Annotated in this window: 51 protein-coding genes and 2 pseudogenes (2 of these 53 only partly in view); 33 read left to right on the top strand and 20 right to left on the bottom strand. The window is 71.9% G+C overall.

The window, feature by feature from the left end; genetic code table 11:
* The 3 genes and pseudogenes from ACZ3ZD_RS25060 to ACZ3ZD_RS25050 all read left to right on the top strand — a co-directional run.
* Nucleotides 1-66: pseudogene (locus tag ACZ3ZD_RS25060) on the top strand (AraC family transcriptional regulator) (its annotated part extends 786 nt beyond the left edge of the window); the annotation flags it as partial.
* Between the two features lie 29 nt (nt 67-95).
* The gene (locus ACZ3ZD_RS25055) at nt 96-851 is read left to right on the top strand and encodes an AzlC family ABC transporter permease (RefSeq protein WP_467401347.1); all 756 of its coding nucleotides are present in this window, start codon (nt 96-98) and stop codon (nt 849-851) included.
* Nucleotides 848-1,156 (top strand): AzlD domain-containing protein, encoded by a 309-nt coding sequence (locus ACZ3ZD_RS25050; protein ID WP_467401345.1) that lies wholly within the window; start codon nt 848-850, stop codon nt 1,154-1,156. Before ACZ3ZD_RS25055 ends, ACZ3ZD_RS25050 begins: the two co-directional genes overlap by 4 nt.
* 39 nt (nt 1,157-1,195) lie before the next feature.
* Here ACZ3ZD_RS25050 and ACZ3ZD_RS25045 read toward each other — a convergent pair whose 3' ends face one another.
* On the bottom strand, nt 1,196-2,140 hold the full coding sequence (locus ACZ3ZD_RS25045) for a hypothetical protein (protein ID WP_467401342.1): 945 nt from the start codon (nt 2,138-2,140) through the stop codon (nt 1,196-1,198).
* An 80-nt stretch (nt 2,141-2,220) separates the two neighbouring features.
* On the opposite strand from ACZ3ZD_RS25045, the gene ACZ3ZD_RS25040 reads away from it, so the two are divergent.
* The 5 genes from ACZ3ZD_RS25040 to ACZ3ZD_RS25020 all read left to right on the top strand — a co-directional run bounded on the left by ACZ3ZD_RS25040 (nt 2,221) and on the right by ACZ3ZD_RS25020 (nt 8,805).
* Nucleotides 2,221-2,415: a DUF3046 domain-containing protein gene (locus tag ACZ3ZD_RS25040; RefSeq protein WP_467401340.1), complete on the top strand. Its 195-nt coding sequence runs from the start codon at nt 2,221-2,223 to the stop codon at nt 2,413-2,415.
* A 249-nt stretch (nt 2,416-2,664) separates the two neighbouring features.
* Nucleotides 2,665-3,804, top strand: coding sequence for an AI-2E family transporter (locus tag ACZ3ZD_RS25035; protein ID WP_467401398.1), 1,140 nt, complete (start codon nt 2,665-2,667; stop codon nt 3,802-3,804).
* A 229-nt stretch (nt 3,805-4,033) separates the two neighbouring features.
* Nucleotides 4,034-5,161: a recombinase RecA gene (recA, locus tag ACZ3ZD_RS25030; RefSeq protein WP_467401338.1), complete on the top strand. Its 1,128-nt coding sequence runs from the start codon at nt 4,034-4,036 to the stop codon at nt 5,159-5,161.
* 2 nt (nt 5,162-5,163) lie between these two features.
* Nucleotides 5,164-6,057 (top strand): recombination regulator RecX, encoded by an 894-nt coding sequence (gene recX, locus ACZ3ZD_RS25025; protein WP_467401335.1) that lies wholly within the window; start codon nt 5,164-5,166, stop codon nt 6,055-6,057.
* Nucleotides 6,058-6,276: 219 nt separating this feature from the next.
* Entirely contained in the window at nt 6,277-8,805 is a 2,529-nt protein-coding gene (locus ACZ3ZD_RS25020) for an ABC transporter permease (RefSeq protein ID WP_467401333.1), read from the top strand.
* 88 nt (nt 8,806-8,893) lie between these two features.
* Here the strand turns inward: ACZ3ZD_RS25020 and ACZ3ZD_RS25015 are convergent, their stop codons facing one another.
* From ACZ3ZD_RS25015 to ACZ3ZD_RS24980, 8 genes are all read right to left on the bottom strand, one after another.
* Nucleotides 8,894-9,337: a rhodanese-like domain-containing protein gene (locus ACZ3ZD_RS25015; protein WP_467401395.1), complete on the bottom strand. Its 444-nt coding sequence runs from the start codon at nt 9,335-9,337 to the stop codon at nt 8,894-8,896.
* 23 nt (nt 9,338-9,360) lie between these two features.
* The gene (locus ACZ3ZD_RS25010) at nt 9,361-9,912 is read right to left on the bottom strand and encodes a cupin domain-containing protein (RefSeq protein ID WP_467401330.1); all 552 of its coding nucleotides are present in this window, start codon (nt 9,910-9,912) and stop codon (nt 9,361-9,363) included.
* A gap of 64 nt (nt 9,913-9,976) precedes the next feature.
* Complete coding sequence (locus tag ACZ3ZD_RS25005; protein ID WP_467401328.1) at nt 9,977-10,354, bottom strand: putative leader peptide; 378 nt, start codon at nt 10,352-10,354, stop codon at nt 9,977-9,979.
* A 26-nt stretch (nt 10,355-10,380) separates the two neighbouring features.
* A complete protein-coding gene (locus ACZ3ZD_RS25000) occupies nt 10,381-12,051 on the bottom strand; it encodes an FAD-dependent monooxygenase (protein ID WP_467401325.1) in 1,671 nt (556 codons plus the stop codon).
* A 177-nt stretch (nt 12,052-12,228) separates the two neighbouring features.
* Entirely contained in the window at nt 12,229-13,119 is an 891-nt protein-coding gene (locus ACZ3ZD_RS24995) for an amino acid ABC transporter permease (protein WP_467401323.1), read from the bottom strand.
* Nucleotides 13,116-13,781 carry an amino acid ABC transporter permease gene (locus ACZ3ZD_RS24990; protein ID WP_467401320.1) on the bottom strand — a complete coding sequence of 222 codons (666 nt, stop codon included), beginning with the start codon at nt 13,779-13,781 and terminating at the stop codon, nt 13,116-13,118. The genes ACZ3ZD_RS24995 and ACZ3ZD_RS24990 overlap by 4 nt, the downstream gene beginning before the upstream one ends.
* A gap of 74 nt (nt 13,782-13,855) precedes the next feature.
* The gene (locus tag ACZ3ZD_RS24985; RefSeq protein WP_467401318.1) at nt 13,856-14,695 is read right to left on the bottom strand and encodes a glutamate ABC transporter substrate-binding protein; all 840 of its coding nucleotides are present in this window, start codon (nt 14,693-14,695) and stop codon (nt 13,856-13,858) included.
* Nucleotides 14,696-14,781: 86 nt separating this feature from the next.
* Nucleotides 14,782-15,558, bottom strand: coding sequence for an amino acid ABC transporter ATP-binding protein (locus ACZ3ZD_RS24980; RefSeq protein WP_467401315.1), 777 nt, complete (start codon nt 15,556-15,558; stop codon nt 14,782-14,784).
* Between the two features lie 295 nt (nt 15,559-15,853).
* Here ACZ3ZD_RS24980 and ACZ3ZD_RS24975 point away from each other — a divergent pair, with 295 nt between their 5' ends.
* Together ACZ3ZD_RS24975 and ACZ3ZD_RS24970 are read left to right on the top strand one after the other, a co-directional pair.
* A complete protein-coding gene (locus ACZ3ZD_RS24975) occupies nt 15,854-16,540 on the top strand; it encodes a response regulator transcription factor (RefSeq protein WP_467401314.1) in 687 nt (228 codons plus the stop codon).
* Between the two features lie 9 nt (nt 16,541-16,549).
* Nucleotides 16,550-17,989, top strand: coding sequence for a HAMP domain-containing sensor histidine kinase (locus ACZ3ZD_RS24970; RefSeq protein ID WP_467401312.1), 1,440 nt, complete (start codon nt 16,550-16,552; stop codon nt 17,987-17,989).
* 32 nt (nt 17,990-18,021) lie between these two features.
* Here ACZ3ZD_RS24970 and ACZ3ZD_RS24965 read toward each other — a convergent pair whose 3' ends face one another.
* Entirely contained in the window at nt 18,022-19,020 is a 999-nt protein-coding gene (locus tag ACZ3ZD_RS24965) for a TAXI family TRAP transporter solute-binding subunit (protein ID WP_467401311.1), read from the bottom strand.
* Nucleotides 19,021-19,163: 143 nt separating this feature from the next.
* On the opposite strand from ACZ3ZD_RS24965, the gene ACZ3ZD_RS24960 reads away from it, so the two are divergent.
* On the top strand, nt 19,164-19,571 hold the full coding sequence (locus ACZ3ZD_RS24960; RefSeq protein ID WP_467401309.1) for a pyrophosphohydrolase domain-containing protein: 408 nt from the start codon (nt 19,164-19,166) through the stop codon (nt 19,569-19,571).
* A 15-nt stretch (nt 19,572-19,586) separates the two neighbouring features.
* On the opposite strand, the gene ACZ3ZD_RS24955 is transcribed toward ACZ3ZD_RS24960, so the two are convergent.
* Nucleotides 19,587-19,778 (bottom strand): hypothetical protein, encoded by a 192-nt coding sequence (locus ACZ3ZD_RS24955; protein WP_467401308.1) that lies wholly within the window; start codon nt 19,776-19,778, stop codon nt 19,587-19,589.
* A 234-nt stretch (nt 19,779-20,012) separates the two neighbouring features.
* Here ACZ3ZD_RS24955 and ACZ3ZD_RS24950 point away from each other — a divergent pair, with 234 nt between their 5' ends.
* On the top strand, nt 20,013-20,570 hold the full coding sequence (locus tag ACZ3ZD_RS24950; protein WP_467401306.1) for a DUF1697 domain-containing protein: 558 nt from the start codon (nt 20,013-20,015) through the stop codon (nt 20,568-20,570).
* A 17-nt stretch (nt 20,571-20,587) separates the two neighbouring features.
* On the opposite strand, the gene ACZ3ZD_RS24945 is transcribed toward ACZ3ZD_RS24950, so the two are convergent.
* Nucleotides 20,588-21,853, bottom strand: a complete 1,266-nt coding sequence (locus ACZ3ZD_RS24945) for a cation:proton antiporter domain-containing protein (RefSeq protein ID WP_467401303.1) — start codon at nt 21,851-21,853, stop codon at nt 20,588-20,590.
* A 293-nt stretch (nt 21,854-22,146) separates the two neighbouring features.
* Between ACZ3ZD_RS24945 and ACZ3ZD_RS24940 the strand changes: the two genes are divergently transcribed.
* Entirely contained in the window at nt 22,147-22,983 is an 837-nt protein-coding gene (locus ACZ3ZD_RS24940) for an SDR family NAD(P)-dependent oxidoreductase (protein WP_467401299.1), read from the top strand.
* 7 nt (nt 22,984-22,990) lie between these two features.
* Here ACZ3ZD_RS24940 and ACZ3ZD_RS24935 read toward each other — a convergent pair whose 3' ends face one another.
* Nucleotides 22,991-24,148 (bottom strand): MAB_1171c family putative transporter, encoded by a 1,158-nt coding sequence (locus ACZ3ZD_RS24935; RefSeq protein ID WP_467401295.1) that lies wholly within the window; start codon nt 24,146-24,148, stop codon nt 22,991-22,993.
* The gene (locus ACZ3ZD_RS24930; protein WP_467401292.1) at nt 24,141-24,662 is read right to left on the bottom strand and encodes a regulator component; all 522 of its coding nucleotides are present in this window, start codon (nt 24,660-24,662) and stop codon (nt 24,141-24,143) included. Before ACZ3ZD_RS24930 ends, ACZ3ZD_RS24935 begins: the two co-directional genes overlap by 8 nt.
* 351 nt (nt 24,663-25,013) lie before the next feature.
* Here ACZ3ZD_RS24930 and miaB point away from each other — a divergent pair, with 351 nt between their 5' ends.
* Nucleotides 25,014-26,540, top strand: coding sequence for a tRNA (N6-isopentenyl adenosine(37)-C2)-methylthiotransferase MiaB (miaB, locus tag ACZ3ZD_RS24925; RefSeq protein ID WP_467401289.1), 1,527 nt, complete (start codon nt 25,014-25,016; stop codon nt 26,538-26,540).
* A 378-nt stretch (nt 26,541-26,918) separates the two neighbouring features.
* Nucleotides 26,919-27,632 (top strand): class III extradiol dioxygenase subunit B-like domain-containing protein, encoded by a 714-nt coding sequence (locus tag ACZ3ZD_RS24920; RefSeq protein ID WP_467401286.1) that lies wholly within the window; start codon nt 26,919-26,921, stop codon nt 27,630-27,632.
* 236 nt (nt 27,633-27,868) lie between these two features.
* Here the strand turns inward: ACZ3ZD_RS24920 and ACZ3ZD_RS24915 are convergent, their stop codons facing one another.
* Together ACZ3ZD_RS24915 and ACZ3ZD_RS24910 are read right to left on the bottom strand one after the other, a co-directional pair.
* Nucleotides 27,869-28,156 (bottom strand): antitoxin, encoded by a 288-nt coding sequence (locus ACZ3ZD_RS24915; RefSeq protein WP_467401284.1) that lies wholly within the window; start codon nt 28,154-28,156, stop codon nt 27,869-27,871.
* A 24-nt stretch (nt 28,157-28,180) separates the two neighbouring features.
* Complete coding sequence (locus ACZ3ZD_RS24910; protein ID WP_467401280.1) at nt 28,181-28,432, bottom strand: hypothetical protein; 252 nt, start codon at nt 28,430-28,432, stop codon at nt 28,181-28,183.
* A gap of 278 nt (nt 28,433-28,710) precedes the next feature.
* Between ACZ3ZD_RS24910 and miaA the strand changes: the two genes are divergently transcribed.
* From miaA to hflX, 6 genes are all read left to right on the top strand, one after another.
* Nucleotides 28,711-29,649, top strand: a complete 939-nt coding sequence (gene miaA, locus ACZ3ZD_RS24905) for a tRNA (adenosine(37)-N6)-dimethylallyltransferase MiaA (RefSeq protein ID WP_467401277.1) — start codon at nt 28,711-28,713, stop codon at nt 29,647-29,649.
* Nucleotides 29,650-29,975: 326 nt separating this feature from the next.
* Entirely contained in the window at nt 29,976-30,440 is a 465-nt protein-coding gene (locus ACZ3ZD_RS24900; protein ID WP_467401393.1) for a hypothetical protein, read from the top strand.
* Between the two features lie 133 nt (nt 30,441-30,573).
* On the top strand, nt 30,574-31,443 hold the full coding sequence (gene dapF, locus ACZ3ZD_RS24895; protein ID WP_467401274.1) for a diaminopimelate epimerase: 870 nt from the start codon (nt 30,574-30,576) through the stop codon (nt 31,441-31,443).
* Nucleotides 31,444-31,630: 187 nt separating this feature from the next.
* Complete coding sequence (locus ACZ3ZD_RS24890) at nt 31,631-33,889, top strand: RelA/SpoT family protein (protein ID WP_467401271.1); 2,259 nt, start codon at nt 31,631-31,633, stop codon at nt 33,887-33,889.
* 164 nt (nt 33,890-34,053) lie between these two features.
* On the top strand, nt 34,054-35,577 hold the full coding sequence (locus ACZ3ZD_RS24885) for a M1 family metallopeptidase (protein ID WP_467401269.1): 1,524 nt from the start codon (nt 34,054-34,056) through the stop codon (nt 35,575-35,577).
* A 176-nt stretch (nt 35,578-35,753) separates the two neighbouring features.
* Entirely contained in the window at nt 35,754-37,244 is a 1,491-nt protein-coding gene (gene hflX, locus ACZ3ZD_RS24880; RefSeq protein ID WP_467401265.1) for a GTPase HflX, read from the top strand.
* Nucleotides 37,245-37,356: 112 nt separating this feature from the next.
* On the opposite strand, the gene ACZ3ZD_RS24875 is transcribed toward hflX, so the two are convergent.
* Entirely contained in the window at nt 37,357-38,583 is a 1,227-nt protein-coding gene (locus ACZ3ZD_RS24875; RefSeq protein ID WP_467401263.1) for a trypsin-like serine peptidase, read from the bottom strand.
* Between the two features lie 378 nt (nt 38,584-38,961).
* Between ACZ3ZD_RS24875 and ACZ3ZD_RS24870 the strand changes: the two genes are divergently transcribed.
* The 4 genes from ACZ3ZD_RS24870 to ACZ3ZD_RS24855 all read left to right on the top strand — a co-directional run bounded on the left by ACZ3ZD_RS24870 (nt 38,962) and on the right by ACZ3ZD_RS24855 (nt 45,944).
* The gene (locus ACZ3ZD_RS24870; RefSeq protein ID WP_467401260.1) at nt 38,962-40,434 is read left to right on the top strand and encodes a diaminobutyrate--2-oxoglutarate transaminase family protein; all 1,473 of its coding nucleotides are present in this window, start codon (nt 38,962-38,964) and stop codon (nt 40,432-40,434) included.
* Between the two features lie 242 nt (nt 40,435-40,676).
* Nucleotides 40,677-42,710, top strand: a complete 2,034-nt coding sequence (locus ACZ3ZD_RS24865) for an IucA/IucC family protein (RefSeq protein WP_467401258.1) — start codon at nt 40,677-40,679, stop codon at nt 42,708-42,710.
* 108 nt (nt 42,711-42,818) lie between these two features.
* A complete protein-coding gene (locus ACZ3ZD_RS24860; protein ID WP_467401255.1) occupies nt 42,819-43,589 on the top strand; it encodes a GNAT family N-acetyltransferase in 771 nt (256 codons plus the stop codon).
* 363 nt (nt 43,590-43,952) lie between these two features.
* Nucleotides 43,953-45,944, top strand: coding sequence for an ATP-dependent DNA helicase (locus tag ACZ3ZD_RS24855; protein ID WP_467401251.1), 1,992 nt, complete (start codon nt 43,953-43,955; stop codon nt 45,942-45,944).
* 230 nt (nt 45,945-46,174) lie between these two features.
* Here the strand turns inward: ACZ3ZD_RS24855 and lexA are convergent, their stop codons facing one another.
* Complete coding sequence (gene lexA, locus ACZ3ZD_RS24850) at nt 46,175-46,954, bottom strand: transcriptional repressor LexA (RefSeq protein ID WP_030342891.1); 780 nt, start codon at nt 46,952-46,954, stop codon at nt 46,175-46,177.
* A 563-nt stretch (nt 46,955-47,517) separates the two neighbouring features.
* Here lexA and nrdR point away from each other — a divergent pair.
* Both nrdR and ACZ3ZD_RS24840 read left to right on the top strand, forming a co-directional pair.
* Nucleotides 47,518-48,063, top strand: coding sequence for a transcriptional regulator NrdR (nrdR, locus tag ACZ3ZD_RS24845; RefSeq protein WP_467401391.1), 546 nt, complete (start codon nt 47,518-47,520; stop codon nt 48,061-48,063).
* Between the two features lie 165 nt (nt 48,064-48,228).
* On the top strand, nt 48,229-51,123 hold the full coding sequence (locus ACZ3ZD_RS24840; protein WP_467401248.1) for a vitamin B12-dependent ribonucleotide reductase: 2,895 nt from the start codon (nt 48,229-48,231) through the stop codon (nt 51,121-51,123).
* A gap of 64 nt (nt 51,124-51,187) precedes the next feature.
* On the opposite strand, the gene ACZ3ZD_RS24835 is transcribed toward ACZ3ZD_RS24840, so the two are convergent.
* Nucleotides 51,188-51,721, bottom strand: coding sequence for a TerD family protein (locus ACZ3ZD_RS24835; RefSeq protein WP_467401245.1), 534 nt, complete (start codon nt 51,719-51,721; stop codon nt 51,188-51,190).
* Between the two features lie 154 nt (nt 51,722-51,875).
* Here ACZ3ZD_RS24835 and ACZ3ZD_RS24830 point away from each other — a divergent pair, with 154 nt between their 5' ends.
* The 6 genes and pseudogenes from ACZ3ZD_RS24830 to ACZ3ZD_RS24805 all read left to right on the top strand — a co-directional run bounded on the left by ACZ3ZD_RS24830 (nt 51,876) and on the right by ACZ3ZD_RS24805 (nt 56,104).
* A complete protein-coding gene (locus ACZ3ZD_RS24830) occupies nt 51,876-52,481 on the top strand; it encodes a YdbC family protein (protein WP_467401241.1) in 606 nt (201 codons plus the stop codon).
* Between the two features lie 146 nt (nt 52,482-52,627).
* Nucleotides 52,628-53,287 (top strand): histidine phosphatase family protein, encoded by a 660-nt coding sequence (locus tag ACZ3ZD_RS24825; RefSeq protein WP_467401239.1) that lies wholly within the window; start codon nt 52,628-52,630, stop codon nt 53,285-53,287.
* Between the two features lie 12 nt (nt 53,288-53,299).
* A complete protein-coding gene (locus tag ACZ3ZD_RS24820) occupies nt 53,300-54,229 on the top strand; it encodes an ADP-ribosylglycohydrolase family protein (RefSeq protein WP_467401237.1) in 930 nt (309 codons plus the stop codon).
* A 96-nt stretch (nt 54,230-54,325) separates the two neighbouring features.
* A pseudogene (locus ACZ3ZD_RS24815) lies at nt 54,326-54,614 on the top strand (TetR-like C-terminal domain-containing protein); the annotation flags it as partial.
* A 90-nt stretch (nt 54,615-54,704) separates the two neighbouring features.
* Nucleotides 54,705-55,406: a ribonuclease HII gene (locus ACZ3ZD_RS24810; protein WP_467401234.1), complete on the top strand. Its 702-nt coding sequence runs from the start codon at nt 54,705-54,707 to the stop codon at nt 55,404-55,406.
* A gap of 68 nt (nt 55,407-55,474) precedes the next feature.
* Nucleotides 55,475-56,104: a hypothetical protein gene (locus ACZ3ZD_RS24805; protein ID WP_467401232.1), complete on the top strand. Its 630-nt coding sequence runs from the start codon at nt 55,475-55,477 to the stop codon at nt 56,102-56,104.
* Nucleotides 56,105-56,512: 408 nt separating this feature from the next.
* On the opposite strand, the gene ACZ3ZD_RS24800 is transcribed toward ACZ3ZD_RS24805, so the two are convergent.
* Nucleotides 56,513-57,070 carry the 3' portion of a hypothetical protein gene (locus ACZ3ZD_RS24800; RefSeq protein WP_467401230.1) on the bottom strand. It continues 63 nt past the right edge of the window, so 558 of the gene's 621 nt are visible here — the last part of the coding sequence; the start codon falls outside the window, past its right edge — the gene reads right to left on this strand; it ends in the stop codon at nt 56,513-56,515.

Here is a 57,070-nt window from a genome sequence, read left to right as displayed (position 1 = left end):
GTGCCCCCGGGCGCGTACCAGCGCGAACGCACCGGCCCGGAGGAGCGCAAGAACGTACAAGACGCGGGCTCGTAGCCGTCCGTACCGTCAGGGGCGTGGCACAGCACACAGCTCTCATGGACCAGATCCCCGAAGGAGCGGACAAACCGGACTCGGCCGTCGTACGGGACGCCCTCGGCGTCGGCGTCGCCGTCGGCCTGTCCGGATTCGCCTTCGGAGTGACCTCGGCCGGCAGCGGACTCGGACTGCTCCAGACCTGCGCGCTCAGCCTTCTGGTGTTCACCGGCGCCTCCCAATTCGCGCTGGTCGGAGCGCTCGCCGCCGGGGGAAACCCGTTCACGGCCGCCGCCGGAGCCCTCTTCCTGGGTACGCGCAACGCCTTCTACGGGCTGCGGCTGTCACAGCTCCTCGCCCTTCCGCGCGCGCTCCGGCCGTTCGCCGCCCAGTGGGTGATCGACGAGACCACCGCGGTGACCCTGGCGCAGCCGACCCGGCGGGCCGCACGCCTCGGCTTCACCGTCACCGGCCTCACCCTCTACCTGTTGTGGAACCTCACCACGCTGCTCGGCGCGCTGGGCGCCCGGGCGATCGGCGACACGCGCGCGTGGGGCCTGGACGCGGCGGGACCCGCCGTGTTCCTGGCGCTGCTCGCACCGATGCTGAAGACGGCCACCGAGCGCGCGGTGGCGGCCCTCGCCGTCCTGCTGGGCCTCGGTCTCCTGCCCGTCCTGCCGGCCGGTGTACCGGTCCTGGTGGCGGCACTGGCGGCTCCGCTCGCCCTGTTCGCGGAGGGCCGGCGCAGGGGCCGTACCCCGCAGGAGGAACAAACCGGCCCGGAGGAGGAACGGTGAACACCTGGATCGCGATCGGCGTGACCGCCCTCGGCTGCTACGCCGTCAAGCTCGCCGGGCTGCTGGTGCCGGCGCACGCCATGGAGCGGCCGTACGTGCGTCGCCTCGCCGCCCTGCTGCCAGTCGCCCTCCTGGCCGCGCTCACCGCCCAGCAGACGTTCGCCGACGGTCACGCGGTGCTGCTGGACGCGCGGGCCGCGGGGCTCGGCGCGGCGGCCGTGGCACTGGTCCTGCGTGCGCCGTTCCTGCTGGTCGTGGCGGCGGCTGTGGTGGTGACGGCGGGAGTGCGGGCCGTCGGCGGGTGAGGCCCGCCGACGGGACGGGGCCCCCGCGCGCGGGGCCGCTCAGCCCACGAAGCGGCCGTAGGCCCGCAGGGTGCGCAGGGCCTCGATCGTCACCAGTGAGCGGGCCTCCAGCGCCGGGGCCGGTGCCCAGCGGCGCCAGCGGACCGGCCAGCCGCCGTCGTCCTGCTGTCCCGCGGCCAGGTGGTCCAGCGAACGCGTCATCTCGTCGTCCGTGAACCACGCGCGCGCGAGCGAATCGGGGCGCGGGGCGAAGTCGTGCGGGAAGTGGTGCTCGCCCGGGGCGTAGCCGGGGGCGACCGGGAACGCGTCCAGGCGGTCCGGGTCCAGCGCGGCGAGCCGCTGCTCGCGCACCAGGCGGCCCAGCCGGTCGGCGGCGGCCTCCGCGCGCGGGCGGTCGGGAACGGAGTCCAGGAAGGTGACGGCGGCGTGCACCTCGTAGGGGTGGGACCTCTCCAGGGACTCCACGGCCTGCCAGCAGAAATCGGTGGCCCGGAACAGCCAGGCGTGCCACACCTCGTTGCGGTGCAGCAGCCCGACCACCGGCCCCGTGGCCAGCAGCTCGCTGGGAGGGTCGTCGACGACCGGGACGAACGGCGCCGTCGGATAGCCGCGCTGGCTGGGATGGATCGCCGGCAGGGCGCCGTCCGGCGTCGAGACGGAGGTCAGATAGCGGCACACCCGCTCCACGCGCTGCCCGCCGCAGCGTCCGACGGCGTCCAGCACGCGCAGGGCGTGCGCGGTGTGCAGCGGCTGGCTGACCGGTCCGCGCAGATCGGGTTCCAGGGCGTGCCCGTACCCGCCGTCGTCGTTGCGGTAGGCGTCCAGCGCCGTTTCCACCGCCTCCGGACCGCCGTGCAGGAAGTGGTACGCGAAGACATGCTGCTCCAGCACGCGCGCGGTGAGCCACACGAACTGTTCGGCGCGGAAGAGCGGGGAACGCGCCGGGGGCGTGGAGGGGAGCGGGGGAACTCCGGTTTCGGCCATGCGTCAGACCGTAGGACGGAAAGCGGTCTCGGCAGGTACTCCCGGGCAGGGCCGACCCCCGGGGGCGGGATACTGGAGGCATGCGGTTGACGGTCTTCTGGCAGCGGATGGTGGAACACTTCGGTCCGGGGTACGCCGACACCTTCGCGCGAGATCACGTGATGTCGGAGCTGGGTGGACGCACGGTGAACGAGGCGCTGGACGCCGGCTGGGCGGCCAGGGACGTGTGGCGCGTGGTCTGCGCGGTCATGAACGTGCCGGGCGAGAAGCGCTGACCGGGCGACCGAAATGCCGGACTTGTCGCAGAAGAACCCGACGGTACGGCACTGATCTGTCACGAAGGCCGCTGGTGGGGGCCGGTTGTCGGTGGCGTGGGCCAGACTGGGCGGGTGGCATCGACTGACGAGGACCCCCTGGCACCCCCCGCCGAGGACGGCGAGCCGTCCCTCCGGCGGGCAGCACCGGCCGCGGCGGCCCCGACCGGGCGGCCCCCGGCGGCCGGTGCCGTCGCTCCGGACGGCCGGATGCCGCGCTGGCTGCCGCGCGCCATGGTGCTCGCACTCGCGCTGATCGCCGCGTTCCAGCTGGGCAGTTGGGCCTTCCACCAGCTGACCAGCCTCCTGATCAACATATTGATCGCGTTCTTCCTGGCCCTGGCGGTCGAGCCCGCGGTGAGCCGGATGTCCGCCCGCGGCATGCGCAGGGGTCTCGCCACCTTCCTGGTCATCCTCGGCCTGGCCGTCGCCACCGCCGGGTTCGTCGCGTTGCTCGGGTCGATGCTGGCCGGTCAGATCATCAAGATGGTCGAGGGTTTCCCGGACTACCTCGACTCGCTCATCAACTGGACCAACCACACCTTCCACACCGAACTCAGACGCGTCGACATCCAGGAGGGGCTGCTCCACTCCGACTGGCTGCGCAAGTACGTGCAGAACAGCGCGACCGGTGTCCTCGACGTGTCCGCCCAGGTGCTCGGCGGTCTCTTCCGGCTGCTCACGGTCGGGCTGTTCTCGTTCTACTTCGCCGCCGACGGTCCCCGGCTGCGCCGCGCCCTGTGCTCCGTGCTGCCGCCCGCGCGCCAGGCCGAGGTGCTGCGCGCCTGGGAGATAGCCGTCGACAAGACGGGCGGCTATCTGTACTCGCGCGGCCTCATGGCGCTCATCTCCGGGATCGCGCACTACATCCTGCTCCAGGCCCTCGGGGTGCCGTACGCGCCGGTGCTCGGCGTATGGGTGGGCCTGGTGTCGCAGTTCATCCCCACCATCGGGACGTACCTCGCGGGCGCGTTGCCGATGCTGATCGCGTTCACCGTGAACCCCTGGTACGCGGTGTGGGTGCTGGTCTTCGTCGTGATCTACCAGCAGTTCGAGAACTACATGCTCCAGCCCAAGCTGACCGCCAAGACGGTGGACATCCACCCGGCGGTCGCCTTCGGCTCGGTCGTCGCGGGCACCGCACTGCTCGGGGCGGTCGGCGCGCTGATCGCCATCCCGGCCGTGGCCACCCTGCAGGCGTTCCTGGGGGCGTACGTGAAGCGGTACGCCGTCACGGACGACCCCCGGGTGCACGGCCACCGTGGCCGGGGCGCGGGCGGTCCCGGGATGTTCACCCGTGCGCGGCACCTCTGGGACGGCCGCCGCACCGACGGGCAGCGGCGGCCGTAGCCCCCGCGGGAGCCTCGGCGGTGTGCCGCGTGGTGCGCTTGACACAAAAATCGAACATCCATTCATATGGAAGCTCAGGCGAGGCTTTCGGCTGGGGCTTTCGTCCCGATTCGCGGGGGGATGTCCCTCGGTTATCCACAGGCTGGGCCTGCGTCGGGGCGCATTGTCAGTGGCAGGCGTTAGCGTCTTTGACGTGAAGCGATCGACTCAAGCAAACCGGGTGGAACCCATGGCAGGAACCGACCGCGAGAAGGCGCTCGACGCCGCGCTCGCACAGATTGAACGGCAGTTCGGCAAGGGCGCGGTCATGCGCATGGGCGAGCGGTCGAAGGAGCCCATCGAGGTCATCCCGACCGGGTCGACCGCACTCGACGTCGCCCTCGGCGTCGGTGGCCTGCCGCGTGGCCGTGTCGTGGAGATCTACGGACCGGAGTCCTCCGGTAAGACCACGCTGACCCTGCACGCCGTGGCCAACGCCCAGAAGGCCGGCGGCCAGGTCGCCTTCGTGGACGCCGAGCACGCCCTCGACCCCGAGTACGCGCGCAAGCTCGGCGTCGACATCGACAACCTGATCCTCTCCCAGCCCGACAACGGCGAGCAGGCCCTGGAGATCGTGGACATGCTGGTCCGCTCCGGTGCCCTCGACCTGATCGTCATCGACTCCGTCGCCGCGCTCGTCCCCCGCGCGGAGATCGAGGGCGAGATGGGCGACAGCCACGTCGGTCTGCAGGCCCGTCTGATGAGCCAGGCACTGCGGAAGATCACCAGCGCGCTCAACCAGTCCAAGACCACCGCGATCTTCATCAACCAGCTCCGCGAGAAGATCGGCGTGATGTTCGGCTCCCCGGAGACCACGACCGGTGGCCGCGCGCTGAAGTTCTACGCTTCGGTGCGCATCGACATCCGCCGCATCGAGACCCTGAAGGACGGCACGGAGGCGGTCGGCAACCGCACCCGCTGCAAGGTCGTCAAGAACAAGGTCGCCCCGCCCTTCAAGCAGGCCGAGTTCGACATCCTCTACGGCCAGGGCATCAGCCGCGAGGGCGGCCTGATCGACATGGGTGTGGAGCACGGCTTCGTCCGCAAGGCCGGCGCCTGGTACACGTACGAGGGCGACCAGCTCGGCCAGGGCAAGGAGAACGCGCGCAACTTCCTCAAGGACAACCCCGACCTGGCCAACGAGATCGAGAAGAAGATCAAGGAGAAGCTGGGCGTGGGGGTCCGGCCGGAGGAGCCCGCCGCCGAGCCGGGCGCCGACGCGGCAGTCACCGCCACGGCGGCCGACGACGCCAAGACCGTCCCGGCCCCGGCAGCCGCCAAGGCCACCAAGCCCAAGGCCGCCGCTGCCAAGAGCTGACCGTGACACGACGAACCGACTGGGCCGAGTACGAGTACGCCACCCCCGGTGTCCCACGGGGGAGGGGCACCGGGAGCTACCCGGACTCCGCCCCGGCCGGGGACGACGGACCCCAGGGCCACGACGGGCACGGCGAGTACCGCGGACGGGACGAGTACGGCGGGCCTGGCGCCTCCGGCGGAACCGATGGCTACGGGGGCGACGGAGCCGCGGGCGGTGAGCCGTACGGGGGCGGTGCGTCCGGCGGCCGTGGTTCCGGCCGCGACCGTGGCTCCGGGGGGCCCGCCGGCACGCGGGGCGGCGGCCGCGGCCGCCGCAGGCGCGGGTTCGGGGACGCGCCCGGTGAGGACGAAGGCGCCCCTTCCTCGGCGAGGGACGAGCAGGGGGAGTCTTCAGGGGACCCGGCTGAGCGGGCGCGGGCGATCTGCCTGCGCCTGCTCACCGGGACCCCGCGCACCCGCAAACAGCTCGCGGACGCCCTGCGCAAGCGGGAGATCCCCGAGGACGTCGCCGACGAGGTGCTCGACCGGTTCGAAGAGGTCGGGCTCATCAACGACGGCGCCTTCGCGGACGCCTGGGTGGAGTCCCGGCACCACGGGCGGGGACTCGCCCGCCGTGCCCTCGCCCGGGAGCTGCGCACCAAGGGGGTCGACTCCGCGCTGATCGAGGACGCCGTGGCCCAGCTGGACCCCGAACAGGAAGAGGCGACCGCACGTGAGCTCGTAGCCCGCAAGCTGCGCGCCACCCGCGGCCTCGACCGCGACAAGCGGCTCCGCCGCCTCGCCGGCATGCTCGCCCGCAAGGGCTACTCCGAGGGCCTGGCTCTCCGCATCGTCCGCCAGGCCCTGGAGGAGGAGGGCGAGGACACGGAGTTCCTCGGGGACGGGGACCTCTGACGGGGCTCTCCCGTACGTCCGCCCGGCAGGGTCCGCCCCGGGCGGCCGGTGCGCGCCGCGGTCGGGGTGGGGTTAACCCCCTTAGCGGGCGGGCGGGTTGACCCCCTTCGCAAGACACCGGGTCACCGCAGTGCTCTGCCACCCCCGCACCGGCGAGTCTGTACGCGCGCCCAGCGCACGACACAGCCGACGCGTACAACAGAAGAGAGCCCCGTCCCCATGATGCTGCGTTACGCCCTGCAGACAGTCCGCGCCCGCAAGGCGGGGTTTCTCGGCACCTTCCTCGCCCTGATGTGCGCGGCGGCCCTGATCACCGCGTTCGGCTCCCTCCTCGACACCGGACTGCGCGGCACCATCCGCACCGAGCGCTACGCCGCCGCGCCCGTCGTGGTCTCCGCCGACCAGTACGTGCACCGGACCACCGTCAAGCACAGGAAGGGCAAGACCAAGGTCAAGCACAAGGCGAAACCCCTCGCCGAACGTGCCTGGCTGTCCGGAGACCTGCGCGGCACCCTCGCCGGCATCCCCGGCGTGGCCCGGGCGATCCCCGAACTCACCTTCGTCGCCCAGCCGTTGACCCCAGCCGGCACCGGCGGCCGTGCCGCCTACGGCCACGCCTGGGACTCCGCCGCGCTCACCCCGTACCGGCTGACCACCGGCCGGGCCCCCACCGCCGCGGGCGACCTCGTGATCGACGGTGACCTCGCGGCGCGGGCCCGGCTGCGGCCCGGCGACCGGCTCACCGTGCAGTCCACACAGGCCCCGTACGGCTACCGGATCACCGGTATCGCCACCCCGGCCACCGCCGTACGCCACCAGACGTCCCTGTTCTTCTCCGCCGCAGAGGCCCGTCGGCTGGCCGGGCACCCCGGGAAGGTCACCGCGTTCGGTGTGCTGCCAGTCAAGGGAACGGACCCCGGGCGGCTGCGCGCGGCGGTGGAGCGGGCGCTGCACGGGACGACGGCGCAGGTCAGCAGCGGCGCCGCCCGCGGACCCGTCGAGTTCCTGGACGCGGCCGCCGCCCGCACCAGGCTGGTCAGCATGGGCGCCGCCATGGGCGGTACCTCGCTGCTGGTGGCGGTGCTCGTGGTCGTCGGCACCTTCGCGCTCACCGTCCAGCAGCGCCACCGTGAACTCGCCCTGCTCCGGGCCGTCGCCGCCACCTCCGGACAGATCCGCAGGCTGCTCGGCCGGGAGGCGCTGATCGTCGGCGCGGCGGCGGGCGGCGCCGGTGCTCTGCTGGGGCTGCCGCTGGGCGGCTGGCTGCACTCCCGGTTCGTCGCCCTGGGCGCCGTACCCGACACGCTCGTGCACACCGTCAGTGTCTTCCCGCCGCTGGTCGCTCTCGCCGCCACCCTGCTCGGTGCCTGGACTGCGGCCCGGATCGCCTCGCGCAGGGTCGCCCGGATCCGCCCGGCCGAGGCACTGGCCGAATCGAGGACCGAACGCACCCGGCCCGCCTGGGGCCGGATCGCCACCGGGCTGCTGCTGCTCGCCGGCGGCGCCGTCCTCGTCGCCACACTCACCTTCCTGCGCACCGAACCCGCCTCGACTCCCGTGACCTTCCTCGCCGTCGTCATCCTGTCCTCCTCCGTCGCCCTCCTCGGTCCCCTCCTGGTCAGGGCCGCCGCGCTGCTGCTCGCCGGCCCGCTCCGGCTCACCGGCCACGGCGGCCGTCTCGCCACCGCCAACCTGCGCGGAAACGCCGCCCGTATGGCCTCCGTCGTCACCCCCCTCACCCTGCTCGTCGGCATGACGTGCACCGTGCTGTTCGTCCAGGACACCCTCGGGCTCGCCGCCCGCACCCAGGTCCGCGAAGGTGTCAGGGCCGACTGGGTCGTCGCCGCCCAGGGGCCGGGCGTCCCCGGTGAGGCCGCCGAACGGCTGCGCGCACGGAACGACACCGTCACCGAGGTGGTCCGCACGACCGTCCGCGTGGGCCTCGACAAGTACCCAGCACAGGGCGTCACCCCCGCCGGCCTCACCCGCACCTGGGACCCGGAGGTCACCGCCGGCTCCCTCGACCGGCTCGGTCCCGGCACCGTCGCCGTCAGCGAAGTCGCCGCCGACCAGCAGCATCTGAAGCCGGGGAGCACCCTGAAGCTCACACTCGGCGACGGCACGCCCGCCACGCTCACCGTCGCCGCCGTCTACACCCGGGGTCTCGGCTTCGGCGACCTCACCCTCGCCCACGACCTCGTGGCCCAGCACGTCGACAACCCGCTCGCCTCCTCCGTCCTCGTCAGCACGACCCGTACACAGAGGGAACTCTCGACTACCCTCCGTGAGTTCCCGGGGCTGCGGATTCTTTCGCCGGCCGCCGCCGACGCCCTCCAGGCCGACCGTCAGCAGGAGAACGCCGAGGTCAACAATCTCGCCATGGGGCTCATCCTGGCCTTCACCGCCATCGCGGTCGTCAACACGCTGGCCGTGTCGGTCGCCGAGCGTGTCCGGGAGTTCGCGCTGCTCCGGCTGGCCGGTGCGACCCGCCGTCAGGTGCTGCGCATGCTGCGCACCGAGGCGCTGTCCGTCCTGTTCCTCGCCACCTCGATCGGCAGCGGGATCGCGCTGGCCGTGCTCACCGCGTTCAGCGTCGGCATGACGGGCCGCGCCGCACCGGCGGCCACCCCGCTCGTCTACGTGGCCGTGGTCGCCGTCGCCGCCCTCCTGGCGCTGGTGGCCAGCGCCGTACCGGGGCGCGCGGCGCTGCGGGTGCGGGCGGTGACGGTCGCCACGGCGAAGGAGTAGCACCGGCGCCGTCCTGACAGGCGTGCCGACGACGCCACGAACCCCCGGGCAGGGCCCGGGGGTTCGTGCGCTGTGCGCAGCCCGCCGCTCAGGCCGTCGCCGACTCCACCGGCAGCCCCTGGGCGCGCCATGCCTGGAAGCCGCCGACCAGGTCCGTGGCCCGGTGCAGGCCCAGTTGGTGGAGGGAGGCGGCGGCGAGGCTGGAGGCGTAGCCCTCGTTGCAGATCACCACGACCCGCAGGTCGTGCCCGGTGGCCTCGGGGAGGCGGTGACTGCCCTGCGGGTCGAGGCGCCACTCCAGTTCGTTGCGCTCGACCACGACGGCGCCGGGAATCAGTCCGTCCCGCTCGCGCAGGGCGGCGTACCGGATGTCGACCAGCAACGCCTCACCGGAGCGCGCCGCCTCGTGCGCCTGGCGTGCCTCGATGCGCTGGTAGCCGGCGCGTACGCGCTCCAGCAACTCGTCGATGCCGGGCGGCTGCTCACCCGGCACGCTCGCCGGCGCACCGGCCCCGCGGGACCCCTCGGCCACCGCCGACCGCTCGCTCGTGCCGCTCACTGCCAGTCCTCCGGGCGTTCGACCTGCTCCAGGCGCAGCACCTGGCCGGTGCGACTGTAACGACGGATCTGCGGCAACGGCGGGTAGTAGGCGTGCACCGAGATCGCGTGTCGCTCGCGGGACTCGTTGAGCACCTCGTGCACGTGGTGGCGGCCGAAGGCGCGGCCCTGCCCGGCGGACAGCCGGCGCACCCGGTCCACGTCCTCGGTGAGTTCCAGGGTCCTCCAGCCGTCGGTGGGCAGCCGGGCGGCGAGGGAGTACTCCGTGAGATCGCCCGAGGCGGTCAGGAAGGCGCCGACCGAGTCGGCGTGGTCGTGCCAGCCGGTGCCGGTACCGGGCGGCCAGCCGATCAGCCAGGCCTCGCTGCCGCCGGGACCCTTCAGCCGCACCCAGGTGCGGCCCTCCGGATCGAGGGGCAGGGAAGCGATCAGTTCGGCGTCGGCCGCCGTGCGCCGGACGAAGTCGAGGAGGTCCGCCTGGGTGGGCGCCGAGCCGGCGGCCGGGGACGCGGACGAGGTCAGGGAAGGGGAGGGGACAGACACGTGCACCGTCCTGAAGAGCGTTCGCGGAAACGGGCGCACGACGGCGCCCGGAAAGGAAAGGGAGGCGAATTCAGCAGGACGGGCGACACACGCAGCCCGCGTAGCGGACGAGGTCCATATGGACCCTCCGCCACAGGCGCACACAGGTGTCGGTCACGATCCGGAGTACAGCACGCTGCCGCAGCACGGTCAACCGAGTGTCACCCTGTGGACGGAGGTTGAGGGAGCGCTCGGCTGGAGGGCGCGGGAGCCGCGTCGGGGGCGCGTGGCCGGCTGTCGTGATGGGCAGGCATGGGTCCCGAGGCGCAGGCGGAACGTGTGTGGGCGCGGCCCGGGAGACGGTAGGCACGCGCCGAGCCCTCCCCGGGCGCACGGTCAGCCTCCGCAGGAGTCCCCCCGGCAAACGCCCGGCGTGCCTCGGAGCCGCCCCGGCAGACAGCCCGAGCATGCCGGCACGCCCGCCCCGGCCCGCGGTCAGCGCGCCCCCGAGCCGGCTCGGGCCTCCGCCGACTCCTTCTCGCCCCTCTCCTCCTTCTCGCCCTCCCCGTTCGTCCTCTCGTCCTCCTGCTGCTCCCCTTGTGCCCCGCCCCCCAGCGTGGCCTCGGCCGCCGCGTACAGGTCGGACGGGCGGACGCCGGGCAACGCGGTGACCAGGTGGCCGTCGGGGCGTACGAGCAGCACGCTGTGGGCCGGCGCGCCCGGGTAGTTCTCGGCGACCAGCAGCTCGGCGGGGTGCGGCAGCGCGGACACGGCCGCCGCGAGCCGGGGCATCACGCCGGCGGACACCCAGTGCTTGCGGTCCCAGACACCCGTACCGGGCGCGATCAGCACGACGAGCAGCGCGCCGCGGTCGAGCCGGTCGCGCAGCCGGACGAAGGAACCGTCCTCCGCCGTGACCCGCACGTCGGTGACCGGCGCGCCGGGCGGGGTGTCGACCGGGATGCGCGCCTCCAGCGGCGGGGGCGCGAGCGGCGAGTCGGCGTACGTGCCCGGCGCGCCCAGCGGACCGCGCCCGAGGTGACCGTCGGTGAACAGCGCGTCGTGGTTGCGGGCCGTACCCGGGACGATGTGGCGCAGCGCGCCCCCGCCGCGCAGCACCGGCAGCACCTGGTCGGCGGTGCGCAGCCGGGCGGCGACCACCGCGCGCCGCTCGGTCTGGTAGCTGTCCAGCAGGGCCTCGTGCGGGCCGTGGTGCCAGGCTGCGGCCAGTTTCCAGGCCAGGTTCCCGGCGTCCCTGAGCCCCTCGTCCAGCCCCTGGGTGCCGAGCGCGCCGAGCAGATGGGCGGCGTCCCCGGCGAGGAAGACCCGGCCGGCGCGCCACCGGCGCGCGAGGCGGTGGTGCACCGTGTGGACGCCCGTGTCGAGCAGGTCGTACGCCGGTGGCGGCCCGGCCGACCAGCCCTCGAGGGTCTCGCGGATCCGGGTGAGCAGGTCCTCGGGCGTGACGAGGTCCTTGCCCGGCGGAAGCAGCCAGTCCAGGCGCCACGCGCCGTCCGGGAGGGGGCGGGCGGTCACCTCGCCGGCCGAGGGCGCGGACGACCGCCACGGCGGCATCCGATGGAACAGCGCCCGGCCCTCCCACGGAAGTTCCACGCGCAGCGCCGCGACCGCGTGCCGTTCCACCGCCGTACGGCCCGGGAAGCGGATGTCCTGGAGTTTGCGCACGGTCGAGCGGGGGCCGTCGCAGCCGACCAGGTAACTTCCGCGCCACCAGGTGCCCTTCGGGCCACGGGTGCGCGCGGTGATGCCGGAACGCTCCTGCTCGATCGCGTCCAGGCGGCTGTCCACCGCCGTCTTCACCAGGGGCTCCGCCGCGATGGCCCCGCGCAGAAGCCCCGTGAGCACGTGCTGGGCGATGTGCAGCGGCGCGGGCCCGGTCTCGGCGAAGGCGGTCTCGCTCATCACCTGCTTGCGCCTGACCGACCGCCAGCCGGCCCAGCGCACGCCGTGTTCCGCGAGCGCGGCCCCGGTCAGCCGCTCCAGCAGGGCGGCCGTGTCCTCGCGCAGGACGACGGTGCGCGCCGGGCGGGGCTCGTCCTTGCCGGGGCCCTCGTCCAGGACGACGGTCGGCACCTCCTGACGCGCCAGCGCCAGGGCGAGCGTGAGCCCGACGGGCCCCGCTCCGACGATGATCACCGGGTCCACGGTGTGGCGCCCCCTGCTCGCGGCGAGGCCTTGACGGAGACAAGTGAACGGGAAGGTGAAGCGGGGTGCACGATCACAGAACGTATGCAACCCATTGGCAGTGTTTGCGTCAAGTGACCAGGGGCAGTGGCGATCATGCCACTGCCCCTGGGTGACGCATTCGGGTCTGACCCGCCGTCAGGCCGCGGTTCCCGTCCCCGCCTGGCCCGCGATCTTCACGGTCTCGTCGGCACCGAGCACCGCGCCCGTCGACTTCTTCCCGCGTCGCAGCCGGCCCTCCAGCCAGCTCGCGAACGAGGTGAGCGAGAAGTTGATGACCACGAAGATCACGGCCACGACGGTCAGGGAGGCGATGATGTTGCCGTAGTAACCACTCATCGTGTTGGCGGAGGCCAGGAGTTCCGGGAAGGTGAGTACCGCGCCGCCGAGCGCGGTGTCCTTCACGATGACCACCAGCTGGCTGACGATCGCCGGGAGCATCGCGGTGACCGCCTGCGGCAGCAGGATGACCCGCATCACCTGGTTCTTGCGCAGACCGATGGCCATGGCCGCCTCGGACTGGCCCTTCGGCAGGGCGAGGATGCCCGCGCGGACGATCTCGGCGAGCACCGACGCGTTGTACAGCACAAGGCCGGTGACGACCGCGTAGAACGGGCGGTCGTCCGAGGAGACGTTGGTGTACTGGGCGAAGAGCGCCTGCCCGAAGATCATCAGGACCAGGACCGGGATCGCCCGGAAGAACTCGACCACGACCGAGGCCGGGACGCGTACCCACACGTGGTCCGAGAGCCGGGCTATGCCGAGGGTGGCACCCAGCGGAAGCGCGATGACCATCGCCAGCGCCGCCGCCTCCAGGGTGTTCTGCAGACCGGGCCAGATGTACGTCGAGTACGCCTCGGTGCCGCTGAAGAAGGGCTTCCACAGGCCCCAGGCGAGCTGGCCCTTGTCGTCGAGGGACTTGTACACCCACCACACGGCGGCCGCGAGGACCACCAGGAAGAGGGCCGTGTAGAGGACGTTGCGCCGCTTGGCGCGGGGCCCCTGGGCGTCGTACAGAACGGACGTCATCGCTTCACCGCCATCTTCTTGCCCACCCAGCCGAGGATCAGCCCGGTCGGCAGGGTCAGGCACACGAAGCCGAAGGCGATGACTGCCGAGATCAGCAGCAGTTGCGCCTCGTTCTCGATCATTTCCTTCATCAGGAAGGCCGCTTCCGCCACACCGATCGCGGCGGCCACCGTCGTGTTCTTGGTCAGCGCGATCAGGACGTTGGTCAGGGGGCCGATGGCGGCCCGGAACGCCTGCGGCAGCACGATCAGGCGCAGCACCTGCGTGAAGCTGAGACCGATGGCCCGCGCGGCCTCGGCCTGGCCGACCGGCACGGTGTTGATGCCGGAGCGGATCGCCTCGCAGACGAAGGCCGAGGTGTAGAGGATCAGACCGAGCACGGCCAGCCGGAAGCCCTGGACCTTGAAGTCGTGCGCACCGAGGGTGATGCCCAGCGTCTGGCTGAGGCCGAGCGAGGAGAACAGGATGATCACCGTCAGCGGGATGTTCCGCACGATGTTCACATAGGCGGTGCCGACACCGCGCATCAGCGGCACCGGGCCCACCCGCATGCCGGCCAGCAGGGAGCCCCAGACCAGGGAGCCGGCGGCCGACAGCAGGGTGAGCTGCACGGTCGTCCAGAAGGCGCCCAGTACGTCGTAACGTCCAAGAAAGTCGAACACGATCTCCCGCGCTTCCGCGTGTAGGGATGCCCCGGTGCGCCGCCGTCAGGAGCGGCGCACCGGTGGGCATTGCCTCAGCTCTTGATGTCGCCGATCTTCGGGGCGGGCTCGTTCTTGTAGTCGGCCGGACCGAGGTTCTTCTTCACGGCAGCCTCCCAGGAACCGTCGGAGACCATCTCCTCGAGAGCCTTGTTGATCTTGGCCTTGAGGTCGCTGCCCTTCTTGACGCCGATGCCGTAGTTCTCGTTGGTCATCTTGAAGCCGCCCAGCTTGAACTTGCCCTTGAACTGGGCCTGGGAGGCGTAACCGGCGAGGATCGAGTCGTCCGTGGTGAGGGCGTCGATCTGGCCGCTCTGCAGACCGGACAGACACGCCGAGTAGGTCGGGTACGTCTGGAGGTTCGCCTTCGGGGCCAGCTTCTTCTTGACGTTCTGCGCCGAGGTCGAGCCGGCCACCGAGCACAGGTTCTTGTTGTTCAGGTCCGCCGGCGACTTGATCTTCGTCTCGTCCGCGCGCAGCAGCACGTCCTGGTGGGCCAGCAGGTACGGGCCGGCGAAGTCGACCTTCTGCTGACGCTCCGGCGTGATCGAGTAGGTGGCGGCGATGAACTGCACGTCCCCGCGCTGCAGCATGGTCTCGCGGTCGGCGCTCTTCGACTCCTTCCACTCGATCTGGTCGGGGTTGTACCCGAGCTTCTTGGCGACATAGGTGGCCACGTCGACGTCGAAGCCCGAGTAGCCCTGCGGGGTCTTCTGGCCGAGGCCGGGCTGGTCGAACTTGATGCCGATGGTGATCTTCTTGCCGCCGCCGGAGGAGCCGTTGTCGTCCTTCTTGTCGCCGCCGCCGCACGCGGTGGCGGTCACGGAGAGGGCGAGGAGGACGGCCGAGGCGGCGGTGACCTTGCGGAGCTTCATCGTGAACATCCTTCTGAGTGATGAGGAACGAGTCCCTGAGGCGCGGGTGACGCGGCCCGGCGGCGGCGCGCGGCCGGGGTGCGCGGTCAGTGGTGCAGGATCTTGGACAGGAAGTCCTTGGCCCGGTCGCTGCGCGGGTTGCTGAAGAACTGTTCGGGCGTGGCCTGTTCGACTATCCGGCCGTCCGCCATGAAGACGACCCGGTTCGCCGCCGAACGTGCGAAGCCCATCTCGTGGGTGACCACGATCATCGTCATGCCCTCGCGCGCGAGCTGCTGCATGACCTCCAGGACCTCGTTGATCATCTCGGGGTCGAGGGCGGAGGTCGGCTCGTCGAACAGCATGACCTTCGGGCCCATGGCGAGCGCCCGCGCGATCGCGACACGCTGCTGCTGGCCACCGGACAGCTGGGCGGGGTACTTGTCGGCCTGGGTGCCCACACCGACCCGGTCCAGCAGCGCCCGGGCCTTCTCCTCGGCCTGCTTCTTGTCCGCCTTGCGGACCTTGACCTGGCCCAGCATCACGTTCTCGAGCACGGTCTTGTGCGCGAAGAGGTTGAAGGACTGGAACACCATCCCGACGTCCGCGCGCAGCCGGGCCAGTTCGCGGCCCTCGTGCGGCAGCGGCCTGCCGTCGATCGTGATCGCGCCCGAGTCGATCGTCTCCAGGCGGTTGATGGTGCGGCACAGCGTCGACTTTCCGGACCCGGAGGGCCCGATGACCACGACGACCTCGCCGCGGGCGATCGTCAGGTCGATGTCCTGGAGCACGTGCAACGCGCCGAAGTGCTTGTTGACGCTCTTCAGGACGACCAGTTCGTCGGACGTGGCCGTGTCCTCCTTGGCCACCGTTACTTTGGTCATCGCTCTCGGGCTCCGTCCTCCTCGGGTTTCCGAGGACAGTAGTGAGGGGCTGTGACCTGCGTCATCACATCTGAGGGAGATCTGAGCATCACGATCCGATAGCAATCGGACACATGTCGTAGCACATGCGGCCGCCGCGCGTATCGGCCGGGTAACGGAAGTGACAGGCAACCCGAACCCTCTTGACGCCGTCCTTAACCATCAGCGTCACTGCCATGGTGCACGCGCGCGTGGGCGCGATCTACGAGCCGACGGAAACCGAGACCGTACGACCACTGAACCGGAGGGGGCCGGGATGAGGCTGCTGCTCGTCGAGGACGACAACCATGTCGCCGCGGCTCTGTCCGCCGTCCTCGCGCGGCACGGCTTCCAGGTCACCCACGCGCGCAGCGGCGAGGAGGCCCTCCAGGCGCTCGTCCCCGAGGGCAACAACTTCGGGGTCGTCCTGCTCGACCTCGGCCTGCCCGACCAGGACGGCTACGAGGTCTGCGGCAGGATCCGCAAGCGCACCAGCACCCCGGTGATCATGGTGACCGCGCGCTCCGACGTCCGCTCCCGCATCCACGGGCTCAACATGGGCGCCGACGACTACGTCGTCAAGCCGTACGACACCGGGGAACTGCTCGCCCGGATCCACGCCGTCAGCCGGCGCACCGCCCACGAGGACCCCACGACCGGCGGTGAGGACGCGCTGCTGCTCGGACCGGTCCGGATCGAACTGCCCACCCGTCAGGTCAGCGTGGACGGCGCGCTGATCCAGCTGACCCGCAAGGAGTTCGACCTGCTCGCGCTGCTCGCCCAGCGGCCCGGAGTGGTCTTCCGGCGCGAACAGATCATCAGCGAGGTCTGGCGCACCAGCTGGGAGGGGACCGGCCGCACCCTGGAGGTGCACGTGGCCTCCCTGCGCGCCAAACTGCGCCTGCCCGCGCTGATCGAGACCGTACGCGGCGTCGGCTACCGGCTCGTCGCCCCGGCCGCCTAGCGGGGACGGGTGCGCACACGCCTCCTGCCGCTGCTCATCGTCCTGCTGGCGGCCGTCCTGCTCGCGCTCGGCATCCCGCTGGCCGGCAGCGTGGCCGCCGCCCGGCAGCAGCGGGTCGTCGTGGACCGGATCGACGACACGGCACGCTTCGCGGCGCTCGCCCAGTTCGTCACCGACGCGCCCGGCGGCTCCCGCCGCACCACCACCGACGAGCGCCGGGAGAGCCTGCGCAGCGAGCTGGAGAGCTACCACGGCGTCTACGGCATCCGCGCGGGCGTCTTCTACCGCAACGGCTCCGCGATGGCCAACGCGCCCGACGACTGGTTCGTACCGCAGACGGGGGAGGTCCGCCGGGCGTTCGACGAGGCACTGCTCAGCCGGCGCAGCCATGACCCGCAGCAGGTGTGGCCCTGGCAGCGCGGCCGGCTCGTCGTCGCCTCGCCGGTGATCCGGGACGGGGACGTCGTCGCGGTCGTGGTCACCGACTCGCCCACCGGACAGCTGCGCTCCCGGATCCTGCGCGGCTGGCTGTTCATCGGGGCCGGCGAGTTCGCGGCCATGCTGCTCGCCGTCGGCGCCGCGCTCAGGCTGACGGGCTGGGTGCTCAGGCCGGTCCGGGTCCTGGACGCCACCACCCACGACATCGCCACCGGGCGGCTGAAGTCCCGGGTCGCCGCGGCCGGCGGTCCGCCGGAACTCAGACGGCTGGCCCGTTCGTTCAACGAGATGGCGGACAACGTCGAGGCCGTGCTGGAGCAGCAGCGCGCCTTCGTCGCCGACGCCTCGCACCAGCTGCGCAACCCGCTCGCGGCGCTGCTGCTGCGCATCGAACTGCTCGCGCTCGAACTCCCCGAGGGCAGCGAGGAGATCGCCTCGGTCCGCACGGAGGGCAAGCGCCTCGCGCAGGTCCTGGACGACCTGCTCGACCTCGCGCTGGCCGAGCACGCCGAAGCCGCCCTCCGGCTGACCGACATCGGCGCGCTGGCCGAGGAGCGGGTGGCCGCGTGGGCACCGGCCGCCCGGGCCAAGGGCGTACGGCTGACCGGCGACTGTCCGCCCACCACGGCCTGGGCCGACCCGATCGCCCTGTCCAGCGCCCTGGACGCGGTGATCGACAACGCCGTGAAGTTCACTCCCGAGGACGGCACGGTGGAGGTCGCCGTCCGCGTCGACGGCGACACCACCACGGTCGTCGTCACGGACACCGGACCCGGCCTCACGGACGAGGAACTCGCGCGCGTGGGCGACCGTTTCTGGCGCAGCGGCCGACACCAGAACGTGAACGGGTCGGGTCTGGGCCTGTCCATCACCCGCGCCCTGCTCGCGGCGGGCGACGGCGCGATCGAGTACGCCCACCACGAGCCGCGGGGGCTCCGGGTGACGGTACGGGTGCCGCGGCACGCCGAGAGCGCCGGAGGCGCCTCGGGCAGCGGGGGCGCCGCCTCCTAGGCGACCAGGCCGGGCTCCCGACCGCGTGCTCCCTAAGGCTTCACCGACCGGTAGTAGCGCCGGGCGCCCTCCTGGAGGGGGAGGGGGTCGGTGTAGATGGCGGTGCGCAGGTCGACCAGTTGCGCGGAGTGGACGTGGGCGCCGATGTCGTCGCGGCTCTTGAGTACCGTGCGGGTCACCCACTCGGTCAGCCGGGGATCGACGTCCGTACGGGTCATCAGCACGTTGGACACGGCGATCGTCGGCACCTGGACGCCCTGCTGGACGTTCGGGTAGGCCGACTCGGGAATGTTGGCGGCCCGGTAGTAGCGCGCGCCCGCGCCCTGGTCGTGCAGCCGGGTGACGAGGTCCTCGTCGAGCGGCACGAACCGGAACTCCCGCTTCTGCGCCAGCGCGACCAGGCCTTTCGTGGGCAGTCCGCCGGACCAGAAGAACGCGTCGATCTTCCCCTCCCGCAGCCGCGCCGGCCCGGTGTCGATGCCGTCGGCCACCGGCGTGATGTCCTTGCGCGGGTCGATGCCGGCGGCCCGTAGCACCCGGTCGGCGATCAGCCGCACCCCGGAATCGGGCAGTCCGGTCGCCACGCGCCTGTGCCGCAGGTCGGCGATGGTCCTGATGTCCGAGCCGCTGGGCACGACGAGGTGCACGTAGTCGTCGTAGAGGCGGGCCACACCGCGCAGCCGCCCGGCGCCGCTGCCGTGCCGCAGCTCGTACGTCTCCACCGCGTCGACCGCCGCGATGGTGAAGTCGGCCTGCCCGGTCGCCACCCGCTGCACGTTCTCCTGCGAACCGGCGCTGTTGAGCAGCTTCACCCGCAGGCCCGGCATGTCCCTGCCCAGCTCGGTCCGGAGCCGCTCGCCGTACTCCTGGTAGACGCCGCGGGGCGTGCCGGTGCTGAACACGATCGTCCCGCTCGGCGGCTTCTCGCCCAGGGGCAGCAGCCACCACAGCAGCAGCCCCAGGACCACGGCACCGACGGCCGCGCCCTGCAGCGCTCGACGCCTGCCGAGCCGGGGGAACACCTTGGACATGCGGGCGATCCTGCCAGGCGACTCACGCCGCTGACCAGGGCCGGGGGCACTCCGGGCAGCGGCGAAGCGGACGCCCGGCGTCCACTCGGGGCGTCGGCCACGGTCGGACGGGCACTGTCAGTGGCGGCCGTTACAGTCGCCGTATGAGCTCTTCACCCGCCCGCCTCGTCCGTGAGTTCCACCGCGCCTTCGGCCTCGACGCCCGCAGCACGCCGACCGAGGTGCACCCGGAACTCGCCGCCCACCGGGGCGAACTGCTCGCCGAGGAGGCCGCGGAGGTCGCCGAGGTGGCGGTGCGGGGACCGCTGGACCGGCTCGCGCACGAACTGGCCGATGTGGTGTACGTCGCCTACGGCACGGCGCTGGTCCACGGCATCGACCTCGACGAGGTGCTCGCCGAGATCCACCGCGCCAACATGAGCAAGCTCGGCCCGGACGGGGAGGTGGCCCGCCGGGCCGACGGCAAGGTGCTCAAGGGGGCGCACTACCGGGCGCCGGACGTCTCGGCCGTACTGCGCCGCCAGGGCTGGATACCGGACGGCGCGGCCTGACGCCTCTCGCCGGGGCTACGACGACAGGGAGCCGCCCGCCGGCTTCCACTCGCGGTGCAGCGCGCCCGGCGGGATGCTCCGCTGGACGACGGGGGTGCCCAACACGGACAGCTGGATCCGCAGCGTTCCCGACTGGTCCACACCGCCGTAGGCACCCCAGTGGCCCGTCACCCTCGGCGTGCCGCCGTCGGAGGCGGTGGTGAGCACCCCGGCGGCCTCGCCGCGCAGGTACGGGGCCGGGCCGAAGGTGCCGCCCGTCGTGAAGTCGCCCTTCGCGGGCCCGGTGGGATGGGGGGTGGCAGGGATACCGAGGTCGGGTTCTCCTCATGAGCAGAACCGGTGAGTGACCCATCGGCGAGCATGAGCATGCCACTCCTGTGCGCAGGTCGCGCGCTATCCGGCCACGACTCGTACGGACGGCGGGTGTGAGAGCTTGATGCCATGACGACGTACATCGCGCTGCTGCGCGGGATCAATGTCGGCGGCAGCGCGAGGATCGCCATGAAGGATCTGCGTGCCCTGTTCGCCGAGATGGGGTTCGTGGACGTCCGGACGTATCTGCAGAGCGGGAACGTCGTGTTCCGCGCGCCCACCGCGCCGGCCGCATCCACCGCGGCCCCCGACCTCGCCGCGGCCATCGAGGAGCGGATCGCCGGCGACCTCGGGGTGTCCTGCACGGTCCTGCTGCGTACCGGTGACTCGCTGGCCCGTACCCTCGCCGCGAACCCGTACCGCGGCCGGGAGGACGACCCGGCCAAGCTGCACGTCACCTTCCTCGCCCGGGAGCCGAGCGCCGAGCAGGCCGCCCGCCTGGCGGTGCCGGACGGGGAGACGGCCGTGTTCACGCTGGTCGGCGACGAGGTGCACCTGCACGTCCCCGACGGGTACGGCAGGACCAGACTGAACAACACCTATATCGAGCGCCGCCTCGGCATGCGGGCCACCACCCGCAACTGGAAGACGGTCACCGCGCTGCACGAACTGGCCACCGGTGACTGAGCCGGGGCAGGCGGGGGTCAGCGCTTGGCGGCGGGCGACTGGGCGTCGCGGGCCGGCAGGACGAGGTGGTGATCGGCGAGCGGGCGCGGCTGGAGGACCGACAGGAGCGGCCCGGCCATCGCCGTGGTCACGACGGCCATGGCGACCATCAGGGAGTACAACCGCTCGTTGAGGACGCCGAGTTGCAGACCCGCGGTCAGGATGATCAGCTCCGTCAGGCCCCTGGTGTTCATGAGGGTGGCGAGAACCGCCGACTGGCGCGCCGTGACGCCGTGCGCGCGGGCGCTCAGGAATGCGCCGAGGAACTTGCCGCTGACCGCGACCAGCAGAATGAGGGCGAAGTCCAGCCATCCGGAACGCCCCAGATCCGACAGGTCGACTTTCAGGCCCACACTGATGAAGAAGACCGGCAGCAGCAGATGGCTGCTGACGTGGCCGACCCGGTCGGTGATGTCCACGCGCAGCCGCTCGGTGGATTCCTTCGGCATCACCACACCGAAGAAGAACGCGCCGAAGATGAAATGCAGGCCTATCTTCTCGGTGACCGCCCCCGACACGAGCAGACCGGCGAGCACGGTCGTCAGTGCCACGGGGCTCAGCCGGGAGGTGCCGTCACCGGCGGCGAGCAGCCTGCGCAGCAACGGCCGTACCACCCACAGCATCACGCCGGCGTACGGCAGGAGGAACAGCAGGTACCACTGGTGGGCGCCGCCCCCGCCGGCCAGGGCGACCACGGCGGCGAGCATGCACCAGGCAAGCACGTCCCCGATCGCGGCGCAGGCCAGCGCCAGCCCGCCGACCGGGGTGTGCTGCATCTTCCGGTCCGTGAGAATGCGGGCGAGCACCGGAAAGGCGGTCACCGACATCGCCGTACCCATGAAGAGCACGAAACCCAGCCGGTGGGCCGGTGCGTTGTCCTCGACCAGCAGCAGGGCGAGCAGGGAGCCGAGTCCGAACGGCAGGAGAATGGAGGACAGCGACACGGTGGCCGCCAGTCGGCCGGTGCCGCGCAGGATTCTCCGGTCCATCTCCAGGCCCACGATGAACATGAACACGGCCATGCCCACGTCGGCGAGTGCGGTGAGCATCGGCCGGATATCGGTCGGGAAGAGGAATTCGGATGCCGTGTGGCCCAGTAAGGTGGGGCCGAGCATGATGCCCGCGAGTACCTCCCCGATGACCGCGGGTTGGGAGAATCGCCGTGCCACGGCGCCCAGTAAATGCGCGAGGACGAGTATGAGGGCCAGGTCGGAAAAGAGCGCGAACAGTTGGTTCGTGGTCACCGGTCCCTGCCTTGTTGTCGTTTTGCGGGCGTTGCCCGTAATTCGATGAGGTGCCGCCGGCGTGCCCCGCCATGCTTCGTTGTATAGAAGCTCTTTGTCAACGGCGATCTCGCGGTCCGTATGACCTTCGATAAGAGACCGGAAATGTCCTTGACGCGGAATGCTCACGCGAGGTCGGAAGTCGGGCCGGCGCTGGCTGGAAGTCGTCTCCAGTGGATCAAGGCGCTCTAGGATCGAAGGCGCCTGGCGACCCAGGTGATGTCGGTGATCTCGGTGAAAGGGCCTGAACTGTCGTGGAGGACAAGCGCGTCGTCGTCGTGACCGGTGGAGGCTCGGGCATCGGGCAGGCCACGGCCCGGCTGCTGGCCGAGGCGGGTCACCACGTGGTCGTCTCCGGCCGGCGGGTCGAACCCCTGGAGCGCCTCGCGCAGGAGACGGGCGCGCTGGCGCACCCGTCCGACGTCGTGGACCCGGACGCCGCCGAGGGCCTCGTCCAGGCCGCCCTGGACGCGTACGGACGGCTCGACGGACTGGTGCTGAACGCCGGCATCGGACGCGGCGGAGCCGTCGGCGACATGTCGCTGCGGGACTGGGACGACGTGATGCGCATCAACCTGACCGGTCCGCTCCTCCTGCTCCGCGCCGCGATCCCGCACCTGCTGGAGTCCAGGGGCGCGGTGGTCGCCGTGGCCTCGGTGTCCGCGCTGCGCAACGGCACGAGCAACGCCCCCTACGCCACCTCCAAGGCGGCCCTGCTCCAGCTGTGCCGGTCCGTCGCCGTCGACTACGGCCGCCAGGGCGTGCGCGCCAACATCGTGTGCCCCGGCTGGGTGCGCACCGAGATGGCCGACCGGCGCATGGCCCGCTTCGCCGAGGAGGCCCAGCTGCCCGGCGGCGGGATGGAGGCCGCCTACGAGGAGGCGACCCGCCTGCTGCCCCAGGGGCGCCCCGGCGAGCCGCGTGAGATCGCCGAGGCGATCAGCTGGCTGCTGTCCCCGGCCGCGTCGTACGTCAACGGAGCCGTCCTCACCGTCGACGGCGGCGCCACCGCCCTCGACCCCGGAACCCTCGCCTTCGACCACCACATCACGCCTCGCGGCGGCGAGAACGGCTCCGCCGCTCCCCGCTGACCGGGCGTCAGCGGGGCCGGGCCGGTGTCGTCCGGTCGGGCCCCGGGAGTACGCCGGTCATGGCGGCCCACATCCGGGCGATCCCCAGCAGCGTCTCGGGGCTGCCGTGCGTCACCCCGGGCAGCGGGTGGGGGTCGCACGGTGGCACACCGGCGAGGACGGCCCGCCGGGCCTCGTCCACGGCGCCGGCCAGCGCGGCGGCCGCCAGCCGGTCCGCGCGCACCCCGGCCCGCCGGGCGTACCGGTGCGCCCTCTCGTAGGCGTCCGGGCGCACGTACTGCTGCAGGGTCAGCAGGGCGTCGTACGTCTCGACGGTCTGCCGGTGCGCCTGCAACGCGGGTGGATGGCGCGGCCGGAGCACCTCCTGCAGCCGGGTCCGCCGGGGTCTGGCGAGAGCCACATGGGGCACCGCCGTCACCAGGTCGTGCCACAGCGGCCACAGCTGCCAGATGGTCCGCAGCGCGTCGGCCGACCGGGCGAGGGCGCTCGCGGTGGGGGCCAGCAGGGACGCCGCGCGCAGGAAGCCGTGCATGCTCATGAGCACGGACAGGTAGGCCAGCAGCCGCGGGGAGGGGTCGTAGAGATGGAACAGGTAGCCGGACCAGAAGACGAGCGCGAGCACGCTGCCCGCCGCGAACAGCCGCAGTGACCAGACGAGGTCCCGCTCCGTCGTGCGCGTGCTGTACCCCCAGCAGACCACTACGGCGACGGCGTCACCGGCGAGGTGGGAGCCGATGAGGATCAGCCAGTAGGCGGACGACGCGGAGGCGGGCCGCTGCGCGGACGCCGTCCCTCCGCTCGCCGGGTGCACCTGGAGCAGCTCCAGGACGAGCAGCGAGACCAGGGCCGCCGTCATCCCGACCGCCACGTACCGGCGCAGCCGTGGGGTGCGGCTGGAGTCGATCACGAAGAGGAGGACCAGTCCCGCGCTCAGCACGCCGATCAGGTTGCGGACCAGCGACACCGTGTGGACGTCGATCCCGGCGGACGTGAGCCGGCCGACGATCCGGGGCTGGAAGAGGGTGATGGCGGTGGTCGCGGCCAGCACGGTGATCCAGAGCCCGCGCAGACGGGGCCGGCGCAGCGCGGACCGGGCCCGCCAGACGAGGGCGAACCACAGGGCGAGGACGCTGGCGAGCCCGACGTGCGCCGCCAGTTCACTCACCGGCGTCCGCCGTCACCCCGAGGAACGCGCCGAGCCGTCCCAGGGGTCCGGCCACCCGGCCGGTCGTCCCGGCGCTCTGGATCAGGGTGGCGATCATCTCGGCTTCTTGTTCCTCGGTGTTGGTGTAACTGGTCCTGGCCATCAGCCGTGCCATGAGATGGGGCTGGAGGCCGACCAGGAGGTCGCCGGCTCGCTGCTCACCGTTCTCCGTGAGGCTGCGGTGGTGGTCGCACAGCACATGACCGATCTCGTGGAGGATGATGTGCTCGCGGTGCATGGGAGCGGTCCGCGCCTCGTAGAAGACGTAGTCGGCGTTGGCGGTGCCCAGCCACAGGCCGCAGGCTCCGGTGGCCGCGGCCTCCTCGGGCAGCTCCCTCAGCACGAGCGGACGGCCTCGGAGTTGCTCCACCCGCTCCCGGACGGCGTCCAGCGGCAGCGACCGCTGGATCCCGAGATCGCGCAGGATCGCGGTGCATCGGCGCCGTAGCGCGGCGTACTCGCCCGTTCTCCTCACCTGCCGTGTCACCCCGTTCGGGCGTAAAAGCACTTCCGCTCCACCGGACAAGCCGTGGCTCACACCTAAGCAGGTCACCCGCCCTCTTGCCCACGCCTGCCCGGGCTTTCGGTCGCCCTTTGGCGAAAAACCTCCTCCCCGGTCGTCGGCCTCCCCGCGGTGCACCGGCCGGCCGCGCGCGACCTGCCGCGCATGGCGGGCATCACCGACGTCTACGAGGTGCGGACGCGCGTCGAGGCGGAAGCCGCGCGGTTGGCCGCCGGGCGCCGGACCGGCGACGACGTCACCGCCCTCCACGGGGCCTGGGCAGGCGCCGGGACCGGGCCTCCGGGAAGCGCCTACCCTTGAGGAATGACCAGCAGCAGCGACCGGAGCCCGGCAGTGGACGTTCCCACCACCAAGAGTTACGAGATCCGCACCTACGGGTGCCAGATGAACGTCCACGACTCCGAGCGGCTGGCCGGGCTGCTCGAAGATGCCGGATACGTGCGCGCTCCCGAGGGCTCGGACGGCGACGCGGACGTCGTCGTCTTCAACACCTGCGCGGTCCGGGAGAACGCCGACAACCGCCTCTACGGCAACCTCGGCCGGCTCGCCTCGAAGAAGGCCGGCCGCCCCGGCATGCAGATCGCGGTCGGCGGCTGTCTGGCCCAGAAGGACCGCGACACCATCGTGAAGAAGGCGCCCTGGGTGGACGTCGTCTTCGGCACGCACAACATCGGCAAGCTGCCCGTCCTGCTGGAGCGCGCCCGCGTACAGGAGGAGGCGCAGGTCGAGATCGCCGAGTCCCTGGAGGCCTTCCCCTCCACGCTGCCGACCCGGCGCGAGAGCGCGTACGCGGCCTGGGTGTCGATCTCCGTCGGCTGCAACAACACCTGCACCTTCTGCATCGTCCCGGCCCTGCGCGGCAAGGAGAAGGACCGGCGCCCCGGCGACATCCTCGCCGAGATCGAGACCCTGGTCGGCGAGGGCGTCTCCGAGATCACCCTGCTCGGCCAGAACGTCAACGCCTACGGCTCCGACATCGGCGACCGCGAGGCCTTCAGCAAGCTGCTGCGGGCCTGCGGGACCATCGAGGGCCTGGAGCGGGTCCGCTTCACCTCCCCGCACCCCCGCGACTTCACCGACGACGTGATCGCCGCCATGGCCGAGACGCCGAACGTGATGCCCCAGCTGCACATGCCCCTCCAGTCCGGTTCGGACACCGTCCTGAAGGCGATGCGCCGGTCCTACCGGCAGGAGCGCTACCTCGGGATCATCGAGAAGGTGCGGGCCGCCATCCCGCACGCCGCGATCACCACGGACATCATCGTGGGCTTCCCCGGCGAGACCGAGGAGGACTTCGAGCAGACCCTGCACGTCGTCCGCGAGGCCAGGTTCGCCCAGGCCTTCACCTTCCAGTACTCCAAGCGCCCCGGCACCCCGGCCGCGACCATGGAGGACCAGATCCCCAAGGAGGTCGTCCAGGCGCGCTACGAGCGTCTTGTCGCCCTCCAGGAGGAGATCTCCTGGGAGGAGAACAAGAAGCAGGTCGGTCGCACGCTGGAGCTGATGGTCGCCGAGGGCGAGGGCCGCAAGGACGGCGCCACCCACCGCCTCTCCGGCCGCGCCCCCGACAACCGCCTCGTCCACTTCACCAAGCCGGAGCAGGAGGTCCGCCCAGGTGACGTGGTCACGGTCGAGGTGACGTACGCCGCCCCGCACCACCTCCTCGCCGAGGGCACCGTCCTCGACGTGCGCCGCACGCGCGCGGGCGACGCCTGGGAGAAGCGCAACGCCGAGGCGGCCGCCAAGCCGGCCGGCGTCATGCTCGGCCTGCCCAAGATCGGCGTCCCGGCCCCCCTGCCGGTGGCGGCGAGCGCCTGCAGCCGCGACTGAGGCCCCGGGGGTCCCGGGGGGCCGTGCGGGGTGGTGGCGAGCGCCTGCGGCCGGGGCTGAGGTCGCGGGGCTCCGGGGGCCGTCTGCGGTGGTGAGCGTCCGTGATCGCGACTGAGGTTGCGCGGGTCTGGGGGTCGTCTGGCGGGGTGGCCAGCGCCTGCGGCTGCAACTGAGGTCGCGGGGCTCCGGGGGCCGTCTGCGGGGGCGGGCGTCCGTGGTCGCGACTGAGGTTGCCCGGGCCCCGGGACTGCCGCCGGCCGGCGGGACGTGCCGGGCTCGCCCGCGACACGCGCGCCCGTGCGGACGGTGACCGACCTGGCGGACGTGCCGATCGAGGCGTGAGCCGGGGCCCGCCCACGTCCGGCTACCCTGCCGATCATGCTTGTCGCCTCCGCCGTATGCCCCTGCCCGCCCCTGCTCGTCCCCGAAGTCGCCGCCGGTGCCGCTCCGGAACTGGACTCCGCGCGCGCGGCCTGCACGGACGCGCTCGGCGTGCTCGCCGCCGCCCGCCCCGACCTGCTGGTGGTCGTCGGCACCGCCGAGCAGGGTCGCGGCGGCGCGTTCCCCGAGGGCAGCCCGGGCACCTTCCGCGGCTTCGGAATCGACCTGGACGTACGCCTGGGGCCCGCCGCCCCTCCCGTCCCGGAGCGCGAGCTGCCGACCTCGCTGACCGTCGGCGCCTGGCTGCTGGAGCGGACCGGCTGGGCCGACGCCCCGATCGAGGGACTCGGCGTCGCGGACACGCTGGAGCCGGAGCAGTGCGCCCGGACCGGGCGGAAGCTGGCCGGCCGGGCCGGAAGGGTCGCGCTGCTGGTCCTGGGGGACGGCAGCGCCCGCCGCTCGCTGAAGGCACCGGGCTACCTGGACGAGCGGGCCGCGCCCTTCGACGCGGAGGCCGCGCGGGCGCTCGGCGCGGCGGACGTCGCCGCCCTGCACGCCCTGGACCCCCGACTGGCCCGCGAACTGCAGGCGGCCGGCCGCGCGCCCTGGCAGGTCCTGGCCGGCGCGGCCGAGGACGCGCACCTCACGGGCAGTCTGCTGTACGAGGACGCGCCGTACGGCGTGGGCTACATGGTCGCGGCCTGGTCCTGAGCCCCGTAGCCCCGGCTCCCGGTACGGCGGCCGAGGCGCCTCGCAGGTAACGGGCCACCCACGCGCGCGCGTAGCCGGTCCGGACTCCTCGGGGGGCCGGGGGCTGCCGTGGGCGCCCCGCGCGCGCACGCGTCACCGTCAGGACGGCCGCCGGCCTCCTGGCGGAGCCGACCGGCGCCCTCACCCGCGGAGGCGGCGGACCCTGGCGACCGCACCAAGTGGGGCCGTGGAGCCTCTCACGAAGCCGGCGGCGGGCCCTCCGGAGGGGCCGGGCGGGTCGGAGCCGTCGGCTCGTGGGGCGCCGCTCCGGGCTCGTTCATGTGCGCGAGGCGGTCCACCGCCTCCTTGGCTTTGCCCGTGCCCGCCTGGATCTTGTCGCTGTACTTGTGCTTCGTCCGGTCGTCGACGGCCTTCGCGGCCACGTCGAGCCCGTGCTGGACCTTGTCCCCATGCTGCCGCGCGAGATCCGACACCTTGTCCTTGGCCGGTCCGAGCTTGGCCAACATGTTGTCCATCAGACCCATGGTCCACCTTCCCTCACGGAGCAGTCATCTGTGGGCGCCCTCGCCGGACTCGCTGTCGGCGGCCTCGTCGGCGGACTGCTGCCGGGGAATCCCGGCACCCTCGGACGCGTCGTCCGAACCGGAGTCCGCCCGCGCGGCCCCGTCCTCGGGCCCGTCCCCGGACACGTTCTCCGCCTCCGCCGCCCCGGCCCGCGCCGTGGCCTCCGCCGTCTCGTCCTGCTCCGCCTCGACCCCTGCGGGCTCCGTGCCGGAATCCGCCGCCGCGGACGGCGACACCTCCGCAGCCGCTTCCGCAGCCCTCTCCGTAGTGGCCTCGGAAGTCGTTTCCCGAGCCGCCTTCGACCTGCCGAGAAGTCGTGCAATTACGCCCATATCCACTCCATACGGTACTCGTGCGGGCGAATTCCCGCGTCGCCCGGTGCGTACGGTTGCGCCGCCCGGGTCACCGCCTCCGGCACCCCGGCGGGCGGCACCTCGCACGGGCAACGACCCGGGAAGCGCGCCGTCACGTAACTCGTTCGAGACCTCGCCTGGAGGTTTGCGAGACTGGTGCGGTGAGCAGTGCACCCCCCGCCCCCCGCGTCATCGCCGTCGTCGGACCCACCGCGGCCGGAAAGTCCGATCTCGGCGTCTTCCTGGCCCAGCAGCTCGGTGGCGAGGTCGTCAACGCCGACTCCATGCAGCTGTACCGAGGGATGGACATCGGTACCGCCAAGCTGACGCCCGAGGAGCGCGACGGCGTCCCGCACCATCTGCTGGACATCTGGGACGTGACGGTCACCGCCTCCGTCGCCGAGTACCAGAAGCTGGCCCGCGCGCGGATCGACGCCCTGCTCGCCGAGGGTCGCTGGCCGATCCTGGTCGGCGGCTCCGGGCTGTACGTCCGCGGTGCCGTCGACAACCTGGAGTTCCCCGGCACCGACCCGGAGGTCCGGGCCCGGCTGGAGGAGGAGCTGGCCCTGCGCGGCTCCGGCGCGCTGCACGCCCGGCTGGCCGCCGCCGACCCCGGGGCCGCCCGCGCCATCCTGCCGAGCAACGGCCGCCGTATCGTCCGGGCCCTGGAAGTGATCGAGATCACCGGCCAGCCGTTCACGGCGAACCTGCCCGGCCACGACTCCGTCTACGACACCGTTCAGATCGGCGTCGACGTGGCGCGACCGGAGCTGGACGAGCGCATCGCGCGGCGCGTCGACCGCATGTGGGACGCAGGCCTCGTGGAGGAGGTGCGCGCACTGGAGGCGCAGGGGCTGCGCGAGGGGCGCACGGCGTCGCGCGCGCTCGGCTACCAGCAGGTACTCGCGGCGCTCGCCGGGGAGTGCGACGAAGCGGAAGCGCGGGCGGAGACCGTCCGTGCCACCAAGCGCTTCGCGCGCCGCCAGGATTCATGGTTCAGGCGCGATCCCCGGGTGCACTGGTTGAGCGGGGCCGTCGCGGACCGCGGGGAACTTCCGCAGCAGGCCCTGGCGTTGGTCGAACGACCGGTTACAGCCTGATCACGTCATGGCATCGGGATGCGCCGCCGGTCATCGCGGCCTTCGGCGCCGTGCCATCATCGAGCTTCGATCGACCAAGTGGAGCCTAGTTGGGAGGGCGCGTGGCGATGGAGGCCGGCCCTCGCGACACCGCACGTAGTGCCGAGCACCGCACCACCGAGGGTGACGAACCGGACCGGGGCGACCTCTGCCCCGGCGAGGTCCCCCCGCGGGTGAACGGTCTGCCCGACGGCGCTCCGCACGGCCAGGCCCTGATCGGCGAGCCTCTGGCCGACGCGGACCTGACCGGGGACCGACTGGCGGGCGTGGACGCGTCCGACGACCCCCTGTCCGACGGCCTCCTGTCCGACGGCCCCTTGTCCGAGGCCCGGCTCACCGACGACGGCCCCGACGACACCGCGGGCGGTGTGACCGCCGACGGGCCGGAGCCGGAGGAGATGTACCCGGGCGGCCCCGAGGTCGAGGTGGAGCTGCGCCCGCAGCGCCGGCTGCGCATCTGGCAGCTCGCCCCCATCGTGGGCCTCGCCGCCGGCGGCTCCCTGATGTTCGCCTTCCCGCTCGCCTTCGACTTCGGCGACAGCGGCGCGGTCATCGCCATGCTCGGCCTGCTGATCTGCTCCTGCGCGGCCGGCTGGGGCATGATGGCCGCCCGCCGGGTGGGCTACACCTGGCCCGGCCTGCCCCCGCGCGGCTCCGGCCGCCGCCCCGACTGGCGGGTGATCCTCGCCTACGTCCTGCTGGTCGCCCTGGCGGTCGTGCTCGCCGTGTGGCGCGTGGCCCGGCTGCGCTAGGACCTCTCCTTCGGATCCTGCCGGCGTCGCGGGGCCTGGCACGCGCATCTGCGGCGTTGTCGTCGGTCGCCGACGCCCGGACCCGGCGACCGCCGGGACCGGCGCTGTCGCACCCACGCCGTACGATCGAGGAATGAGCACAAGGATCGCCTTCCTCAAGGGGCACGGCACCGAGAACGACTTCGTGATCGTCCCGGACCCCGAGAACGCCCTCGACCTGTCCCCGGCCGCCGTCGCCGCCCTGTGCGACCGCCGGGCGGGCATCGGCGGCGACGGCGTGCTGCACGTCGTGCGGTCCGCGGCCCACCCGGAGGCCCGGGAGATGGCCGCCGAGGCAGAGTGGTTCATGGACTACCGCAACGGCGACGGCTCCGTCGCCGAGATGTGCGGCAACGGCGTCCGTGTGTTCGCGCGCTACCTCCAGCACGCGGGACATGTGGCCGAAGGTGATCTCGCGATCGCCACGCGCGCGGGCGTGAGAACCGTCCACCTCGCCAAGGACGGCGACGTCACCGTCGGCATGGGCCGCGCCAGCCTCCCCGAGGGGGAGGTCACGGTGACCGTCGGCGAGCGCGGCTGGCCCGCGCGCAACGTGAACATGGGCAACCCGCACGCGGTGGCCTTCGTCGCCGACCTCGCGCACGCCGGCGACCTGTACTCCGCCCCGCCGGTCGCCCCGGCGGCCGCCTACCCGGACGGGGTGAACGTCGAGTTCGTCGTCGACCGCGGCCCCCGTCACGTCGCCATGCGCGTGCACGAGCGCGGCTCCGGCGAGACCCGCTCCTGCGGCACGGGCGCGTGCGCCGTCGCCGTGGCCGCCGCCCGGCGTGACGGCATCGACCCGGCCGTCACCGGCACCCCGGCGACGTACACCGTCGACCTGCCCGGCGGGCGCCTCGTCATCACCGAGCGGCCCGACGGAGAGATCGAGATGACCGGGCCCGCCGTGATCGTCGCCGAGGGCGAGATCGACGCCGACTGGCTCGCCCGTGCGCTCGGCTGAATCGAAAATCTAAACCTCGTTGCCCTCGCTCGAATGGGTGATCCGTTTCACGCTGGGCGAGAGGCGGTCGGCCGGGCGTGGTGGGCTCGGTAGCATCAAGCACCGGCACGGACGGGGGAACGTCGCCATTCCCTGAGCCGCGTATGCCCTGGGGCTCCGTCCGCCGGTCCACGAGCCGGAGGTGCCCATGAGTGCGGAGGCCACGAACCCTGCGACCGCTGGCCCGGTAGCGCCCGCGGCGCCACCAGCGTTCACAGCGCCCGCGGCGGTGCGCAGAAAGTCCCGGCCCCGGATCGACCTGCGCCGGCTGGGCCGGGCCGCACTGCTCGGCCCGGCCGGCCGCGACAAGCTGCCCGACGCGATCGGCCACGTCGTGGAGGCGCACCGGGCCCACCACCCCGACGCCGACCTCGAACCCCTGCGCCGGGCCTACGTCCTGGCGGAGTCCTCGCACCGCGGACAGATGCGCAAGAGCGGCGAGCCGTACATCACGCACCCGCTCGCCGTCACCCTGATCCTCGCCGAACTCGGCGCCGAGACCACGACCTTGACGGCCTCCCTGCTGCACGACACCGTCGAGGACACCGAGGTGACGCTGGACCAGGTGCGGGAACAGTTCGGGGAGGAGGTCCGTTATCTGGTCGACGGCGTCACGAAACTGGAGAAGGTCGACTACGGAGCCGCCGCCGAACCGGAGACCTTCCGCAAGATGCTCGTCGCCACCGGCAACGACGTGCGCGTGATGTCGATCAAACTCGCCGACCGCCTGCACAACATGCGCACCCTCGGCGTGATGCGCCCCGAGAAACAGGCGCGGATCGCCAAGGTCACCCGTGACGTCCTCATCCCGCTCGCCGAACGCCTCGGCGTGCAGGCTCTGAAGACCGAGCTGGAGGACCTGGTCTTCGCCATCCTCCACCCCGAGGAGTACGAGCACACCAGAGAACTCATCGCGGAGAACGCCGCCCGCCCCGGCGACCCCCTCGCCGAGGTCGCCGAGGAGATGCGCGGAGTGCTGCGCGAGGCCGACATCCCGGCCGAAGTCCTCATCCGTCCGCGGCACTTCGTCTCCGTCCACCGCGTGTCCCGCAAACGCGGCCGGCTGCGCGGCACCGACTTCGGCCGCCTGCTGGTGCTGGTGAACGAGGACGCGGACTGCTACGGCGTCCTCGGCGAACTGCACACCTGCATGACGCCGGTGGTCTCGGAGTTCAAGGACTTCATCGCCGTACCCAAGTTCAACCTGTACCAGTCCCTGCACACCGCCGTCGCCCGCCCCGACGGCCAGGTGGTCGAGGTCCTCATCCGCACCCACCAGATGCACAAGGTCGCGGAGGCCGGTGTCGTGGCCCTCGGCAACCCCTACGCCCCCGCTCCCGACACCCCCGCCGCGGACAGTCCCGCCCCCGACTCCGCCACGACCGGTCCCGCCACTCCGGCCGCCGCCCCGGCCGACGGCGAGCGCGTCGACCCCACCCGCCCCGGCTGGCTTTCCCGACTCCTCGACTGGCAGCAGGCCGCCCCCGACCCGGACACCTTCTGGTCCACCCTGCGCGAGGACCTCGCCCAGGACCGCGAGATCACCGTCTTCCGCCCCGACGGCGGCACCCTCGGCCTGCCCGAGGGCGCCACCTGCGTGGACGCTGCCTATGCGCAGTACGGCGAGGACGCCCACGCCTGCATCGGCGCCCGCGTCAACGGCCGGCTGGCCACCCTCAGCACGGTCCTGCGCGACGGTGACACCGTCCAGCTCCTCATGGGCCAGGACCCGGCCTCCGAGCCCTCCCGGGAGTGGCTGGAGCACGCCCACACACCGGCCGCCCGCATCGCCATCCAGCGCTGGCTGGCGGCCCACCCGGGCGGCGGCACCACCGAGCCCGACCACTCGGCTGCGGCCCAGGACGCGGAGGCCGTCCCACCGGCCGAGCCCGGAGCCGTCCCCACCGGCCCGTCCGCGCGCCCTCCGGATGGCGCCCCGGCCCCCTACCCCCGGCGCGCCGACGTCCTCGCCGACCGGCCCGGCGCCGCCGTACGCCTCGCCGGCTGCTGTACGCCCGTACCACCCGACGAGATCACCGGGTTCGCGGTGCGCGGGGGAGTGGTGACCGTGCACCGCGCGGAGTGCGCCACGGTGGCGCACATGAAGAGCAGAGGGCGCGCGGAGATCGGCGTGCGCTGGGGGGACAGCACCGAATGCCGGGTCACCCTGGTCGCTGAATCGTTCGGTCGCCCCCATCTCCTCGCCGACCTCACCGAGGCGATCGCCCTCCAGGGGGCCGAGATCGTCTCCGCCACCGTCGAACCCCCCAGCCAGCAGCGGGTCCGCCACACCTACACCCTCCAGCTCCCCGACGCGGCCCACCTGCCGACCCTGATGCGCGCCATGCGGGACGTCCCCGGGGTGTACGACGTGAGCCGCGCCCAGCACCAGGCACCGGCCTCCTGACGACGCCACCCGGCCTGCTGGGCCCTCTCTCGGATCCTGCCGGCGTCGGCCTGAGGGCACGGCCACCCCAAGCCGACCTGATCCGGAAGAAAGGACCTACCCGTTCGGGTGGGCCGGTCGCGCGTCGCCACCGCGGACCGGGCAGGCACTGGTAGCGGTGGTCCATGCTGCTGACCCCCTGCTCCCGGACCCGCCCCCCGCTCTCCCGGCGCCTGCGCGTGCTCTCCCGGCACCGGAAGGCGGCCCTCCTCGCCTCCGCCGTCTCCGTCTGCCTCATCGCCGCCGCGGCCCCCGCCGAACCGCTCGGCGTCGGCGACCGCCTCTACCCGTCCCTGGGCAACCCCGGCTACGACGTCGCCTCGTACGACATCTCCCTCACCTACCCCGGCACCAACGACAAGCCGCTGCAGGCCGTCACCACCATCGACGCCTGGACCACCGAGGACCTGGAGCGGCTCAACCTCGACTTCGCGCACGGCACCGTCCGCTCGGTCGAGGTCGACGGGCGCCCCGCACGCTTCACCAGCGCCGGCGAGGACCTCGTCGTCACCCCCGAGCACCCCCTGAGCGAGGGCAGCTGGACCCGGATCACCGTGCGGCACACCAGCGACCCCGTCTCGGGCGAGAACCAGCAGGGCGGCTGGGTGCGCACCTCCGACGGCCTCGCCATGGCGAACCAGGCCGACGCCGCCCACCTGGTGTTCCCGTGCAACGACCACCCGTCCGACAAGGCGATGTTCACCTTCCGGATCACCGCGCCCAACGGCTACACGGCCGTGGCCAACGGCCTGCCCGCCGGCGCCGACCGGGTCGGCCGCACCACCACCTGGACCTACCGCACCCAGCACCCCATGGCCACCGAACTCGCCCAGGTCTCCATCGGCCGCTCCGCCGTGGTGCACCGCCAGGGCCCCCACGGGCTGCCCCTGCGCGACGTCGTGCCCGCCGCCGACCGCAAGACCCTCGAACCCTGGCTCGCGAAGACACCCGCCCAGATCGCCTGGATGGAGAGCAAGGTCGGCCGCTACCCGTTCGAGACCTATGGCGTGCTCATGGCACAGGCCGCGACCGGCTTCGAGCTGGAGACCCAGACCCTCTCGCTCTTCGAGGAGGGCCTGTTCACCGAGCCCGACTTCCCGAAGTGGTACATCGAGTCGGTCATGGTGCACGAGCTGTCCCACCAGTGGTTCGGGGACAGCACCAGCCCCCGCACCTGGTCCGACGTCTGGCTGAACGAGGGCCACGCCACCTGGTACGAGGAGCTGTACGCCGAGGAGACGGCGCACCGGCCCATGGAGGAGCGGATGAAGGCCGCCTACGGCGCCTCGGACCGCTGGCGCGAGGCCGGCGGCCCGCCCGCCCGGCCCAAGCCGCCCGCGCCCGGCCAGAAGATCGGCATCTTCCGGCCCAACATCTACGACGGCGCCGCCCTCGTCCTCTACGCCCTGCGACAGGAGATCGGCCGGCCGGCCTTCGAGCGGCTGGAACGGATCTGGGTCCAGGAACACCGCGACACCACCGCCACCACCGGCGACTTCGTCCGCCTGGCCTCGGCCGTCGCCGGCCGCGACCTCGGGGGCTTCCTCACGGCCTGGCTGTACGGCGAGAAGACCCCGCCCATGCCCGGCCACCCGGACTGGAAGCCGCAGCCCGCGGCCAAGGCCGCCCAGCCCCGCGCCCGGCGATAACCCGGTGACGAGACGGGTCGTACCGTGCGACCATCTAGGGGCCGGCACGCGCACGCGACACGGGAATCTCCCGGGGTACTCGTACGTTGAACACGACGAGCGGCCCGGGCGACCGACCGCCGCGCCGACGCCGTCACGGCAGTCACATCGACGTATCTCATCGACGTAAGGATCCAATGACCTCCTCTTCTTCCGCTTCCCAGGACACCAAGCGCTTCGCGCACACCTATCCCGAGGGTCTTCGGGCCGATGCCCTGATGGAAGAGGACGTCGCCTGGAGCTACGAGATCGACGGCGAGCGGGACGGCGACCAGTTCGACCGCTCCGAGCGCGCGGCCCTGCGCCGCGTGGTGGGCCTCTCCACCGAGCTGGAGGACGTCACCGAGGTCGAGTACCGCCAGCTCCGCCTGGAGCGGGTCGTGCTCGTCGGCGTGTGGACCACCGGCACCGCGCAGGACGCCGACAACTCCCTCGCGGAGCTGGCGGCCCTCGCGGAGACCGCGGGCGCGGTCGTGCTCGACGGCGTGATCCAGCGCCGCGACAAGCCCGACGCGGCCACCTACATCGGTTCCGGCAAGGCCGCCGAGCTGCGCGACGTCGTCCTCGAAACGGGCGCGGACACCGTCATCTGCGACGGTGAGCTGAGCCCCGGCCAGCTGATCCAGCTGGAGGACGTCGTCAAGGTCAAGGTCATCGACCGCACGGCCCTGATCCTCGACATCTTCGCCCAGCACGCCAAGTCCCGCGAGGGCAAGGCGCAGGTCGCGCTCGCGCAGATGCAGTACATGCTGCCGCGGCTGCGCGGCTGGGGTCAGTCGCTGTCCCGGCAGATGGGTGGCGGTCGCGGCGGCCTCGCCACGCGTGGCCCCGGTGAGACGAAGATCGAGACGGACCGGCGCCGGATCCGCGAGAAGATGGCGAAGATGCGCCGGGAGATCGCGGACATGAAGACCGGCCGCGAGATCAAGCGCCAGGAGCGCCGGCGCAACAAGGTGCCGTCCGTCGCCATCGCGGGTTACACCAACGCCGGTAAGTCCTCCCTGCTCAACCGCCTTACGGGCGCCGGTGTCCTGGTCGAGAACGCCCTGTTCGCGACCCTGGACCCGACCGTCCGCCGGGCCGAGACCCCGAGTGGCCGGCTGTACACGCTGGCGGACACCGTCGGCTTCGTCCGGCACCTGCCGCACCACCTGGTCGAGGCGTTCCGCTCCACCATGGAGGAGGTCGGCGACTCCGACCTGATCCTGCACGTGGTGGACGGCTCGCACCCGAACCCGGAGGAGCAGCTGGCCGCCGTACGCGAGGTGATCCGGGACGTCGGCGCCACCGACGTGCCCGAGATCGTCGTGATCAACAAGGCGGACGCGGCCGACCCGCTGGTCCTCCAGCGGCTGCTCCGGGTCGAGAAGCGTTCGATCGCGGTCTCGGCACGTACGGGCCGTGGCCTGGAGGAACTGCTCGGCCTGATCGACAACGAGCTGCCCCGTCCCTCGGTGGAGATCGAGGCGCTCGTGCCGTACACCCGCGGCAAGCTCGTCGCCCGTGCCCACACCGAGGGCGAGGTGATCTCCGAGGAGCACACCGCGGAGGGCACCCTGCTCAAGGTCCGGGTGCACGAGGAGCTGGCTGCGGACCTGGCGCCGTACACGCCGGTCTCCGCGGTCTGACCCGCCCCCGCACGAAGGCCCGCCACCCCACCGGGGTGACGGGCCTCCGTCGTGCTCACCGCGTCAGTCGGGCCACCGGCTCACGCCGGTTCACCAACCTCGTACCGCCGGCTCACCGCCCGGCGAACTGCTTGCTGACCGACTCGTACACGCCCTTGGCCACCTCACCCAGCCGGGGACCGGCCAGCCAGCCCGCGCTCACCGGGCCGATGGACGTGTTGGACACCAGCGCGGGCTTGCCGTCCGCACCCTTCTCCACCCAGCCGCCACCGGAGGAACCACCGGTCATGGTGCAGCCGATCCGGTACATCGTCGGGTCGGACTGCTCGATGGAGAGCCGGCCCGGCTTGTCCTGGCACTGGTACAGCAACTGACCGTCGTACGGCGCCGCCGCCGGGTAGCCGGTCGCCGTGATGCTCTTGACCTGCGGCACGGCCGGCGCGTTGAAGTCCACCGGCAGCGCCCCGCCGACGGTCTCCTCCAGCGACTTGCCGCCGCTGCCCTGCTCCGGCGTCACATGGATGACGGCGAAGTCGTACGAGGCACCGTTGCCGCCCGTCTGACCACCCTCGCTGATCCACTGCTGCGAGGTCTTCGCCGCGTCGGCCCACCACACGCCGTACGGGGCGACCTCGGACCGGGCGGCGTTCTGCAACTGGGCCGCCGACCTGCCCTGGTTGTTGTACGACGGCACGAACGCGATGTTCCGGTACCAGCCGCCCTTCTTGCCGGCGTGCACACAGTGCCCCGCCGTCCACACGAGGTTGGACTTGCCCGGGTGCGCCGGGTCCGTCACGACCGTCGCCGAACAGACCATGGTGCCCTCGGGGGCGTCGAAGAGCAGCTTGCCCGAGGTGGCCGCACCGGTGTGGTACGGCGGCGTCACCGCCTGCGCCTTCACCGGCTGCGGCGCCGGGTCCGTCACGCCCTGGTCACCGGAGAGGTCGTTGTCGTCGACGCCCTGGTCCGGGTCGTCGGCGTGACGCATCCGGTCCGGGTTCCACAGGCCCTTGATGATCGGGTTGATGAAGTCGTTGGCCTCGCGTAGCCAGTCCTGCCTGTTCCAGTTCTTCCAGGCGCCGTTCTTCCACTTGTCGACGTCGATCCCGTGCTCCTTGAGCCTCTTCTTGAGGTCTTCCGGGATCGTGATCTTTCCGTCGCCGGTGCCCACGGTCGCGGTGGGGGTCGACGTGCCGTCGGCGTTGTCGTCACCGTTGCCGTTGCAGGCGGTGGAGGTCAGCGCCAGCGCCGACACGAGGGCGACCGCCGTCAGCGAGGTGGAGGTGCGACGACCACCCCTCCCTCGCCGAGCGGTGAACGACGGCCGTATGGATCGCATGTTCTTGACTCCCTGCTGTGGAACGAACTGGGCGCTTCGGTCCGGACACCGGCGGCGAACTCGCGGACGGTTCACGCCGGTCTCGCGACCTTCTGGGAACGGCAACACACACTATGCCGTCGCCGTGGGGGAGTTCCGACGGGAGGGCAACGGTTCCGTCACAGGGCGTCTGAACAGGGGCTGTTGCACGGGCAGTCGTGCGGTGATCCGGCCGGTGCCCGGGAAGGCGGGACACGTGCCCCGCACCGCCGCGCCAAGGAACTCCGGGCAATCCCGTAACCGCCCGAACCGTCCGCGGTTGTAGCCCGTGGGGCCAGCTGTCCGTGTCCGGTCCCCGAGGATCAACTCGCGCTTGAACAGCGGGGAGGACAACGCGCAGTGACCGTTACGGAGTCGATCGCCGGAGGCACACCCGGTGGCGCACGGGCCGCGCACGAGGGCATCCTGCGACGCCAGTCGGCGCGGGAGTCCTCGGCGCGCACCTACGCCCGCGCCCTGCCCATCGTGCCCGTCCGGGCGCGCGGGCTCACCATCGAGGGCGCCGACGGCAACCGCTACCTGGACTGCCTCTCCGGCGCCGGCACCCTCGCCCTCGGCCACAACCACTCGGTTGTGCTGGAAGCCATCCGCGGTGTCCTCGACTCCGGCGCCCCCCTCTCCGTCCTGGACCTGGCGACCCCCGTCAAGGACGCCTTCGTCACCGAGTTGTTCCACACCCTCCCGCCCGGTCTCGCCGAGCGTGCCCGCGTCCAGTTCTGCGGGCCGGCCGGCACCGACGCCGTCGAGGCCGCCCTCAAACTGGTCCGCGTGGCAACCGGCCGCTCCGGCATCCTCGCCTTCACCGGCGCCTACCACGGCATGACCGCCGGCGCCCTGGCCGCATCCGGCAGCGCGCCCGACATTCAGGTCGCCCGCCTGCCCTACCCGCAGGACTACCGCTGCCCCTTCGGCGTCGGCGGCCGGCCCGGCGCCGAACTCGCCGCACGCTGGACCGAGTCCCTCCTCGACGATCCCAAGTCCGGCGTGCCCCTGCCGGCCGGCATGATCCTCGAACCGGTCCAGGGCGAGGGCGGAGTGATCCCCGCACCGGACGACTGGCTGCGCCGCATGCGCCGGCTCACGGCGGACCGGTCCATCCCGCTGATCGCCGACGAGGTCCAGACCGGAGTGGGCCGCACCGGCGCCTTCTGGGCCGTCGAACACAGCGGCATCACCCCCGACGTCATGGTCCTGTCCAAGGCCATCGGCGGCAGCCTCCCGCTCGCCGTGATCGTCTACCGGGACGACCTCGACGTCTGGCAGCCCGGCGCCCACGCCGGCACCTTCCGCGGCAACCAGCTCGCCATGGCCGCGGGCACCGCCACCCTCGCCTACGTCCGCGAGAACGCCCTCGCCGAACGCGCCGCCACCCTCGGCACCCGCATGCTGGCCCAACTCACGCAACTCACGCACCAGTTCCCCTGTGTCGGAGACGTACGGGGTCGCGGACTGATGATCGGGCTCGAACTGGTGGACCCGGACGCCGACCCCGCCACCGCCCGCCCGGCACCCCCGGACGCACACTCCGATGCCGCACTCCCTGCGCTGGACGCCACCCGCACCGCGCCCCCGGCCGCACCCCACCTGGCCGCCGCCGTACAGCGGGAGTGCCTCCAGCGCGGACTGATCGTCGAACTCGGCGGCCGCCACACATCCGTGGTCCGGCTGCTCCCGCCCCTGACCATCAGCGACGAACAGGCGACCGCCGTCCTCGACCGCCTGGCCGACGCGGTCGCGGCGGCGGCCCGCCACCACCAGACCCACGGTCCACACCAGCAGCGCCACCCCGGCCCTGCCCCGCGCACGGGCTGAACCCCAGGCACGCCCCAACCGACCTCCCACACCAGCACCGGTACCGGCCCGCAGACCGTCACCCCAGTCCATCCCCACTCCGCCCCCTTGCCGGGCACCCCAGCCGACGCCCACCGCCGGCCACAACCGCACATCGCCACCGTCCACGCCCCGCTCCCCATCCCCCTCGCTCTCGGCCGCGAAGCAGCGGCGACCGAGCGGGAGCGGTCGACACACCGCCCGCCCAGCCCAGAGGAGCCGTCATGAACGCCACCCCCAGCCCCGACGGCCGCTCCGGCGCCCCCTTCTCCGCCGTACCGCCCACCGAGCCGGTCCCACAGCAGAAGACGCGAGCAGGGGATGACACCCGGCGGACGGCACCCGGCGCCGACCCGCTGGAGGACCCCGACCCCCGCGCCGTGGCCCAGGCCGCCGCCGTCGACAACCTCCTGCGCTGCTGGGCCCGCGAAACCGGCCTCGCCGCCCCCACGAACGGCAGCCTCCGCATCCCGCTGCCCGCCAGCGGCACGACCCTCATCGCACCGGTCCGCTACTGGTCCCCGACCGGCTGGCACCGCTTCGGCCCACCACGCCTCTCCCACGCCCCCGACACCGCACCCCCCATCGACGCCGTCACCCTCGCCGCGCTCCTCGCCAGAGAATCCACCGGCCATCCGAACAGCACGGGCCACTCCTCAGACCCCACCGCCACCGGCTCCGGCCACACCACCGGGCCCTGCCCCGGCAGCGGTCCCTGCCGCGACACCTGCCACGAGACCGACACCGGCACCGGCGGCGGTGACGGCACCGCCCCCACACCCGGCGACGGCGCCGACCTCGTCGCCAGGGTGGCCGACTCCGTCCGCCGTACCGCCGCCTTCGTCCGGCACCGGCGTGCAGACCCCGCCGACACCGCCGACCTCTTCCTCAGCGCCGAACAGGCCCTCCTCCTCGGACACCCCCTGCACCCGACCCCGAAGAGCCGGGAGGGGCTCACCGACTCCGAAGCCGACCGGTACTCACCGGAGTTGCGTGGCTCCTTCCCCCTGCACTGGCTGGCCGTCGCCCCCTCTCTCCTCGCGACCGACTCGGCTTGGACCGAGCGAGGTCGTCCCGTTCCCGCAGGCCACCTCGTCCGCCGGCTCGCCGGCGCCGAACTGCCCCTGCCCGACGGTTACACCGCCCTGCCACTGCACCCTTGGCAGGCGCGCGAGGTACGCCATCGCGCCTCCGTCGCCGCACTGCTCGACTCCGGTCTCCTCCGCGACCTCGGCCCCCTCGGCACTCGCTGGCACCCCACCTCCTCCGTGAGAACCGTCCACCGATCCGGTGCCCCCGCGATGCTCAAGCTCTCGCTGGCCCTGCGCATCACCAACTCCCGCCGCGAGAACCTCCGCAAGGAACTGCACCGCGGAGCCGAGGTGCACCGACTGCTGCGCACCGGCCTGGCCCGTCAGTGGCAGGCGGCACACCCCGGCTTCGACATCGTCCGCGACCCGGCCTGGCTCGCCGTGGACGACCCGGACGGCCTGCCCGTGCCGGGACTCGACGTGGTGATCCGGCACGACCCGTTCACCCCGGCCGACGACGTCGGCTGTGTGGCCGGGCTCGTCTCACTCCGCCCTCTCGCCGTGCCGACCACCGGCACCGCGCCTCGCCACGCCACCGCTCCGCCGATGCGGTCCCGCCTGGCCCAGCTCGTCGTACGCCTCGCCACACGCACCGGCCGTCCCGTCGGCGCCGTCGCCGCCGAGTGGTTCCTGCGCTACCTGGAGCAGGTCGTCCGGCCCGTGCTCTGGCTGGACAGCGAAGCCGGTATCGCCCTCGAAGCCCACCAGCAGAACACGCTGCTCCTGCTGGACAGCGACGGCTGGCCCGCCGGCGGCCGCTACCGGGACAACCAGGGCTACTACTTCCGCGAGTCCCGGCGAGCCGAACTGGACGCCAGGCTGCCCGGCATCGGCGAGCACAGTGACACCTTCGTCTCGGACGAGGTCACCGACGAACGCTTCGCCTACTACCTCGCCGTCAACAACGTGCTCGGCCTGATCGGCGCCTTCGGCTCCCAGCGCCTCGCCGACGAACGACTGCTCCTCGCGGCGTTCCACCGTTTCCTCACCGGCCTCGCCTCAGGGCCCGCCCCGCTGCGCACCTCCCTTCCCGGCCACCTGCTGGACTCACCCGTCCTGCACTGCAAGGCCAACCTGCTGACCCGGCTGCACGGCCTCGACGAACTCGTCGGCCCGGTCGACACCCAGTCCGTCTACGTCACCATCGCCAACCCCCTTCACTCCTGAACGTCGTACCCGCACGTACCACTTGAGCGGACCGTCCCTTCAGCGAGCGGCACCGCCTCCCGCACATCCGAGGAAGCTGACCCCCTCGTCTCCCGAGAGGAGCGCACCGTGCCTCCCACCGACGCGAGCGCCGGAACCGGTTCCGCCTCCGCCCGCCAGGACAGCGCCGACCGCCGAGCCGCCACCGCGGGCCCGCGGAACTCCCGGTTCGGCCGGCTCACCGTCGAGGACGACGACCCGGACAGCGAGGACACACTGGAGCTGTGCCTGCCCGCCCGGTTCGTCGCCCTCCGTGCCGGGGCGCCGGGCGGCCTCCTCAGCCGGCTCGCCCCATGGGGTCCGGTCACGACCCCCGTCGGCTCCTTCCAACTCGTGCCCGTGCACATCGACCAGGACCTGCCCCTCGTGCACCGCTGGATGAACGACCCCGCCGTCGCGGAGTTCTGGGAACTGGCCGGCTCCCGGAACCGGACGGAGTCCCACCTGCGGGCGCAGCTCCGGGGCCACGGGCGCAGCGTGCCGTGTCTCGGCGTCCTCGACGGCACCCCGATGAGCTATTGGGAGATCTACCGGGCAGACCTGGATCCGCTGGCCCGCCACTATCCGGCCCGTTCGCACGACACCGGCATCCATCTCCTCGTCGGTGACGCCGCGGACCGGGGGCGAGGGTTGGGCTCCGCCCTGCTCCGAGCCGTGGCCGACCTGATCCTCGACCGGTGTCCCACCTGCCCACGCGTCGTGTCAGAGCCCGATCTTCGCAACACCCCCTCCGTCGCCGCGTTCCTGAGCGCCGGCTTCCGGTACGCGGCCGAGGTCGACCTGCCCGACAAGCGGGCCGCCCTCATGATCCGGGACCGGGTCCTGCGCGATGTTCTGTAGCGTCGAGTGACCGAGCGCTCACCATGAGATACGAGCGGCGGGCCCGCGGTGTTCCCGGCTCGGGAAGAAATCTCGACGGAAATCCGGCACACCCGTCCGGGGAGCCGTAGACCGGGGCCGTCACCTTCACGGCACCGGCACCCAGGGGTCCCGGCCACCGCTGCTGCCCGGAGTGGCGAGGCGCCGTACGTCCACACCGCTCCCGCCATCGGCCCAGCCCCAGCTCCCTCCGAAGCCGGGCCACCCCCACCTCCGACGAGCCCCTCCGAGCCCAGCCCACCCAGGAGTCCCCGCCGTGATCCCACCCCCCGCCCCCGCCGTGATCACCCGCTTGTCAGTGCAGGGCCGTAGGGTGGTCTGGCTATGACGAAGCCCTCTCTCTCCGAACTCCTGCATGCCGCCGTCGCAGCCGTCGGCGGCACGGAGCGCCCCGGCCAGGTGACCATGGCCGAAGCGGTCGCCGAGGCGATCGACGACGGATCCCACCTCCTGGTCCAGGCCGGTACCGGCACCGGAAAGTCCCTGGGCTATCTCGTGCCCGCGCTCGCGCACGGAGAGCGGGTGGTCGTCGCGACGGCCACGCTCGCCCTGCAGCGCCAGCTCGTGGAGCGGGACCTGCCGCGTACGGTCGATGCCCTGCACCCGCTGCTGCGCCGCCGCCCGGAGTTCGCGATGCTCAAGGGCCGGTCGAACTACCTGTGCCTGCACCGCCTGCACGAGGGCATGCCGCAGGACGAGGAGGAGGGGCTGTTCGACCAGTTCGAGGCCGCCGCGCCGACCAGCAAGCTGGGCCAGGACCTGCTGAGGCTGCGGGACTGGGCGGACGAGACGGAGAACGGCGACCGGGACGACCTCACCCCGGGCGTCTCGGACCGCGCCTGGGCGCAGGTGTCGGTGTCGTCACGGGAGTGCCTGGGCGCGTCGAAGTGCGCGTACGGCGCCGAGTGCTTCGCCGAGATGGCCCGCGAGCAGGCCAAGCTCGCCGACGTCGTGGTCACCAACCACGCCCTGCTGGCCATCGACGCGATCGAGGGCGCCCCGGTGCTGCCCCAGCACGAGGTGCTGATCGTGGACGAGGCACACGAACTCGTCTCCCGCGTCACCGGTGTCGCCACGGGCGAGCTCACGCCCGGGCAGGTCAACCGCGCCGTGCGCCGTGCCGCCAAGCTGGTCAACGAGAAGGCCGCCGACCAGCTCCAGACGGCCGCCGAGGGCTTCGAGCGGCTGATGGAGCTGGCGCTGCCGGGCCGCCTGGAGGAGATTCCGGAAGACCTCGGCTACGCCCTGATGGCGCTGCGGGACGCGGCCCGCACGGTGATCACCGCGATCGGCGCGACCCGTGACAAGTCCGTTCAGGACGAGGACGCGGTCCGCAAGCAGGCCCTCGCGTCGGTGGAGGCGGTGCACGGCGTGGCCGAGCGGGTCGTGAACGGCTCGGAGTGGGACGTCGTCTGGTACGAGCGGCACGACCGCTTCGGCGCGTCCCTCCGCGTGGCCCCCATGTCGGTCTCCGGCCTGCTCCGGGAGAAGCTCTTCGCCGACCGGGCCGTCGTCCTCACCTCGGCGACGCTCAAGCTGGGCGGCGACTTCAACGGCGTCGGCGCCTCCATGGGGCTCGGCCCCGAGGGCACGGAGGGCGAGGACCTGCCGAAGTGGAAGGGCATCGACGTCGGCTCGCCCTTCGACTACCGCAGGCAGGGCATCCTCTATGTCGCCAGGCACCTGGCGCGCCCCGCGCGCGACGGTGAGCGCGCCGACATGCTGGACGAGCTGACGGAGCTGATCCAGGCGGCCGGCGGGCGCACCCTCGGCCTGTTCTCGTCCATGCGGGCCGCCCAGCTCGCCGCGGAGGAGCTGCGCTCCCGGATCCCCGAGTTCCCGATCCTGCTGCAAGGTGAGGAGACGCTCGGCGAACTGATCAAGAACTTCGCGGCCGACCCGAAGACCTGCCTGTTCGGCACGCTGTCGCTGTGGCAGGGCGTGGACGTCCCGGGCCCCAGCTGTCAGTTGGTCGTCATGGACAAGATTCCGTTCCCGCGGCCCGACGATCCGCTGATGAGCGCACGCCAGAAGGCGGTGGAGGACGCCGGCGGCAACGGCTTCATGGCGGTGGCCGCCACCCATGCGGCCCTCCTCATGGCCCAGGGCGCCGGCCGTCTCGTCCGGGCGTCCGGCGACCGCGGCGTGGTGGCCGTACTGGACCAGCGGCTGGCCACGGCGCGGTACGGCGGCTATCTCAAGGCGTCTCTGCCGGACTTCTGGTACACGACGGACCGTAACCAGGTCCGCAAGTCGCTCGCGGCGATCGACGCGGCGGCGCAGCAGGCGGAGACGCAGCCGGCGGTGGCGAACTGATCACGGGGAGCCCGGCCGGCGCCGGTCCGGCAGCCCACTAGAGCCGACCGGGGGCGCCGGTCGGGCGACTCCACGGGGGAGTCGGCACCGGTCGCGAGGGAGTCGGCACCTGGCTGCACGCCCAGGACTCTCGGGCGCGCAGCCCGTCAGACATGTGCAGGGCCCCGGAACCGGCGCAGGGGTTCCGGGGCCCGGTCAGGGAGCGAGCTACCGCCCGCCGGTCGCGGCCGTCACACGCGGCGCAGCACTGCGACGACCTTGCCGAGGATGGTCGCGTCGTCGCCGGGGATCGGCTCGTAGGCCGCGTTGTGCGGGAGGAGCCACACGTGGCCGTCCTCGCGCTTGAAGCGCTTGACGGTGGCTTCGCCGTCGAGCATGGCGGCCACGATGTCACCGTTCTCGGCGACCGGCTGGCGGCGCACGGTGACCCAGTCGCCGTCACAGATGGCGGCCTCGATCATGGAGTCGCCGACGACCTTGAGCACGAACAGTTCGCCGTCACCGACGAGCTGGCGGGGGAGCGGGAAGACGTCCTCGACGGACTCTTCCGCGAGGATCGGGCCGCCGGCCGCGATACGGCCGACCAGCGGTACGTACGACGCGGCGGGCTTGCCGGCGGTGTCCGTCGGCTGCACGGTGACGGCCTGGTCGGATCCCCGTACCTCGTACGCTCGCGGGCGGTGTGGGTCGCGGCGCAGGAAGCCCTTGCGCTCCAGTGCCATCAGCTGGTGAGCGACCGAGGACGTGCTGGACAGGCCCACGGCCTGGCCGATCTCACGCATGGACGGCGGGTAGCCCCGTCGCTGTACGGAGTCCCTGATGACCTCGATCACCCGGCGTTGCCTGTCGGTGAGCCCGGAGCTGTCCGCCCGGATGCCCGGAGGTCGCCCCGGCAGGGAGCGCTTGTGCGCCTCGGGATTCGTGGCTTCGTTCATCGCGTGTACCGGCTCGACTCGGCCCTGGGAGCGGTCCTGGGCAGTGATGGTGGCACTGTCTGCGGTGGTGGTCACGTCGGCCCCTCTCGATGGTCTCCCTGCTGCACAACGGTAGTTGCTTTCGAAAGGTTGCGCCAAACACACGTTCGAGTGAAAAAGTGCGTTTCACCTGACGCGATCACGTTCCGAGGTGTATGGCTGACGCGATATCCGACGGACAAAAGCACCCATTGCTGTACTCTTCACCGTCGACGTCGTGCCGCCTTGTGGGCTGCGCTCCAGTCTGCCATCCGGAATCCCGCGTTCCGGGACGCGGGGCCCCTTCTGTGCGGGAGTGCCGCGCGGCCGCCCTGCGGCGCCCACGGTATCTCCGCAAGCGCCCCCGCGACACAGCTCGGCGCCCGCGTGTCCTCGCTGGTCGCCGCCGGTCCCCGGGCCCGCCGTTTCCGCGCGACACGCGTGCGTGCCTCGATTTATGGGCCAAGCCCCACATGTAGTGGTTGGATGGCTACAGCAGCCCAGAAGTTGTGGTCCCCCGGGTTCGAGACGGCTTCGTCATCGCCTATGCTTAGGGCTGCTTCGCGGGGCTCTTGGGCCCGGTGAGGCTGACGAGTCTGCTGTGAGGAGGGTTGGAGAACATGCACTGCCCCTTCTGCAGGCATCCCGACAGCCGTGTGGTCGACAGTCGTACGACCGACGACGGCACGGCCATCCGCAGGCGCCGCCAGTGCCCCGACTGCTCCCGTCGTTTCACGACCGTGGAGACGTGCTCGCTCATGGTGGTCAAGCGGTCCGGGGTCACCGAGCCCTTCAGCCGTACCAAGGTCATCAATGGCGTGCGCAAGGCGTGCCAGGGGCGGCCTGTCACCGAGGACGCGCTCGCCCAGCTCGGTCAGCGGGTCGAGGAGGCGGTGCGCGCGACCGGAAGCGCCGAGCTGACCACCCATGACGTGGGTCTGGCGATACTCGGCCCGTTGCAGGAGCTCGACCTCGTCGCGTACCTGCGGTTCGCCTCGGTCTATCGGGCGTTCGACTCGCTCGAGGACTTCGAGGCCGCCATCGCGGAGCTGAGGGAAACGACGCGAGACCCCGCCGCGGACGAGGGTGGCGCGGCAGCGGGGAGTCGCGAAGACGGGCCCGGCGGGACCACTCAGGTCCCCGTGCCGGCCCGCGCCGCCGACTGACCGGCGGGCCGGAAACCGGGCGGAACCCCGGGTTCCGGCCGGGAGGCGGCGAACGAAGACCTGTTGCGGGTGGCAGCTGAGGGTGCCCGCAACGCAAGACGAGGACACGTGCCCGCGGGAACAAATGGGCACTTCAGGGCATTTATGCCCGTATAGGGAGGCGGCATGACAGAGACGGCGAGCGGTCCGGCACGAGGTTCCCGAGCCAAGGGTGCCAAGGCCACCAAGGGGCTGCGTATCGAGCGCATCCACACCACCCCTGGCGTACACCCCTATGACGAGGTGTCGTGGGAACGCCGTGACGTCGTCATGACCAACTGGCGCGACGGCTCGGTCAACTTCGAGCAGCGTGGCGTCGAGTTCCCCGACTTCTGGTCGGTGAACGCGGTCAACATCGTCACCAGCAAGTACTTCCGCGGTGCCGTCGGCACCCCGCAGCGCGAGACCGGCCTCAAGCAGCTGATCGACCGCATCGTGAAGACGTACCGGAAGGCCGGTGAGGACTACAAGTACTTCGCCTCGCCCGCCGACGCCGAGATCTTCGAGCACGAGCTGGCGTACGCCCTCCTGCACCAGATCTTCAGCTTCAACAGCCCCGTCTGGTTCAACGTCGGCACCCCGCAGCCCCAGCAGGTCTCCGCCTGCTTCATCCTGTCCGTCGACGACTCCATGGAGTCGATCCTCGACTGGTACAAGGAAGAGGGCATGATCTTCAAGGGCGGCTCCGGCGCCGGCCTGAACCTCTCCCGCATCCGCTCTTCCAAGGAGCTGCTCTCCTCCGGCGGCAACGCGTCCGGCCCAGTCTCCTTCATGCGCGGCGCCGACGCCTCCGCCGGCACCATCAAGTCCGGTGGTGCCACTCGCCGCGCCGCCAAGATGGTCGTACTCGACGTCGACCACCCCGACATCGAGGACTTCATCGAGACCAAGGTCAAGGAGGAGGAGAAGATCCGCGTCCTGCGCGACGCGGGCTTCGACATGGACCTGGGCGGCGACGACATCACGTCCGTCCAGTACCAGAACGCCAACAACTCGGTCCGTGTGAACGACGAGTTCATGAAGGCGGTCGAGGACGGCGGCAAGTTCGGCCTGCGCGCCCGGATGACCGGTGAGGTCATCGAAGAGGTCGAGGCCAAGGCCCTCTTCCGCAAGATCGCCGAAGCCGCCTGGGCCTGTGCCGACCCAGGCATCCAGTACGACGACACGATCAACAACTGGCACACCTGCCCCGAGTCCGGCCGGATCACCGCGTCGAACCCGTGCAGCGAGTACATGCATCTGGACAACACGTCCTGCAACCTCGCCTCGCTCAACCTGATGAAGTTCCTGAAGGACGACGGCAAGGGCAACCAGTCCTTCGAGGCCGAGCGCTTCCAGAAGGTCGTCGAGCTGGTCATCACCGCGATGGACATCTCGATCTGCTTCGCGGACTTCCCCACCCAGAAGATCGGCGAGAACACGCGCGCGTTCCGCCAGCTCGGCATCGGCTACGCCAACCTCGGCGCCCTGCTGATGGCCACCGGCCACGCCTACGACTCCGACGGCGGCCGCTCCCTGGCCGGCGCCATCACCTCCCTGATGACGGGCACGGCCTACCGCCGCTCCGCCGAGCTGGCCGCGGTCGTCGGCACCTACGACGGCTACGCCCGCAACGCCGACGCCCACAACCGCGTGATGAAGCAGCACGCCGACGCCAACGGCACGGCCGTGCGCATGGACGACCTGGACACCCCGGTGTGGGCCGCCGCCACGGAGGCCTGGCAGGACGTACTGCGTCTCGGCGAGAAGAACGGTTTCCGTAACTCCCAGGCGTCCGTCCTCGCGCCGACCGGCACCATCGGTCTCGCGATGTCCTGCGACACCACCGGTGTCGAGCCCGACCTGGCGCTGGTGAAGTTCAAGAAGCTGGTCGGCGGCGGCTCGATGCAGATCGTCAACGGCACCGTCCCGCAGGCCCTGCGCCGCCTGGGCTACCAGGAGGAGCAGATCGAGGCGATCGTCGCCCACATCGCCGAGCACGGCAATGTGATCGACGCCCCCGGCCTCAAGCACGAGCACTACGAGGTGTTCGACTGCGCCATGGGCGAGCGCGCCATCTCCCCGATGGGCCACGTCCGCATGATGGCCGCCATCCAGCCGTGGATCTCCGGCGCCATCTCCAAGACGGTCAACATGCCGGAGACGGCGACCGTCGAGGAGGTCGAGGAGATCTACTTCGAGGCCTGGAAGCTGGGCGTCAAGGCGCTCGCGATCTACCGCGACAACTGCAAGGTCGGCCAGCCGCTCTCCGCCAAGACCAAGGAGAAGGAGAAGGCCGAGGTCACCGAGAAGGCCGAGGCGACCATCCGCGAGACGGTCGAGAAGGTCATCGAGTACCGCCCGGTCCGCAAGCGCCTCCCCAAGGGCCGCCCCGGCATCACGACGTCCTTCACGGTCGGCGGAGCCGAGGGCTACATGACCGCCAACTCCTACCCGGACGACGGTCTCGGCGAGGTCTTCCTGAAGATGTCGAAGCAGGGCTCCACCCTCGCCGGCATGATGGACGCCTTCTCCATCGCCGTCTCCGTCGGCCTCCAGTACGGCGTTCCGCTGGAGACCTACGTCTCGAAGTTCACCAACATGCGCTTCGAGCCGGCCGGTATGACGGACGACCCGGACGTGCGGATGGCGCAGTCGATCGTCGACTACATCTTCCGCCGCCTGGCGCTGGACTTCCTGCCCTTCGAGACCCGCTCCGCGCTCGGTATCCACTCCGCCGAGGAGCGCCAGCGCCACCTGGAGACCGGCTCCTACGAGCCGTCCGAGGACGAGGTCGACGTCGAGGGTCTGGCCCAGTCGGCCCCGCGCGCCCAGGAGTTGAAGGCCGTCGCGACGCCGAAGGCCGAGTCGGAGGCGGCCAAGCCCGCCCCGCGGCAGGCGCACACCAGTGCAGAGCTGGTGGAGATGCAGCTGGGCATCCAGGCCGACGCCCCGCTGTGCTTCTCCTGCGGTACGAAGATGCAGCGGGCCGGTTCCTGCTACATCTGCGAGGGCTGCGGCTCGACCAGCGGCTGCAGCTGATGACACACCGTTCCTGAGGTAAGGGGCGCCGGCCATTGCCGGCGCCCCTTACCCGTACGGCGGGTCAGGACCGGTGCGGGCGCCCCATCACCCGGGTGAACGCCGCCGGGTCCTCGTCGAAGCCGTGCACGCCGGGATGGAAGGTCCAGTCGGCGGACTCGTCCCGGACGAACTCGGCGGTCGTGGCGGCCGTCGACCCGAGGACCGAGCCGAAGTCGTCCTCGGCGAGCACGGTGTAGCCCTCGCGGACGCGTACGACGGGACTGAGCACGTCGGCGAACGTCCTGTGACCGGACCGCTGCTGGATGACGACGCCCACCACCACGCGCGCGTAGCGCTCGCTCAGGCGGTCCAGTTCGAGCGTCATCACCTCGTCCCAGCCGAAACCCCTGCCGTCGGTGCTGTCACGGTTGAGGAGGATCGTGCCGTCCGGCGAACGGTTGTCGAAGTGCACCACATAGGCCGGCGCCCCGTACAGGTCGCCGGACGAGAAGGTCGCGGCGACGATGTCGAGATCGGTCGGCGGCCGACCTGCCGGACTCGGGTCCCACTTGAGCGCGACCTCGACCTTGCGGATTCCCTTGCTTAAGCCGGTCACCAGGCTGTTCCCTTCCCCCTGGGGGTCCGCTCGACCCCAACTCCCCATGTGTCGAGGCTCCTTGCCCATCGTGCCACGCGCGCGGGGGCGCATGCGCGGGTGATCTCCGCCGGAGCGTGACCGACGCCACGCCCGGTGGCCTTACGATGGCGCGGTGCTGGTCAAGTGGATTCGCTGCACCGTGGTGGACCGCCGCGGATTCGAGCGGGGGCAGCGGAAATGGGCGGGGCTTCTGGGGGAGCCGGGGTTTCGGGGACAGGGTGGGGGCTGGAGCCGGCAGCGATCCGGGGTGGCGCACATCTTCACCTTCTGGGAGAGCCGTGCCTTCTACGACTCCTTCATGGCCCGTTCCCACGACCGCCTGGCCGCCGCCCAGTCCGGCACCTTCAAGGATGCCCAGGTCAAGCTGTTCGAGTACCGCTTCGATGTGAAGACGGGGTTCGAGCCCCGGTTCACCGACGCGGATCTGATCCGGGCGGCCCTGTGCCGGATCCACGAGGAGCGCGTCGAGCACTTCACCCTCATGCAGGAAAAGGTTTGGAACCCCGCGATGGCCGGCTCGCCCGGCATGATCCGCGGCATGTTCGGCGAGGGGCCCGAACAGGAGTTCCTGATCCTTTCGATGTGGCGCTCGGCGGCCGAACACGGAAAATACCGCACGGAGCGTGTGGAACGCCTCGCGCTGCGTGCCCAGACGGAGGCCGACGTCGCGGCGCTCTCCGGTGACATCGTGGATCTGGAGCCGTCCTGGACGGTCTGAGCCGCGCCCTGGTCTGACGATCGCACTGCGATGAGCCGTCGTACGCCGTGCGGTGAGACGTTCCCGGACGCGTGACACATGTGACCTACGCCGTATGAGGGCCGTACGAGTGCTCGACTGGTCGTCGTTCGATCTAGGGTTTCGGCATGGCACGACCACGGCGCATCGTCCTTGTCCGACACGGCGAGTCAACGGGCAACGTCGACGACTCCGTGTACGAACGCGAACCCGACCACGCCCTCGCGCTGACCGAGCGCGGCCGGCGGCAGGCCGAGGAGACCGGCAAGCGCGTCCGCGAGCTCTTCGGCCGGGAACGCGTGAGCGTGTACGTTTCCCCGTACCGCCGCACCCACGAGACGCTCCGCGCGTTCCACCTCGACCCCGACCTCATACGCGTCCGGGAGGAACCCCGCCTGCGCGAGCAGGACTGGGGCAACTGGCAGGACCGCGACGACGTACGTCTGCAGAAGGCCTACCGCGACGCGTACGGCCACTTCTTCTTCAGGTTCCCCCAGGGGGAGTCCGGCGCCGACGTGTACGACCGGGTCGGCGGCTTCCTGGAGAGCCTGTTCCGCAGCTTCGAGGCGCCGGACCACCCACCGAACGTCCTCCTGGTGACGCACGGGCTCGCGATGCGGCTGTTCTGCATGCGCTGGTTCCACTGGACCGTCGCGGAATTCGAGTCCCTGTCCAATCCCGGGAACGCCGAGATGCGGGTACTCGTTCTGGGAGAGGACGGCCGGTACACACTCGACCGGCCCTTCGAGCGCTGGCGGGAGCCCGACCCGTACTGGGTGAACGGATAGAGTGGCAGAGCGATGACCGCTGATTCCTCTTCTCCTGGGACCGCCGATTCCTCTTCCCCCGGGCGCCTGGAGCGCGCCCTGGCCAGCCTGCGTGGTCTGGCCGTGGGGGACGCGCTGGGCTCCCAGTTCTTCGTTCCCGTGAACTACCCCCTGCTGAAGCGCCGCGAGCTGCCCACAGGCACCTGGCAGTGGACGGACGACACCGAGATGGCCTGCTCCGTGGTCGCCGTCCTCGCCGCCCACCACCGCGTCGACCAGGACGCGCTCGCCCGCTCCTTCGCCGAGCACCACGACTTCGACCGGGGCTACGGCCCCGCGGTCAACCGGCTGCTGCGCCTGGTCCGGGAGGGCGGTGACTGGCGCGAGCTGGCCGCCGGCCTGTTCAATGGACAGGGCTCCTGGGGCAACGGCGCGGCCATGCGGATCGCGCCCCTGGGCGCCTGGTACGCGGACGACCCCGAGCAGGCGACCCACCAGGCGGAGATCTCGGCCTACCCCACCCATCAGCACCGGGAGGCCGTGGTCGGTGCCATGGCCGTGGCCGCCGCGGCGGCACTGGCCGGCTCGCCGGACGGGCCGCCCGCCCCTGAGGCACTCCTCGACGGCGTCGTCGCCCTCGTGCCGAAGAGCGCGGTCGGCCAGGGCCTGCGCCGCGCCCGGGACATGCTCGACTACGCCGACGCGGCCACCGTCGCCGCCGTCCTCGGCTGCGGACGCCGTACGACGGCCCACGACACCGTCCCCTTCGCCCTCTGGTCCGCCGCGCGGGCCCTCGGTGACTACGAGACGGCCTTCTGGACCACCGCCCAGGTGGGCGGCGACGTCGACACCACCTGCGCCATCGTGGGCGGCGTGCTCGCCGCCGCCAAGGCCGGGGCGCCGCCCGCCGAGTGGGTGCAGCGCACCGAGGCTCTGCCGGCGTGGGTGCCGGCGGGGGGCTGACCGACCGGAAAACACTCCGTGCGTGCCGGGAACTCTGTGTGAGGGCCGCCCGTTCTTCCGGTATCGGCCGTGCGTCGCGGCCGTGGGGGCGACGGAGGTATCGCGCTCCGATCGGTCATTCACGCATGCGATCACGTGCAAGTGGAGCGCTTCGAGCAGGTCATCTCCGGCAGTGTCGTCGAGCCGACCGTCAAGCTGCTTCGCGAGGTCATCACCCGTGGCATAAGGCGAGGGAGAGGTTCGCTCCGACGCGGCGAACGGATACGTCTTCGACGCCATTCCGGCCATGATGATGTACCGATCAAGGATGTGCGCGAGCGAATGGAGCGATCAGGAACTCACGGAGATGGCCGACCAGTTGACGCTCCCGCTGCTGCGGCCCTGAGGGGCCTGGTCGCCCGCGCCGGCGCTCTTCACACGGGCCGGGAGACCGGGGTGTCGCACGGCGATACCGGCGGCGTAGGCTTAGGGCGCCATGCCGTACGAACCACCTACTCACACCGTCGAGCGCTCCCTGCGCGCCACGACCGGAGCGAAGGTCATTGCCGGTGTCGACGAGGTGGGACGCGGCGCCTGGGCCGGGCCCGTCACCGTCTGCGCGGCGATCACCGGACTGCGCCGCCCGCCCGAGGGACTGACCGACTCCAAGCTGCTGACCCTCAAGCGGCGCACGGAACTCGCCCGAAGGCTGCAGACGTGGGTGACGGCCTATGCGCTGGGGCATGCCTCTCCCGAGGAGATCGACGACCTGGGGATGACGGCCGCGCTGCGGCTGGCCGCGGTCCGTGCGCTGGACGCCCTGCCGGTCCGTCCGGAGGCCGTGATCCTCGACGGGAAGCACGACTACCTCGGTGCCCCCTGGCGGGTGCGCACGGTGATCAAGGGCGATCGGTCGTGCGTGGCCGTGGCCGCGGCATCGGTGATCGCCAAGGTTCAGCGCGACAAAATGATGGCCGAACTGGGCCTCGACCATGCACACTTCGGATTTGCGGACAACGCCGGGTATCCGTCGCCCGTGCACAAGTCCGCGCTGGCGGAGTGGGGGCCCACCCCGCACCACCGCTTGTCGTGGGCGTATCTTGATGCGTTGCCTCAGTGGCGGCACCTCAAGAAGGTCCGCAGCTGGGCGGACGGAGGCGTTCCGGAAATCGAAGGCCAGCTCGGCTTCGATTTTTAACGGTTCCGCTCGCACTGATGTGCCACCCGGCCATCCGCGCCGCACCAACGTTTGATAAATATCAGCTCATGCCTCTCATTCCCGAGGAGCCTCAGATTCACGAGAGTGCCCAGGGTCCCCGCGCCACTCCGGCCAGTGGCCGTACCGCGCCGACCCCCCGCCCCGTACCCGGCCCCCGTCCCGCGGCTCCGTCCCGCCCCGGTCGTCCCGGCCCTCTGCGGCCCACGCCGCCGGTGCAGCGCACGCCGCGTGACGTGGCTCCGGCCAAGCCCGGCCCCTCCGGCCCGGGCGCTCCCGCCACCACGGCGGCCCCGCAGATCCAGCTCATCCCGGCCTCGGCCGAGGGTGCGCTCGACGCCGCCGAAGAGGCGGTGGACCTGCTCCTGGACTCGGGCCGTGCCCCCGGTGACGTGCTGGTGATCACCACCGGCGCACAGCACCCGTGGGCCGAGCACGAGCTGTCCTTCGGTGAAACGTCCTACTGGGCGCTGCACGACGCCGGTGACGACGTGTTCTACGCGGACGCGGCCGTCGCCTCCCGCGCCGCGTCCCGCCCGGTGGTCGTCGTGGCCGTCAACGGAGGCCCGGCCTCCGCCGCGGCCACCGCCCTCCCGCTGGCGCACTCCAGAGCCGGCGCCCTGCTGATCGTCTGCGGCGACCCGCAGCAGATCAACTCGGTGCTGGGCACCGGCGTCTGAGCCGTGCCCGGCGCCTCGGCGCGTCAGGGTGTCGAAGGAGCCGCTCGGGCGGAATCCGCACGGTGCGGCCTTTGGCATGCCCGGATGACGGGCTGCTGTCGCGCTGGTGGTGTGGCTGCTCCCCTGGACGTCCCGGGGAGCAGCACGGGTGGTCCGGCGGACCTGCCATCTCGCTGCGGCGGTGCCCCAAGATCGAAGCACGCCGCCGGCTTCCACAGCCGTGGCCAGGAGGCACGCGTCGGGATGCTTCCGGAAGCCGTCCGGTGCCGGAGCACCAGACGTGAGCCCGCTGGAGATCGTCGGCGCGGTTCGCGGGGCACGCCGACGCCTCGGTCATGGCACACCGGCCCCGAGCGCCGCTCGTGCCGCTGACCGGCGGCACGAGCCGTCGTACCGCCGGCCCCCTCCCTAGCGGGCCGCCGCCCGGCGCAGTACGTCGGAGACCGGCCCGCCGGTGCGCGGCACCAGCGGCGGAGCCCCGGACAGGGCGACGGGCTCCGGCGCCGAGTGCGCGTTGGGCCGGCGTCCGCCGCGGCCCTCGCCGAGCACCTGCCAGCCCTCGTGCGTCAGCGTGATGTACGCCCCGCACCGCAGGCCGTGCAGTGTGCAGGCGTCCCGCAGCCCCCACATCCAGGCGCCGTCCTCCTCGGTCCAACGCGCTTCGCCCTCCCGGCAGTAGAGCAGGACGGCCGTCCGCACGGGAGTACGGCGACGCAGGTCATGAGGGATCACCCGGCGCAGCTGGGCCAGCAGCGTGTTGCGGAACATCCACCCGTCGGCGGGGGCCGGACGGCGCGTGAACGAAGCACTGGCCCGCAGCCGCTCGTCCGGGTCGAGGACGGCCACGATCGCCGTGAGCGGCTTCGGGTGGTGCCGGGCGTGCAGCCCGCTGACGACCTCACGAGGGTTGCGCAGCAAAGGGATTCCGGCGGCGGCCCACTCGGCCGGCTCGAGCAGGCGACTGGC

This window comes from Streptomyces sp. NPDC023481 (genome assembly GCF_055560195.1).
Note: the sequence above shows the minus strand (reverse complement) of the source record. Positions and strands in the feature narration are given on the sequence as shown.

Excerpts from the sequence above, each read along its gene's own strand:
- ACZ3ZD_RS25045 (WP_467401342.1), bottom strand. The coding sequence starts at position 2,140 with ATGGCCGAAACCGGAGTTCCCCCGCTCCCCTCCACGCCCCCGGCGCGT.
- ACZ3ZD_RS25040 (WP_467401340.1), top strand. The coding sequence starts at position 2,221 with ATGCGGTTGACGGTCTTCTGGCAGCGGATGGTGGAACACTTCGGTCCG.
- ACZ3ZD_RS25035 (WP_467401398.1), top strand. The coding sequence starts at position 2,665 with ATGCCGCGCTGGCTGCCGCGCGCCATGGTGCTCGCACTCGCGCTGATC.
- recA (WP_467401338.1), top strand. The coding sequence starts at position 4,034 with ATGGCAGGAACCGACCGCGAGAAGGCGCTCGACGCCGCGCTCGCACAG.
- ACZ3ZD_RS25020 (WP_467401333.1), top strand. The coding sequence starts at position 6,277 with ATGATGCTGCGTTACGCCCTGCAGACAGTCCGCGCCCGCAAGGCGGGG.
- ACZ3ZD_RS25005 (WP_467401328.1), bottom strand. The coding sequence starts at position 10,354 with ATGCTCGGGCTGTCTGCCGGGGCGGCTCCGAGGCACGCCGGGCGTTTG.
- ACZ3ZD_RS24995 (WP_467401323.1), bottom strand. The coding sequence starts at position 13,119 with ATGACGTCCGTTCTGTACGACGCCCAGGGGCCCCGCGCCAAGCGGCGC.
- ACZ3ZD_RS24985 (WP_467401318.1), bottom strand. The coding sequence starts at position 14,695 with ATGAAGCTCCGCAAGGTCACCGCCGCCTCGGCCGTCCTCCTCGCCCTC.
- ACZ3ZD_RS24980 (WP_467401315.1), bottom strand. The coding sequence starts at position 15,558 with ATGACCAAAGTAACGGTGGCCAAGGAGGACACGGCCACGTCCGACGAA.
- ACZ3ZD_RS24975 (WP_467401314.1), top strand. The coding sequence starts at position 15,854 with ATGAGGCTGCTGCTCGTCGAGGACGACAACCATGTCGCCGCGGCTCTG.
- ACZ3ZD_RS24965 (WP_467401311.1), bottom strand. The coding sequence starts at position 19,020 with ATGTCCAAGGTGTTCCCCCGGCTCGGCAGGCGTCGAGCGCTGCAGGGC.
- ACZ3ZD_RS24960 (WP_467401309.1), top strand. The coding sequence starts at position 19,164 with ATGAGCTCTTCACCCGCCCGCCTCGTCCGTGAGTTCCACCGCGCCTTC.
- ACZ3ZD_RS24950 (WP_467401306.1), top strand. The coding sequence starts at position 20,013 with ATGACGACGTACATCGCGCTGCTGCGCGGGATCAATGTCGGCGGCAGC.
- miaB (WP_467401289.1), top strand. The coding sequence starts at position 25,014 with ATGACCAGCAGCAGCGACCGGAGCCCGGCAGTGGACGTTCCCACCACC.
- ACZ3ZD_RS24920 (WP_467401286.1), top strand. The coding sequence starts at position 26,919 with ATGCTTGTCGCCTCCGCCGTATGCCCCTGCCCGCCCCTGCTCGTCCCC.
- ACZ3ZD_RS24915 (WP_467401284.1), bottom strand. The coding sequence starts at position 28,156 with ATGGGTCTGATGGACAACATGTTGGCCAAGCTCGGACCGGCCAAGGAC.
- dapF (WP_467401274.1), top strand. The coding sequence starts at position 30,574 with ATGAGCACAAGGATCGCCTTCCTCAAGGGGCACGGCACCGAGAACGAC.
- ACZ3ZD_RS24890 (WP_467401271.1), top strand. The coding sequence starts at position 31,631 with ATGAGTGCGGAGGCCACGAACCCTGCGACCGCTGGCCCGGTAGCGCCC.
- ACZ3ZD_RS24885 (WP_467401269.1), top strand. The coding sequence starts at position 34,054 with ATGCTGCTGACCCCCTGCTCCCGGACCCGCCCCCCGCTCTCCCGGCGC.
- hflX (WP_467401265.1), top strand. The coding sequence starts at position 35,754 with ATGACCTCCTCTTCTTCCGCTTCCCAGGACACCAAGCGCTTCGCGCAC.
- ACZ3ZD_RS24875 (WP_467401263.1), bottom strand. The coding sequence starts at position 38,583 with ATGCGATCCATACGGCCGTCGTTCACCGCTCGGCGAGGGAGGGGTGGT.
- ACZ3ZD_RS24865 (WP_467401258.1), top strand. The coding sequence starts at position 40,677 with ATGAACGCCACCCCCAGCCCCGACGGCCGCTCCGGCGCCCCCTTCTCC.
- ACZ3ZD_RS24855 (WP_467401251.1), top strand. The coding sequence starts at position 43,953 with ATGACGAAGCCCTCTCTCTCCGAACTCCTGCATGCCGCCGTCGCAGCC.
- nrdR (WP_467401391.1), top strand. The coding sequence starts at position 47,518 with ATGCACTGCCCCTTCTGCAGGCATCCCGACAGCCGTGTGGTCGACAGT.
- ACZ3ZD_RS24840 (WP_467401248.1), top strand. The coding sequence starts at position 48,229 with ATGACAGAGACGGCGAGCGGTCCGGCACGAGGTTCCCGAGCCAAGGGT.
- ACZ3ZD_RS24825 (WP_467401239.1), top strand. The coding sequence starts at position 52,628 with ATGGCACGACCACGGCGCATCGTCCTTGTCCGACACGGCGAGTCAACG.
- ACZ3ZD_RS24820 (WP_467401237.1), top strand. The coding sequence starts at position 53,300 with ATGACCGCTGATTCCTCTTCTCCTGGGACCGCCGATTCCTCTTCCCCC.
- ACZ3ZD_RS24810 (WP_467401234.1), top strand. The coding sequence starts at position 54,705 with ATGCCGTACGAACCACCTACTCACACCGTCGAGCGCTCCCTGCGCGCC.
- ACZ3ZD_RS24805 (WP_467401232.1), top strand. The coding sequence starts at position 55,475 with ATGCCTCTCATTCCCGAGGAGCCTCAGATTCACGAGAGTGCCCAGGGT.